Source organism: Sphingorhabdus sp. (assembly GCF_046596595.1).
GTDB lineage: Bacteria > Pseudomonadota > Alphaproteobacteria > Sphingomonadales > Sphingomonadaceae > Sphingorhabdus_B.
Genome location: NZ_JBKJMB010000064.1, coordinates 1 through 54,545, shown reverse-complemented (window position 1 = coordinate 54,545; position 54,545 = coordinate 1). Strand labels below are relative to the sequence as shown.

Sequence of the window (54,545 nt, the reverse complement as noted above, 5' to 3'; positions counted from 1 at the left end):
GAAATCGTCATCGCCAATCACGCGCTGATGATGGTCAACGCAGCGCGCGGCCGCGACGAGCAAAACCGGCCAAGCCGGATCATCTTTGATGAAGGCCATCATTTGTTTGATGCGGCAGATTCGATGTTTGCCGCCGCCCTGACGGGGCAGGAAACCATTGAGTTGCGCCGCTGGGTCATTGGGCCGGAGGGCAAAGCGCGCGGGCGGCGGCGTGGGCTTTCGGCACGGCTCGCGGATGTCGCATCTTATGATGAAGAAGGTGGTCTTGCCATTGAAATGGCGCGCTTGGCCGCCGAAGCCTTGCCAGCCGAGGGTTGGCTGGCAAGACTAAGTGAGGGTACGCCATCTGGTCCGGTGGAACGCCTGCTCGCGGCTATCCGGAATATGGTGTTCGCCCGCGACGAAACCAACGCGACCGAAGGCGGATATGGCCTGGAAACCGAACTTGCCGATCCTGATGCTGCGGTCGTCGACGCCGCCGCCGATGCAGCGATTGCGCTGGAGGCGCTAGCAAGGCCGCTGACGGTGCTTGGGCAGCGATTGGAGGCGATGGTAGCCGATCCGCCCGATTGGCTTGATGGCAGCGCCCGGGCGCGCGTAGAGGGGGCCATGGCGAGCCTTAGCTGGCGCATCGATACCGTACGTTCCTGGATTTCGATGCTGGCGCGTGCAGTCGGCCCCGTGGATCCCGAATTTGTCGACTGGCTTGCGATCGACCGCTTTGAAGGGCGCGAAATGGACATTGGCATGCACCGGCGCTGGCTTGACCCAATGAAGCCGGTTGCCGAAATCGTGCTTAAGCCAAGCCATGGCGTACTCGCGACATCGGCGACGCTGCGCAGCGGCGGCGACTGGAAAAATGCCGAGGCGCGCACTGGCGCAGTGCATCTTGACCGGCCCGCTACGCATTTTTCGGCCATCAGTCCGTTCGATTATACCGCGCAGGCCGAAGTTTTGATCGTGACGGATATCAAAAAAGGCGATCCTGCGGCACTCGCTGGCGCTTATGCGTCGCTCATCAGCGCATCAGGTGGCGGCGTGCTTGGCCTTTTCACAGCGATCCGTCGGTTGCGGTCGACCTATGCGCGCATCGCCGACCGTCTGGCGCGCGATGGCCTACCCTTATATGCGCAGCATGTAGACCCGATCGATACCGGAACTTTGGTCGATATTTTCCGCGACGATCCGCATGCCAGCCTGCTGGGTACCGATGCCTTGCGCGATGGCGTGGACGTTCCGGGTCATTCGTTGCGGCTGGTGATCATGGAGCAAATTCCCTGGCCCCGCCCCGACATATTGCACCGCGCGCGCCGGTTGAAAAACGGCGGTATCGATTTTGATGACCGCATCATCCGCGCCAAAATGGCGCAGGCCTTTGGCCGCTTGATCCGCAGCGCAGGGGACAAGGGGCATTTTGTGTTGCTCTCACCGGCTGTACCAAGCCGGCTGTTGTCTGCATTTCCGCCCGGTACACCCATCCGCCGTGTTACTTTGGAGGAGGCCGTCAATTCGGTGAAAACAGGACTTCCGCCCGTCACAGAATTCCGGCAGGAGACGGACGACCGTCTGGAAGAGAGCAACCCGATTTGACATTTACCCTCACTTTATTTCGCCATGCCAAGTCGAGTTGGGATGATAGCGTCCCGCGCGATTTCGACCGACCGCTCAACAACCGCGGCGAAAAGGCAGCCGTCACCATGGGCACGTGGGTAAAGCGGACCGGATTGGCGTTTGACCATGTGGTCGCAAGCCCGGCGGTCAGGGTAATCGAAACGATCGACCAGTTCGTGAAGGGCACTGGCCAGCGGGTCGATCCGAATTGGGATCGCCGCATCTATCTCGCGTCATCAGCGACATTGATGGATGTTCTGCGCGACCAATCGGATGAACATAAAAATGTGCTGATGGTGGGGCATAACCCCGGCTTGGAGGACCTTGTGCTCGATCTGTGCCCGGATGACGGCACATCGGTGTTGCGCGCATCGGTGTGGGAGAAATATCCTACGGCAGCCATTGCGCAAATGGAACTGCGCGTGGGCCATTGGTCGCAGCTTGAGCGCGGTTTGGGCCAGCTTACGCATTTCATCCGTCCGCGCGATCTTGACCCTGACCTTGGACCCGAGGACGAATGACACCGATTAACTGGCGTAAGGCTGTCGCAGACGACGCAGAAGCTCTAGCCTATCTTGGCGCGGCAACCTTTATGGCGACTTTCGCATTTGACCATCCCGGCCAACCGCTCGTTGAACATCTGCGGACCGAACATAGCGTAGCTTATTATGCAGACGCGCTGGCCAAGCCAGATATTGATATTATCCTGGGCGAAACACCGCTTGGGGCGGCGGTCGCTTACGCCATGCTGACACCTCCCTCGCATGCCGACCTGCAACAAGATGGCGACGTTGAACTCAAACGCATTTACCTGCTTGGTCCTTGGCAAGGCGGCGGCAATGGCAAAGCCTTGCTTGATCAAGTGCTGATCCGCGCGCAACAACGGGGCGCAAAGCGCTTGTTACTGGCAGTATATGAAAATAACGAACGCGCCGTTGCGTTTTACGAACGCGCAGGATTTGTACCTATCGGCGAAACCATATTCATGGTGGGCCAGATTCCATTCCGCGACATGGTATACGCCCGGATGATGGGCTGAATTAAGCTGAAGCTAAAGCAGCCGCCAGCCGGTCCCGCACCGCTTGCAGGGCGCGCCTGTCGAAACCGGAGCCCTGCTGCGGTGGCGCAGACAATTCAGCAGGCGCAGCTTTCGGTTCGCCCTCGGTCAGGAAACGCCGCGCACCTTTTACAGTATAGCCTTCGCTGTATAGCAAGCGGTGAATGACGTGCAGCAGGGCGACGTCTTCCGGACGATACAGCCGCCGCCCGCCTGCACGGGTTAGCGGCTTCAACATGGGAAATTGCTCTTCCCAATATCGCAAGATGTGCGTGCGCACGCCCAATGCGTCGGCCATTTCCCCAATTGTACGGAAAGCGTCAGCCGATTTTTCGAGCATATCGTCCTATTTTACCTTTTGGCGCATGCCTTGGCTGGCACGGAATGTGAGAACCCTGCGCGGTGTAATTGGCACTTCCACCCCGGTTTTTGGGTTACGCCCGATGCGCTGTCCCTTGTCCCGCAGAACAAAGGTACCAAAACCGGAAATTTTGACATTGTCACCGTCGAGTAATGCACCGGTCATATGACCAAGTATGGATTCAATCATCGCGGCGGCATCCGCCCGCGACAAACCTATTTGACGGTTAAGCATTTCGGCCAAATCGGCACGCGTTAAAGTTCCTGTATCAGCCATTTTTCGTCTCCGGACCTGCGACTTCTGATGGGATTTGTTGATAACATACAATGAAATTTGAAATAGTAAAACGGTGATGACATAAAAAATGCTACATGCGCACGATTGATGCGCCCCATGTGAATCCACCACCCATGGCTTCAAGGACTACAATGTCGCCTTTTTTGATCCGTCCATCTCTTACCGCAACATCCAAAGCGAGCGGCACCGACGCGGCAGAGGTGTTCGCATGCTGATCAACGGTCAAAATTACCTTGGCAGGATCAAGCGCCAGTTTTTTCGCCGTCGCCTCGATTATCCGCGCGTTTGCCTGATGCGGCACAACCCAATCGACATCTGCCGGACTGAGTTCAGCGGCAGCTAGCACCTCGTGGAGAACGCTGGTAAGATTTGTGACCGCATGGCGGAAAACTTCGCGGCCCTTCATGCGCAACTTGCCGACCGTGCCGGTCGTGGAAACGCCGCCATCGACATATAACAACTCATTATGCTGGCCGTCGGCATGGAGCTTTGTCGCTAATGCACCGCGCACGCCCACTTCGCCCGACAAGATAACTGCGCCAGCCCCGTCGCCAAACAGGACGCAGGTTGTGCGGTCATCCCAATCAAGGATTCGGCTGAAGGTTTCGGCGCCAATGACCAAAGCATTGGTTGCCGAGCCCGCGCGGATCATGCTTTCCGCCACTGAAAAGGCGTAGAGGAACCCGGAACAAACCGCCGCCACGTCAAAGGCAACACCGCCATTGCAACCAAGCGCGTGCTGAACGAGCGTGGCCGAAGCCGGAAAGGTTTGGTCGGGCGTTGCGGTGGCAAGAATGATGAGATCGATGTCCCCCGCAGCCATTCCGGCGGCATCCAGAGCGTTGCGCGCGGCCTCTATGGCAAGGCTAGACGTTGTCTCGTCAGGTTCAGCGATATGGCGGAATTTTATACCCGTCCGCTCCGTAATCCAAGCGTCTGTTGTATCTACCTTGGCGGCCAGTTCTGCGTTTGACACTCGGGTCCGCGGCAACGCCGACCCAGTGCCCTTAATGACGGCACGAAGTGCAACCGTGGTCACTCGGCCTGAACCCGGGCAAGGTCTTGGGTGATGCGCGCCGTAATATCTTCTTCGACGAGCCGCGCAGCCACCTCAACGGCATTTGCCACGCCTTTGATATTCGCGCTGCCATGGCTTTTGACGACAACACCGTTCAGCCCCATAAATACAGCGCCATTGTGGTTGTTCGGATCAAGATGGTGGCGCAACAATTCGGTCGCTGGCCGCGACACGAGGAAACCGAATTTTGATCGCACGGAGCTTGTGAAGGCCCGGCGCAAAAGGTCCGTTACGAACCGCGCTGTGCCTTCGATGGATTTCAGCGCGATGTTCCCGGTGAATCCATCGCAGACGACGACATCGCATTCGCCCCGGTTGATCTTGTCGGCCTCAACAAAACCCTGAAAATCCATGTGTAGACCTGTGGCATCGCGCAAATGTTGCGCTGCGTCGCGGAGCTCGTCGGTACCCTTCATTTCCTCGGTGCCAATATTCAGCAGCCGGACGCGCGGACGATCAAAGCCAAAGATGATGCGTGAATAAGCGGCACCCATGACCGCGAACTGGACCAGATTTTTTGCCTCGCATTCGGTATTTGCACCCAAATCGAGCATCACTACGTCGGTGTCTTCAAGCGTTGGTAACAAGGCGGCAAGCGCAGGCCGGTCAATACCGGGCATCGTGCGCAAGGCAAGCTTGGCAGTCGCCATCAACGCGCCAGTATTGCCCGCACTTACGGCAGCGCTGGCTTCGCCTGACTTCACGGCGTTGATCGCCATACCCATCGAACTGGTTTTGGCTTTGCGCAACGCCGCGCTGACCTTGTCATCGGCAGTGACAACATAATCACTATGCAGAATTTCGGATGCAGCGCGCAGGTTGGGATGTTTGTCGAGCGCCGCTTTAATCCGGGCTTCGTCGCCGACCAGCAGGAACTTGAAGCTTTCATGCCGGTGACGCGCCAGCGCAGCACCTGCAACCATCACTGGCACGCCTTCATCACCGCCCATCGCGTCAATGGCGATACGCGGTTTCATCGACACCAGTTTTTCTCCTCAGAAAGGATTAGGCGACTGCCACCACTTCACGGCCATTATAGTGACCGCAGGCATCGCACAGATGATGCGGACGCTTCAGTTCACCACAGTTGGCGCATTCTTGATATGCAGCAACTTTAAGCGAATCGTGGCTACGGCGCATGCCGCGCTTGGACGGAGATGTTTTTCTTTTGGGGACAGCCATTTCGGCACCTGTTCCATTTCAAAATCAATAAGTTCTAGTTCACGCTAGGCGAAAGAGGTCGTCGTGGCAAGCAATCGCCAGAATCGGCCTCAGTCATCCGCACGTGTCTGTGTGAGCGGCGCGCTATACTTGTTTTTCGGTGCTTTGCAAGCCGCGAGATAGCAGTTAAGCGTCCTAATAATAACAGGGAGAGAATATATGTTGAGTTTACCCGTGACCCTTACGATCGCTGCGGGGGCAGCTTTGGTCAATATCTGGCTTATGATCCGATGCGGACAGGCGCGCACAAAGGAAAGCGTATCGATCGGCGATGGCGGTAATGAGTTTGTTATTCGCCGCATGCGCGCGCACGCGAACTTTGTCGAAAGTGCGCCCTTCATTCTGGTGTTGATTGCCGCACTTGAAGCAACCGGCGGGACGAACAACTGGCTATGGGGCTTTGGCATCGTCTATATCATCGGGCGCCTAGCGCATGGCTTGGGCATGGATGGTGGACCGTTGGGCAAGGGCCGAATGGTCGGCACGCTGACAACGATGGTCACACTGCTTGGCCTGGCTGGTTGGGCTTTATGGAAGGTCTACGCCGTCCTGTAGAGCACCGCCCACATCAGCGTGCGGCCAATACATCGTCCGCGACAAAGGCGTTGTGCAGCCGCTCATAACCGAACTGGCTGGTTGGTCCGTGACCGGGGATGAAGGTGATATCATCCCCCAGCGGCCATAATTTCGTGGTAATGGCATTGATCAGGTCGGCATGGTTGCCGCGCGGGAAATCGGTTCGGCCAATCGACCCTTGAAACAACACGTCACCAACGATTGCCAGGCGGCTTGGGCCGTGGTGAAAAATAACATGTCCGGGCGTGTGTCCGGGGCAGTGGATGACATCCAACGTCAAATTACCAACAGTCACTTGATCGCCACCAACCAGCCAGCGGTCGGGCTCAAAGCTATGCGCCTCCATGCCCCAACGTGCGCCATCATCGTCCAGCTTCTCAATCCAGAAACGGTCGTCTTCATGCGGCCCCTCGATTGGAAGTCCGAGTTCTTGCGCCAGCATGCCAGCCTGACCGCAATGGTCGAGATGGCCATGTGTGATCAGCAACTTCTCAAGCTCGACGCCGGTTTGCGCGACGGCTGCCTTCAATTTGTCCAAATCGCCGCCGGGGTCAACCAACGCACCTTTGTTGGTTTCGGTACACCAGAACAAGGTGCAGTTTTGCTGCAACGGGGTGACAGGGATGATAGCCGCCTTCAACGGAGGCGCTTTGGCTGGCGTGGATGTAACATGCGACATAAGCGGCTATGTGGCGCACCTAAGCCACAGAGGCAAGGCCTCAGAGCCGCCGCCCGGCCCACACAACCCGGCCTATAATTGAAACAGCAGCGCCATCGACGTCCGGCCAACCGGGATAGGCAGGATTGTCGGACAGCACCGACAGCCGTCCGGCAGGGCCACTGGCAAGCCGCTTGACCATCAGCACATCATCCAGCCGGATCACATAAATGCCGTCGCGCACACTGTCGGTTGCAGCACGGTTATCGACCATGATGTCGTCATTATGGTTCAGCGTCGGTGACATGGAATCGCCATCGACCTGAATAAGGGACAGCTTGGCGGGGTCCAAGCCCTGCTTGCGCAGCCATTTTTCATCAAAACCAATTTTACCCGCAAGCGTCTCACGATCAGGTAGCGCGCCGGCACCGGCCGACGCACCGACAGCGAGTTTCGGTATCAGGCGGATGCCGCTTTTGCGAACACCGGTTGCCGGCCCGCCCAGCAATGTTTCGTCGACCCCGAAATATCGCGCCAATATGCCACGTTCGGCTTCCGGCAATTTTTTCGGTGAGCCGCGCTTGATAAATTGTTGAATATAAGTCGGATTTCGTCCGATGAGTTTTGACAGGCCAGCAAAATCTTCCTTATTTTCCGCAATCAGGCGCTCCAAAGCGGTCCTTGGCTCTTCCTTGATCATGATCTCTCCAGTTCGGTTGGAAATTTCCTAGACATGTAGGATTTATCCTATCACTTTTGTTCTATATTTGTTCTTACTGATTCGGGCAAGCCAATCAGTGTCGATCATGGAGGAGACGTCATGCATATCACACGCCTTATTGAACGGTTTCTGTGCGACCAGAAGCTGCCACCGACGAAGTTTGGGCGTTTGGCCGCCCATGACCCGAGGCTTGTGCTCGATATCCGGATGGGGCGTGAAATCCGCCCCGAAATGGAGCAAAAATTGCGACGTTTTATGTCGCATTATGAACAGCAGCACCGCGCGCATGATGGTGAACAGACATGAGTGGGCGCATGCGGGCCGGTGCTTTTCTGCGCGCGTTGCGTTTGCTTATTCCCGAAGCCGACCTCAACATCGTTCATGAACGGCCATGGCACAGCCTTACCTTTGGCGGCACACAAATCTGCATCTCGGTTACTATGACCAACGCGGAAACGACGTGTGGGTTGCCGCTATCGGCCATGTTGGCGGAGCATGAGTTTTGCCTGCCACGGCAGATCGTGGCGGATATCGCGATAGCGCAAGCGGTTGTGGCCGACGGCGCATACTGCCGGATTATTGATGCGTTGTTGCTCGACGATTAGCGCGCAGCCGCATTCATCCGGTGCAACGTGGCGAGTGCAGCCGCGAGCGCTGAATCCACCTCATCATTTGCCTTCGAGTCAGATGGCACCAATTCCAGAACAGGGCGGCGGCTTTCGCTGGCGCGACTCTCTTCACTGTCCATATCCGCATGATCGGGTTCGTCGCTATTTTGCCCTGACACTTTGGCCAAAGGGTTGAACAATTTTTCTTCGAGCTGTGCCAATTCCACATGCCGGTGGGCAACCGCTGACTCAAGTTGCGCGACCATATTTGCAATAGTTGACGAGGCGGGTGCAATTGGACTGTCAGGAGCGACCTCGACCAGTTCCAACGTCTGCTCACCGCTGCCCACATCGGGCAACGCCTCAACTTCCTTAGGCTGGATCTCCGGCAGATCGGGAGAGCCGCCGACGTCTTTTTCTTTTTGCGCCTTATGCAATTTGGCCGACAGATATCGTGGAATATATTTGTTGGATTGTACTCCACTGTTGGCCAGTGCGACAGGAATTTCCTCAACGCCAATGCCGCTTTCGTTGGTGCGCAGCAACCTTATGGTCAGCCTGCAAAGCGGTATAGCGCCTGTGACAAATGCGACAAATGTACGGCTCTCATCCGCCAGCGGCATCGGCACGAACATCATGCCTATGGCCACAACTGCACCTGAGCAAAAGGCGATGAAAATCGCCCGCGTCGGAACGGGAGGTGTGTTTTGGCGCATCGTCAGTCCTATATTCTGCGCTCATACATAAGGCGTTGGCGCATTCCGTTTTGATAACAGAAAATGGTAAACGGGATCGTAACAATCGATATGCGCCTGGCATGATCGTTCTGCATACAGCGAGTTCGCTTGGGCTTTATCGCGTTTTTCCTGCGCCGCAAAGCTTGTGCAGCGCCCGCATCGACCGTAAACGGCGTTGATGACTACACCAAACGCACCGAACTTGCCGCGCGTTGCGCCGGAGGCCATTGGCCCGCGCCTGCAATATTATTGGGACACCATGGCCACATGGGTTCAGGGAAATTTCGTTGAACTTGGCATTGCAATTGCCGCCGCCATTATCGTTTTTCTCGCACTAAGCTGGCTGAAACGCATTGCCTCCAACATCGCGCGCGCCAGCGAGCATCGTGCGCATCTGAAATCGATTATTGCCCGGACATTAGCGCGCACGAGCAAGTTCTTCCGGGTCATGGTGTCAATTGAACTGGTGAACCAGATCGCCAACGCGCCTGTCGCACTGGCGCACTTCATCGATATCTTGTTCACCATCGCCATCGTCGTTCAGATCGCGATCTGGCTGCGCGAGATTATCCTGGGATTGATTGAACGCCGCGCAGGCGAAGGCATTCATGAACATGACACCTTGCAAAGTGCGATGGTGTTAATTCGGCTTCTGGTCAGCTTTGCCTTGTTCGCAGTTGCCGCCATCGTTGTGCTCGACAACTTAGGCGTTAACGTCACTGGCCTTGTCGCGGGGCTTGGCGTTGGGGGCATTGCCATCGGCTTGGCCGCACAAGGCATTTTCTCTGACTTGTTCGCTGCAATCTCGATCATTTTTGACAAGCCCTTCCGGCGCGGCGACACGGTTTCTTATGATACCACCACTGCGCGGGTTGAAGTGATCGGGATGAAAAGCACTCGGCTTCGCGCGCTCACGGGCGAAGAAAAGATCATTTCGAACAGCAAGTTGCTTGAGAAGGAAATCACCAATAACACCTTGACCCTGTATCGGCGCGTCACCTTTGTCCTTACGTTAGTATATCAAACACCCCCTGAACTTGCGCGTCGCGTGCCCGATATTTTGCGTGAAACCGTTGAAAGCAACGGAGGACAGTTTATCCGAGCCGGCTTCAACAATTTTGCCGCAAGCTCTCTCGATTTTCATCTGGTCTTCGACATTGAAAGCGATGATGTCGAAGAGATGTTCGCAGCGCGCCATCACGTCGGCATCGCCATCATCGACGCCTTTGCGCGCGAGGGGATATCTTTCGCGTATCCCACGCAAACCACATTCACGTCGGCGCCGGATGGTACGATGGTGATGCCTTATGCGGTTCCGTCACACGCCGCTGTCCCGCGTTCAAAAAGCTGATTCGTGCGTCCGGTGTTTGGTGGCCACCCGCTTGCCGTAACGGCAAACAGGCAGGACTTGTATTGCGCGATTGAAACCGCCACGATAGGCAAAATTAGGGTTTAGGAGAACGCTACGTGACAGCAATAACACCCGCCGAACTGGCGACTAAGGTCGGCGAAAATATCGGCGTATCGGAATGGATTTTGGTGGATCAGGACATGATCAACAAATTCGCCGATGCGACAGGCGACCATCAATTCATTCATATCAACGAAGAGATGGCAAAAATGACGCCCTTTGGCGGCACAATTGCCCATGGCTTTCTGACCCTTTCGCTTTTCCCGGTGATGAGCGCGAAGTCCGACTGCCCCAAGGTTGCAGGTGTTAAAATGGGCGTCAATTATGGCGGCAACAAAACACGCTTTTTGGCCCCAGTGCGGTCCGGCAAACGCGTCCGTGGTCATTTCAAGTTGCTTGAGCTTGCCGAAAAACGCCCCGGCCAGTGGCAGCAAACGCTTGAGTTCACTGTCGAGATCGAGGGCGAGGAAAAGCCAGCTCTTCAGGCTGAATGGATCAGCCAGTTTTTCGTATAATTTTCATTTCAAGGAACAACTCCCATGCGTGACGCAGTAATCGTATCCACCGCCCGTACCGCCATTGGCAAAGCCTATCGCGGCGGCTTCAACGCCACGCTTGGGCCAACGCTCGGCAGCTATTCTTTGAAGGCCGCGGTCGAGCGCGCCGGTATTGAGGGCGGCGAAATCGACGATGTCTTGTGGGGCTCTGCGCTTCAGCAAGGCACTCAGGGCGGCAACCTTGCGCGCCAGGTTGCTTTGCGCGCCGGACTTCCGGTTTCGGTTTCGGGAATGACGATGGACCGCCAATGTTCATCTGGCCTGATGTCGATTGCGACAGCCGCCAAGCAGATTATCGTCGATCACGTCGATGTCATGGCAGCAGGCGGACAGGAATCCATTTCGCTGGTGCAAACCAAAGAAATGCGCGTTCAACCCGACCGCGAGTTGGTCGAAATGCACAATTCGATTTATATGCCGATGCTTCAGACCGCTGAGGTCGTCGCCAAGCGCTACAATATCAGCCGCGATGCGATGGACGAGTATGCCCTTCAATCGCAGCAGCGGACTGCCGCAGCACAGGCCGCCGGTTATTTCGATGCAGAAATCGTTCCTGTGACCACCACCATGAATGTGGTGAACAAGGAAACAGGCGAAGTCAGCCAGAAAGAAGTGACCATCGCAAAGGACGAAGGCAACCGTGCCGACACGCAGCTTGCTGGTCTTCAGGCGCTTCAGCCGGTCCTTGGGCCTGACATGACAATTACCGCTGGTAACGCCAGTCAGCTTTCCGACGGATCATCTGCCTCGATTTTGATGGAAGCGAAGCTGGCTGAGCAAAAGGGGCTCAATCCGCTTGGTCGCTATGTCGGCATGGCGGTTGCGGGCACTGAACCAGATGAAATGGGCATTGGTCCGGTATTCGCCATCCCCAAATTGCTTAAGCGGTTTGGCCTCAAAATTGATGATATTGGTATTTGGGAACTGAACGAAGCCTTTGCTGTGCAGGTTCTCTATTGCCGCGACAAATTGGGCATTCCCAACGAGCTTTTGAACGTCAACGGTGGCTCGATTTCAGTCGGCCATCCTTACGGCATGACCGGCGCGCGCTGCACGGGCCATGCCTTGATCGAAGGCAAGCGCCGCGGTGCCAAATACGGTGTTGTCACCATGTGCGTTGGTGGCGGCATGGGCGCAGCAGGCCTGTTTGAAATCTTTTAATCACTTTTGAGGAGCAGCCGCATGCCAGCCATTGGTGTTATTGCCACCCTGACCGTCGCAGACGGGAAGAATGATGAATTTGAGACTGTGTTCGCTGAGCTTGCGGCTGCGGTTCGGGCCAATGAGCCGGGAAACATGTTTTACACGTTGACCCGGTCACGGTCCAACCCGCAGGTCTACAAAGTGCTTGAGCAATATGTCGATCAGGATGCCCTTAATGCCCATGGCAGCAGCGACTATTTTAAGGCGGCGGGTCCAAAGCTTGGTCTATGTCTGGCTGGTGCGCCTGATATCGAGTATCTCGACGCCGTGTAACGCTTAATCCGACATGGAATCGGTTATGGCCGGAACACCATGTCGGATCGCTTGTTTGCTCACTTCAACCAAGGAGTGAAATATGACCAGCGAGACCGAAATCAAAGAAAAGTTCTGGAAATCCCTGAAGTCGGACCGGACGATGTTTTTGGGGTTGGCCGAAGGCGAAGATGGCCATGCGCGCCCGATGACGGCGCAACTGGAAGACGATTGTTTCCAAGACGGCCAATATGAAGGCCCCATCTGGTTTTTCACATCCCGCTCAAGCAATTTGTACCAGGAAATTGGCTCCGGCGGCCGGGCGATGGCGCATTTTGCGTCAAAAGGCCATGACATCTGGGCAACCGTGCACGGCAATCTTTCCCAATCAACTGACCCTGCGACCATCGACCGTTTGTGGAACCGGTTCGTCGCAGCTTGGTATGAAGGTGGCAAGGACGACCTAGAGGTTGCCCTGATCCGGCTTGATGCCGAAAATGCTGAAATCTGGATTGACGCGTCGAGCATGGTGGCCGGCATCAAAATGCTTATGGGCATAGACCCGAAGCAGGATTATAAAGATAAGGTCGCGCACGTCACGATGTGATGATTTAGGCCGGGCGCAGCTTTCCGTTTGCAAAAACAAAGCCGCCCGGCCGATCCTCTGCCAATAATGCCGGCCCGTCCAAGTCCACCCAATTTGCCGATTGCGCCACCAAAAATGCCGGGCCAATTGCAAGGCTGGTCGACAGCATACAGCCGACCATGATCTGCATTCCGGCGTTGTGCGCGGCCTTGCTGAGCGCAAGTGCCTCGGTCAGTCCGCCGGCTTTGTCGAGTTTTATGTTGACGCCCTGATACAAATGACGAAGACGCGCTATGTCGTTTGCAATATGGCAGCTTTCGTCTGCAAAAATGGGCAGTGGCGAAGAGATATCGGCTAATGCGGCGTCTTGGTCCACAGGTAGCGGCTGCTCAATCATGGCAACGCCGATATTTTTCAGCGCTTCAGCCTCGGCTGCGATATCAAGATCGCCCCAGCTTTCGTTCGCATCTACAATAATTTGTGCTTTCGGTGCGCCCGATCGAACCGCTGCAACCCGCTCGCGGTCGTCAGCCCCATTTAACTTGAGCTTTAACAAGCCATATCCGTCGGCGGCTGCCTTTTGGGCGTCGGTCCGCATGATATCGGGCGTATTTAGCGAAATCGTAAAAGCCGTTTGCAACGGCGCAGGCAGGACTTTCAGGCCAGCCAGTTCCCACAGGGCGACATCCATCTGCTTGGCTTCAAGATCCCAAAGCGCACAATCCAGAGCATTTCGTGCCGCCCCAGGCAATAATTTTGACTGCACTAACTGCCGGGCAACGACAACCGGGTAATTGGCCAGTTCCTGAGTGATCCCTTCAATTTGCCTAAGGCATTTTTCTGCGGATTCGCCAAGATAATAGACCGCCGTGCCCTCACCAATGCCGAAATGCGTACCATCGCTGACCGCGACCACCAACACGTCCACAAACTGCTTTGCGCCGCGGGCAATGATGAAGTGGCCATCCACCGGCCAGCGTTCGACGATGGCTGTAATCTGCAAGCTCATAGTCAGGACATGGCACGAAAGCGCAGCGCGCCAAACCTAAAAACACAATACGATATCAGCACGTTGCCATGGCAACGGCACGAAATCAATTGTGGCTTGCTATCCAATCTTCGACAACAGGTGCAATTTTTTCGCGCCATTTGCTTCCGTTGAAAATGCCATAATGGCCCACTTCTGGTGCCATATGGTATTTTTTGAAGGTATCAGGCAAGCCACTGGCTATTTTCAGCGCAGCTTTCGTTTGGCCCAAGCCGCTGATGTCGTCATTTTCACCCTCGATTGCAAGCAGACCGATATCGGTGATCGCAGCAGGGTCAACCAGCTTGCCGCGATAGTTGAACTCACCCTTCGGCAACAGATGGCGCTGGAATACCGTATCGACAGTTTGCAGATAGAACTCGGCGGTCATGTCGCATACCGCGCGATATTCGTTGTAGAATTCTTTCTGTCGATCAGCACCTTCGCCATCGCCTTTTACAAGGTCGGAAAACATCGACCAATGGCTGATCATATGATTGCCGAGGTTCATCGACATGAATCCAGACAGTTGAAGGAATCCCGGATAAACCCGGCGGCCAGAGCCTTTGTAATAAGGCGGGACGGTCGCAATCACATTTTGGACGAACCAATCGTGCGGCCGCTTCGTCGCGTGGTTGTTAACCGCAGTCGGCGCTTCGCGTGTGTCGATAGGACCACCCATCATCGTCAGCGTGCGCGGCCGAAGCGGATGCTTCTTGGCGCTCATAACTGCGGCGGCTGCGTATGCCGGAACCGATGGCTGGCAAACCGCGAGCATGTGTGCGCCGCGTCCACCAGCATCTGGTCCAATAAATTCCAACCATTCGATGAGATAATCGATGTAGGTTTCCAGATCGAAGCCGCCGCCGGTCAGCGGCACGTCACGCGCATCTTTCCAGTCGGTGATGTAGACATCATGCGTGACTATCATACGCTCAACTGTGCCGCGCAACAGCGTCGCAAAATGGCCTGACATCGGCGCGCAGATCAACAGCCTTGGCTTGTCGCTGCTGCCGTCATAGGTGAACCGCTTCAGCTGACCAAATGGCTTGCGCGCCATGTTTTCTTCCTCAACGACCAATGTTTTGCCGTCGACGACCACATTATCCAGCCCGAAAGCCGGTTTTCCACGCGGAAGGACCGAATGGGCGAAAACTTCTAAAGCTGATGCAGCTACGGGCGCCATTCCCGCATAGTTGAAAGGCGCAACCAGATTATTAAGCATTTCAGCCTGTCGTTGCGCAATCCAACCTGCGCCAGCAAGCCAACCGCGTTGAAGATCATATCCAGTGTACAGCATATTCAGGCCTTTAATTCTATAAAGCGGCTATTTTGCACCGCATTTGCAATCGGCTGTACGCATTTATTGTGCATTGCACCATAGGAAAAGCGTCGGCACATTGCGTGGCGCATTGTTACCCGTTGAGCGCACTGCTAGGCGAGCCGGATGACCGACGAAATTTCTGACCATCCAATTGCATTAACACCCGAACCAACGGAAACTGTTGCCGCTAAAGCAAAGCCAAATTTTGGAAGTCTGCGGATGATCGGACATTTTACGATCAAATATCCCCGCCAGATTACCTTTGCGTTGCTCGCCTTGGTGGCGGCGGCGGCGTCCACGCTTGCAATTCCATATGGCCTGCGCCTGATCATAGACGAAGGCTTTGTCAAAAACGGGGGCGATCCAGCGCCCTATTTTTACCTGCTTCTAGGTATTGTTGTCATCATTGGCATTTCGACGGCGTTCCGATTCTATTTCGTCAGCTGGCTTGGTGAGCGGGTAGTGGGCGACATTCGCGTTGCTGTTCAGCGCAATTTGCTGCGGTTATCGCCACGGTTTTTCGAAGAAAACCGACCCGGAGAAATTGCCAGCCGGATGACCGCCGATACAGCGATTATTGAACAGATCGTCGGCACCACTGTATCGGTGGCATTGCGGAATATTTTTATTGGTATTGGCGGCGTTACTTTACTTTTTGGGCTCGCGCCTAGCCTTACGATATGGCTCCTCGCGGGTATTCCTGTGGTTGTTTTGCCGATTGTGTTTCTGGGCCGACGCTTGGAAAAGGCGTCGCGTACTAGCCAGGATAATGTCGCAAGCGTTGGGACGATTATTTCGGAAACGCTTGGCGCAATCAAAATAGTTCAGGCCTTTGGTCAGGAAGGCCGCGAAGGCGTGCGATTTGGCGACGCAGTTGAAGGGACATTTACTGCTGCAAAAAAACGTATCCGGCTTCGGGCATTTCTCACGGCGCTCGTGATGGCGTTGATCTTTGGCGGCATTACAATGCTCGTCTGGGAAGGTACTGACCAGGTCAAGGACGGCGTTATATCGTCAGGCACCTTGTTCGCGGTCGTATTGTATGGCGCGCTCGTTGCGGGTTCATTTGGCGCCTTAACCGAAGTATATGGCGATTTAGTACGCGCGTCCGGCGCGGCGTCGCGACTGGCCGAATTGCTTCATGAAGTGCCTGAAATAGCGCCACCCGCCAACCCGGTTGCGATGCCGCCGGCTCGCGGGCAAATCGAGTTTCAAAACGTACATTTTCGCTATCCGACCCGGCCCGATGTGGCGGCACTTCACGATTTTAGCCTGAAAATTTCGCCCGGCGAAACGGTGGCTGTCGTTGGGCCATCGGGGGCAGGCAAGTCTACTTTGTTTCAACTTGCAGAGCGCTTTTACGACCCCGAAGTTGGCACGGTTCGCATCGACGGTGTTGCGTTGACAAGTGCGGACCCCGCAGACTTCCGGCAACGGATCGCTCTGGTGCCCCAGGACACCGTGCTTTTTGCGGCATCGGCGCGCGACAACCTGCGCTATGGTCAGTGGGATGCAAGCGACGAGGCCATTTGGGCCGCGGCCGAACAAGCCAACGCTGCGCAATACCTTCGCGAACTTCCCGAAGGATTAGACACATATCTCGGTGAAGGCGGTGCGCGGCTTTCGGGTGGCCAGCGGCAACGCCTCGCGATTGCCCGGGCACTGCTGCGCGATTCGCCCATATTATTGCTTGATGAGGCAACCAGCGCGTTGGATGCCGAAAGCGAGAAATTGGTTCAGGACGCTCTTGAACGCCTGATGGTCGGCCGAACTACGATCGTGATTGCACACCGGCTGGCAACGGTGCGCTCCGCCGACCGCATCATCGTTATGGATCAGGGCAAAATCGTCGAGGAAGGTGATCATCCGACGCTGAGCGCAGCAGGCGGCCTATATGCCCGTCTCGCCAGCTTACAGTTTGATGCTTAAAAGGACGAACGCAACCGTTCACGCATAGCGATCGGTTCAGACACAGAGGTTGCGGCTGTGCGCATTTTTTTGCTGAAGCGTTGCAAGCGAAAATAAAGCTCTTCGCTGGCAGCAATCAGTGCCCGTGCCTCGGGTGGGAACCGTTTGACCTGTGCCGCATCACTCACAGGGGCGTACCCTAAATCTAATGAGTCGCTGTGCGCATCCTCGTCAGAAATCTCCCCTGCCCGCAAAGCTTTCTGGTTCAGCAACCAAGCGATGCTGTGCATAAGCCGCGTCGTGACTTTCAGCGATTCACAGGAAAATGCCACGGATATTTCAGATGACAGCTGACCGTTAGCTTGGCTTCGGTCAAAACAATGCCGCGCTTCATCTGCCAACACCAGCGCTTCAGTGTATAACGAATCGATTAATAGAGGGGTCAGTTCTAAACGCGGGTTTTCCATGCGGTTCTATGACATAGCTGACGAAGACATGTTAGCGTAAAAAGACATGATTTAATGATGACTTGGCAGTTGTGCCGGGATGAAACAGCCACCTGCAATATGTTAATGATGCCCAAATAATATTAGGTAATTATGCAATAATGTCGGGAACCAATTGGTCCTCAAGCCGCATAATGCAGTCTTTCAATATCAGCTTTTTCTTTTTCAGCCGGGCAATCTGGAGCTGGTCAACTATGACCTGCGTACTGAGTGCGCGAATGGCGTCGTCAAGATCGCGGTGCTCGATCTTTAATTGCTCAAGCTGGTGCTGGTATCCATCATCGTTCATGGGTCTTTGTAGACAGAGTGCCGCAAACAAGTCATCGTTAAAAAACGGCGATTTGGCCGAGAGACGGTTTTTATACGCGCCCGCCTGATAATTATCGGCAAGACTTAGGTAAGGATTCGTGTTTTACTCTTCGGCTCAGATCGTCGAGTCTCACATTGAAGGAGAATGGTGTGAATAATAATCATCTGTCCGCACTTCGTAGCAAGCACGCCGAACTTGATCAAAAGCTGGAGCGCGAAGAGAACAGGCCCTTTCCCGACAGCAACGTGATCCACAATCTGAAAAAGCAAAAATTGCATTTGAAGGACGTTCTCGTGCAAGAGTCGGCATTAACTGACTGACTAGGAATATTTTCATGCAGGGTATCGCTTGCCATTAAGGTCTCTGCTACGTGCAAGCTATGGAAAGCGCTACCCGTTCAGCCCGTAACATCCTGACTGGTCTTCACGAGGTCATGGCCTCAAAAAACCATGCTCAGGGCAAGCTGAACCACGTCGTAAATATTATCGGTGAGGCGCTTTCAAGCGAAGTTTGTTCGATTTACCTTTTAAGGGACGGCGCTCTTGAACTGTTCGCGACGCGCGGATTGAACCAGGCTGCTGTCCACATTACGCGGTTGGGATTGGGCGAAGGTCTTGTCGGGACAATCGCCGAGAATGTCGAAACACTGAACCTTGATGAGGCAGCGGCGCACCCCAATTTCCGCTACGTTCCCGAAACGGGTGAAGAACGTTTCCACAGCTTCGCCGGAGTTCCGATTGTCCGCTCTGAACGCGCTGTGGGTGTGCTCGCGGTCCAGCATGTCGAGCCGCGGAAGTATGAAGAAGTCGAAATTGAAGCATTGCAGACCGTTGCCATGGTGCTTTCGGAATTAATCGCAAATGCTGACCTAATTGATGAGCCAAGCGCGCATGGCAGCAACGAAACTGGTACCGTCAGCCTCAGTGGTCTTCCGCTGGTCAAAGGCGCCGCTGCTGGAGTAGCAATTTTTCATCAGCCGAATGTGCGGATTGAACATACCGTCGCCGAAGATACCGAGGCAGAGCGGCAACGCGTTTATTCCGCCTTCGATAAAATGCGCGCGCAGATCGACAGGATGGCGAGCCAGATCGATTTCGGAACTGGCGGTGAACATGAGGAGGTCATCGCGACCTACAAAATGTTCGCATATGACGAGGGCTGGAGTCGGCGCATCAATGAGGCGATCGACAGTGGCCTGACGGCGGAAGCCGCAATTGAGCGCGTTCAACAGCGCACACGGATGCGGATGCGCCAAATCGACGATCCGTTGCTCGCCGACCGAATGCATGACCTCGAGGATCTTTCGAACAGGCTACTGCGTATTGTTTCAGGGCAAATGAGCACCGCAGCGCAGCTTGGGCTGAAAAAGGATTCTATCCTGATTGCGCGCAATCTTGGTCCCGCCGAATTGTTGGAATATGACAAAAGGCGGCTTCGCGGTGTTGTCTTGGAAGAAGGATCGCTCACCGCGCATGTTGTTATTGTGGCGCGCGCAATGGGTATACCGGTGCTTGGCCGGGTGCGGGGTATTCGTCACAAAGTACGTGATGGCGACATGCTGCTTCTAAATGCAGACGAAAAAAGTGTTATCGTGCGGCCTTCCTTGGCTGCGGAAGAAATTTTCCAGCACGACCTGATTGATCGGCAAAAGAAAAAGGCGCGTTATGCCGCCATGCGCGATGAAGCGTCCGTTACCAAGGACGGAGTTCCAGTCACGCTGATGATCAACGCTGGTTTGCGCGATGACATGTCGGCTTTGGCAACGACCGGTGCGGAAGGCGTTGGCCTGTTCAGGACCGAATTCCAGTTCCTCATCTCCGCCACCTTGCCGCAGCGCGAACGTCAGCAACGATTCTACCGTGATGTGATGGACGCAGCAGGCGAAAAGCCTGTGATTTTTCGCACGTTGGATATTGGTGGTGATAAGGCGCTGCCATATCTTAAAGACGAAACCAGTGAAGAAGAAAACCCGGCGCTCGGCTGGCGCGCGCTTCGTCTCTCGCTTGATCACGCCGGTTTGATGAAGGCGCAGGCACGCGCCTTGATTGAGGCATCGGCCGGCCGCACACTTAACGTCATGTTCCCGATGGTTTCCGAACCTTGGGAATTTGATGCTGCAAAAGCCATCTTCGACGGACAAATCGAATTTCTCGGTAAGCGCAAGAAAGTTCTTCCGAACAAAATCCGCTATGGAGCCATGCTTGAAGTGCCGGCACTGGCCGAAACGCTCGATATCCTGCTGCCCAAGATAGATTTTCTGTCAATCGGGACCAACGATCTTACGCAGTTTCTGTTTGCAGCCGACCGCGCTGACCCCAGATTGGCCGAACGGTATGATTGGCTTAGCCCGGCAATACTGAGATTTATCCGGCGCGTCGTCAAAGCAACAGAAGGGCATGATGTCGACGTTGCGGTATGCGGCGAAATGGGCGGACGCACGCTTGAAGCGCTTGCGCTTATCGGGGTCGGCATTCACCGATTATCAATCACGCCTGCAGCAGTCGGACCAATTAAGGCAATGGTCCTGTCAACGAACCATGCCGAAGTCCGCGCAAAGTTGGAAGAGTTGCTCAATAGTCCTACGGAGAATTTGCGCGAAGCACTGACCGCTTGGGCAGCGAGCCGGGGCATAGAAACTGGCTAAACTGCTTGATTTTTAAAGGTGAACAACCGGAATCGTCGTTGACATAGTGTTCAGGATGTTCATTGTTTGGCTGACTGCACGTAGAGGCGGGGAATCGGGTCTTGGAGAATGTAGTGGACGAAATTCCGCCTGTTGAAACGACGCTCAAAACCGTAGGCGAGCAACTGAAGTTAGCGCGTGAACGGATGGGCATGGGTCTTGCTGATCTTGCTGCAAAAACGCGCGTGCCGACTCGACATCTCGAGTCTATCGAACGGTCTGAATTCGGAGCATTGCCCGGGCAGACATACACCGTAGGGTTCGTTCGATCCTATGCGCGTGCAGTGAATATTGACGAAATTGCGATGGTCGACGCTTTACGCGTCGAATTATCCCGCAGTGGTCATCAAGGGTATCAGGCACCGCTTCAGAACTACGAACCGACAGATCCGGCGCGCGTTCCATCCAGAACACTGGCATGGACGGCGGCAGCGATTGCAGTAATTCTTCTGGCTGCCTATCTCGTGTTTCGCAATTTTACATTAACTCAGGTAGATACTGAAACGCAGCCGGCGGTGCCGCAAGTTTCAACATCGATGAGTGGCTCGCCTTCAAACGCCGCAGCGAAGACAGACAATTTAGCCAACAATGATGGGCCTGTGATTTTGACAGCCACCGACAATGTGTGGGTGAAGATCTACGATGTCGATCAAAAGCGGTTGTTCGAAAAGGAAATGGTAGCGGGTGACCGCTTCGCCGTGCCGCAAGATGCCAACAAGCCGATGATTGTTACCGGTCGGCCGCAGGCACTCACAGTGACCGTTGGCGGAAAAGCTGTCGCTCCACTCGGTGCGCCGGAAACAACTATTGCCGATGTCGGCATCAGCGCGAAAGACCTGCTGGCCCGCAATTCTGACAATGGCGCGTCAACACCTTAACGTGAGTTGGCGCGGCACAAAATTCGGACAGGTTTCCATTTGTTTACATCGCAATTTCGCGATGGGTCTTTATTGCGCTGTTCCAGTGGGCTATACGCCCGGAACGTTTCGTAAAGGGAAGTAACCCAATGCATTTTCGTCTTATTATGATCAGCTGCGCAGCACTCGCCGTTAGTACGCCCTCCATCGCACAGGACGCGAACATAGACGGTCGCGTGGGTAAACTCGAAAAGGAAATGCGCGCGGTCCAGCGTCAGGTTTTTCCCAATGGTGCCGGCAAGTTTGTGGAGCCCGAAATCCAGTCTCCGACTGCGCCCAAAACAACGTCGGCATCGACGACAGCCACAGCGGATCTTACCGCACGTGTAGACGCGCTTGAGGCCCAACTTGCCATGCTGACGGGTCAGGTTGAACTTCAAGGCAACAGCATGCGTGGCCTCGAGGGCCGGTTAAAGGCCATAGAAACGCAATTAGCTACGCAGCAGACAACTTCCGCAGAAGTTGTAAATCCGGTATCAATCCCCATTGCAACAGCGAGCCCGAAGCCCGCGGTTGCGGTCGTCAAACCCGCTGCTCCCGCAAAACCCAGCGCCGCGCGCGTGGCAGCAGTTGCCGCCATCGAACGCCCTGCGACGGGCGACACTTTCGAGGATGGTTACAATTACGGCTACAGATTGTGGGAAGCGAAGTTCTTCCCCGAATCGCAAGCCACTCTTGAAGAGGTCGTTGCCAAGAATCCAAAACACAAACGCGCCAGCTTTGCGCGCAACTTGTTGGGTCGCGCGTGGTTGGATGACAGTAAGCCTGCCACTGCCGTCAAAGTGTTTTACGACAATTACAAAGCTGACCCGCGCGGCGAACGTGCGCCCGAAAGCCTATTTTTCTTGGGCTCAGCGTTAACAGACCTCGGCAAAACGGCCGAAGCTTGCGAAGCTTACGGCGAACTGGCGAAAGCCTATCCGGACGTCGCGACTGGCCGGTTGGCAGATCGCATCGCATCGGGCAGAACACGGGCGAAGTGCAAATAGCGCCCGGCCCGGTCGCTCTGGATCGTTTTAGGGCGGCGCTGCAAAAGTTGCACGTAACAAACAGTGATAGGCTGCTATGCGCTATATCGGGTGGTCCAGACAGCATGGCGTTGCTTCTGCTCGCGCAACAAACGATGCCCGATAGGCTGGTTGCAGCAACAGTAGACCATCAACTGCGCCGGGAATCCTCCGACGAGGCAAAATATGTTGATCTCTTCTGCCAAAATCTGGGTATTCCGCACGTCACTTTAACACCGGATGAAGCCATCAGCGGCAATATTCAGTCGTCGGCACGCACGGCGCGATATGCGTTGCTGGAGCGGGCGGCCGATGCGCATAATTGCACGTATATCGCCACTGCACACCACGCGGATGACCAGTTGGAAACAATATTGATGCGCTTGGCCCGAGGCAGCGGGGTCGACGGCTTGTCCTCAATTCGCGCACAAAATGGTCGCGTAATCCGTCCACTTCTGCAATTCCGTAAGGCCGAACTTGTCTCTCTTTGCGCTGACGCAGGCATCGTGCCGGTGAACGACCCTAGTAACAAGAATGCTGACTTCGCACGGGTGGCGATGCGAAACTGGCTGGAATCCACAAATCACCCTTTTCGTGCCGACCGGGCCGCACGCACTACCGAAGCCCTCGCCGCAGCATCCGAGGCCTTGGTCTGGATGACTGACTGGCTCGCTTCGCAGCGAATCCGGCTCGAAAATGGCATACTAATTTGCGATGCCACCGAAATTCCAGGTGAACTTAAAAGGCGGCTTTTGATGCGCTGCCTTTCAACTGTTGACCCGGATATTACGCCGCGTGGTGACGCTATTGACCGATTACTGGACGACTTGGAAAACGGACGCATGGCGACAATTGGCGATGTGAAATGCGTGGGCGGTGCGCAATGGCGTTTTTCTCCTGCCCCGCCTAGGCGAAGCTGAGGATCAGATACCCGCAATTTTGATAATCCCTATATTGTCATTCGCACATTCGCCCCTACATTGGCCTTATACTCCCGCGCATGTGGCGCTGGCATAAAGCAAGGCAGTTATGATGAACGACGAACAGGAACCGAAGAGCAACCCGATGCTGCGTAACATGGCCATCTGGTCAGCGATTATTGTGGCTCTATTGCTTGTAGCTTCGATCTTCAGCGGCTCCTCGGCCCCGGCCAACGGCATTACCTATTCGTCGTTCCGCGACAAGGTTGAGGCAGGGCAAGTTAAGTCCGTGCTGATTACGGACGATCGTATCACTGGTAAGCTCCAAAATGACGAAACTTTCGTGACGGGTTCGCTGCCGAACGACACCAGCCTTTTGCCCCTGCTCGAGGAAAAGGGTGTCAACTACGACCAAAAACCTACAGAACAGCCGAGCTTGCTACTCCTCCTTGTGTATCAGGCACTTCCTTTCCTGCTCATACTGGGAATTGCGTTTTTTGTTCTTCGTCAAATGCAAAAAGGTGGCGGTGCCGGCGGGGCCATGGGTTTTGGCAAGTCTAAAGCCAAGTTGCTTACTGAAAAGCATGGCAAGGTAACGTTCGAAGATGTGGCCGGCATCGACGAAGCACGCGAAGAGCTTCAGGAAATCGTTGAATTCCTGAAAGATCCGCACAAGTTCAGCCGTCTCGGCGGCAAAATACCCAAGGGCGCTTTGCTCGTGGGTTCGCCGGGTACGGGTAAGACATTGCTGGCGCGCGCCATTGCCGGCGAAGCGGGTGTGCCTTTCTTCTCGATATCGGGTTCCGATTTTGTTGAAATGTTCGTCGGCGTCGGCGCAAGCCGTGTGCGCGACATGTTTGAACAAGCGAAGAAGAACGCACCGTGCATCGTCTTCATCGACGAAATCGATGCTGTTGGCCGCAGCCGTGGTGCTGGTCTTGGCAACCAGAATGACGAACGCGAACAGACGTTGAACCAGCTGTTGGTCGAAATGGACGGTTTTGAGGCTAATGAAGGCATCATTATCGTTGCTGCAACCAACCGTCCCGACGTTCTTGACCCAGCCTTGCTGCGTCCGGGCCGTTTCGACAGGCAAGTCGTTGTTCCGCGTCCCGACATTGATGGCCGCGTCAAGATTCTCGACGTCCATATGAAAAAGGTACCGTTGGCACCAGATGTCGATGGACGGGTAATTGCGCGTGGAACGCCCGGTTTCTCCGGCGCTGACCTTGCTAACCTCGTCAATGAAGCCGCTTTGCTTGCGGCTCGCCGGGGCAAACGCCTTGTCGCGATGCAGGAGTTTGAAGATGCTAAAGACAAGGTGATGATGGGCACTGAGCGCAAGTCCATGGTCATGACCGAAGACGAAAAGAAAATGACCGCTTATCATGAGGCTGGTCACGCCATCGTCTCGATACACGAAGTGGCTTCTGACCCAATCCACAAGGCAACCATCATTCCACGTGGCCGCGCCTTGGGTATGGTCATGCGTCTGCCTGAGCGGGATAATTACAGCTATCACCGCGACAAAATGCACGCCAACCTGTCGGTATCAATGGGTGGCCGCGTGGCGGAAGAACTGATTTTTGGCTATGATAAGGTCAGCTCAGGCGCATCAAGTGACATTCAATATGCAACCAGTCTTGCGCGCGACATGGTCACACAATGGGGTATGTCGGACGCCATGGGTCCGCTGCAATATGAAGAGCGTCAGGATGGTTATCTTGGCTATGGCATGTCGCAACGCTCTGCCATGTCGGACGAAACCGCACGGAAGATTGATGCCGAAATTCGCAAGCTGGTCGAAGGTGGACATCAGCGCGCAACCGAATTGCTGACGACACATAATGAACAACTGCATCTGTTGGCCAACGCACTTCTTGAATTTGAAACACTGTCAGGTGACGAGATTAACCAGCTTTTGGAAACTGGCAAATTCGAACGCGATGATGGCAAGGTCATTAAGCCTTCGTCCATTCCAACGGTTGGCACAGCCATACCCAAGGCAGGACGCGGCAAATCTGCGCCGGTCGGAGGCGCAACCCCACAAGGCGCCTAGTTTTGGCTTTTATTCGCGGCCTCAACGCTATACTCCGTTAGGAGAGAGTTGAGGTCGCAAATATGAAATATGCTGTGCTTTTGGCAAGCGGTGCATTGTTGTGTGCCGCCCCGGCAACCGCCATGGACGCCGAAACTTTTTTTGTAAAAGCAGTCGCTTTAAAGAAAAAAGGCATGGGCGCGGTTTTTGCCAAAGACCTCAAGCCCATGGTTAGGATTTTTGAAGCTGCTGCGAATTCAGTCAAAGCAGAAAACGAAGTCGCAAGGGCCGCAGGGTTGCCACTGTTTTGTGCACCCAAAAAGTACCGCCTGACAGCCGATCAGTTCATTGGCGAATTCAGTCAAATTCCAAAGGAGCGAAGACGAACACAATCCGTGCGCGATGCATGGCGCGAAATCGTCATCCGGCGCTTTCCCTGCTAACGTAGCGCTTCCCTGGGCGAGGAGCGGCAAAAATGCCAATTTATTGCGATGAATCGGGCGGTGTCGGGCGCGGTGTAATGACACTGGCGGCTGTTTCCATCGAGAATAAAGTTGCTGATGCAGTAATCGCCCGATTTCGGGAGGTTACAGGGCTGAGAGGGGAACTGAAGGGTAGCCGGATTGACTTGGCAGAACGCGGATTGCTGTTTGAATTGCTTGGCACACAACCATGGAACGCGACAGTCGGCATTGCAATTTCCGCGCTTGCGCCGGAGGTCGGGCAGGACCGTGGCGCTCACGACACCGATATTTACGCGCAGTTACTCAATGACGCTGTCGCCAAATTGGTATTAGCGGAAGGAAATTGCGTCCAAATCGTGATCGATGATGGCCGCTATGGCCCCGAAACGCTTGCACTTATCCGCAAGGACGTTGCGCAATCTGTAGGACCCTGCGGCACTGCATCACTCGGTCTTAGCCACGAACATTCCGGGCTCCAGATTGCCGACGTCATTGCCAATACATTCTTCAACCGCGCAATGGTAACCGAGCGCCAAGCTAGGTTGGCAGCAATTGTCGCACCATTTTTGGAGAGCGGCAAAATTGCGCTCAATATATTATCAGGTGACGCCCAGGGTGACGACGAGCGCAGCGAATAGGGTAAGCGCTGCCATTGCGAACCCGGATAACAGACATGTGCGCCAGAATGCGCCAAAGCGCGATATTTGGTAGGCATATTTCAACTGCCTATACATGTGGACGGGTGGCGCGAATGCGAGCAGAAACCCGCCAATAACTTCTGTTGCCGAATAGCTGATGAGCAACCCGCTTATAATGCCCAGCAGCATCATGAAGGTAAGCGAATAGGTCACAAAAACCGCATGGTCGAACAGCTTGAACTGCCGCCGCCAAAAAAATAGCAACCAGACAAAAGGCACGGATATCGGGATAAGTGCCCAGCCATATTTATAGGCATTGGACTGCATTTTATAGATCAGCAATTGCGGGTTTTTGGTAGCCTTCCTTGCAGCCGAATTCAAATAAGCAGCGCCTGGAAAATCAAGGTCTGTAAAACGGAAATTCTTGAGCGTATCCTCGTCATCGCCTACATCGTCGGCCGCGGTGTTTATCAGTCGGCTGGCAAGTTTTTGTGCTGTTAGTTCGGATTCCAAATCCCGCGTGGGTGTTCCGGCCTTGCGGGCAGCGGCAATATCGGTTTCCAATTGTGCGATCTCGGCGGCAACTTTGCGCCTCTCCAGACTTATGCCTTGGGCAACGGGTTTGTCCTGCAGAGCGCTCTGCCCTGTTTGGACGGCGACGTCTGTGTTCGCGCCATCTTCAGGAACCAGCCAATTGAAAGCTGCGAAGGTAAGGAACACCGTAAACAAGAACAATGCAAGCGGCGACACGAACTTGGCGCGCTCCCCATGCACATATCGCCGCGTCAGATCACCGGGCTTCCAGAACAACATTGGCAATGTCCGCCAAATTTTCCCGTCGAAATGCAGGACGCTGTGCAATATGTCGTGGCCGAAAGCACCAAGTGTCCGGTGCAACCTCGCCTTTTGACCGCAAACATGGCAGTGCGCTCCGACTAATGCCGTTCCGCAGTTGAGGCACGAGGTCGAATTACCCCTGCCCTCGCCCGCATCGGGCTCGACCGCTCGGGCAATAGCCGCACCGGTGATGATATCTGCAGCCCCTGCCAATTCCCCGCTCATGTCAGGTATTTATCAGTGTGGCGACCGAAAGCCAAAAGAAAAGGCCCGGACGCGCCGGGCCTTGCTTTAACATCCATGTGACAACGAATTACCGGTCGTAATCGCGCTGCATGCCCGCACCGCGTGCTGGAGCGGCGGCCGTTAAACGAAGCGCCTCGGCAGACAGGCTGATCGAGCCAACTTCATCTGCTTCTTCGTCTTCATCAACCTGAACTTTCTGCAGCGACTGCACGAGGCCTTCTTGCAACTGGTCAGGACGGACGGTTTCTTCGGCGATTTCGCGCAAAGCCACCACTGGGTTTTTATCACGGTCACGATCGATCGTCAGTTCAGCACCGCCAGAGATTTCGCGCGCACGTTCGGCGGCAAGAAGTACAAGGTCGAACCGGTTGGTGATCTTGTCGATGCAATCTTCAACAGTAACGCGTGCCATCTTGGCTCCTGATTCTTCGTAAATTTCGGGAAGTTGCACGCTGGTAAAGCTACCTGCGTAAAATGTCAACGAAAAGGGCGGGCCGCTTGCCGTAAGACGTGCAAAGCGGTATCGTCAAGACCATGACAGCGCAATCACGCAAGCCCGGGTTTCCCGGCGCGTACTTTCAGGTTGCAGGGCATGACTTGCATTTGGTCCATTCGCCGCAAGACAGGCTAAATGCTTTACTGCAGCTCATTTCAGCGGCACAAAAATCCATTCAAATGTTTTTTTATATGTTTAATGACGATGCCACAGGCCGCGAAGTGCGCGCGGCGCTGGTTTCAGCTGCCGAACGCGGCGTGAATGTGCAGCTAATCATCGACAGCTTTGGATCGACCAAAGTGCACGATCGATTTTTTGATGAATTGATCGCGGCGGGCGGCGCCTATCACAGCTTTGGCTCCCGCAAAGGTCTTGGCTATCTGATACGCAATCACCAGAAAATTTTGGTCGTCGATGGCGCACATGCGCTTGTCGGTGGCTTTAACATCACTGATGCCTATTTCGGGCGCGCTGGCGACGCCAGCTGGGAAGATCTCGGCATGATAGTGTCCGGCCCGCAAGCACAGAAATTGGGTGACTATTTCGACGACATGGCCAGGGCATCTAACAACGGCAAGGTGCGTTACCGCAGCATCCGCGCCATTATTCACCAGTGGCGGCCAGGCATTGGCCAGGTACAATGGCTTTTGGGTGGTCCTACCAACCGTATTTCGCCTTGGGCCCTCACCTTCAAACGGTCATTGGACACTGGCCAAAGATTTGACATTGTCTCGGCCTATTTTTCGCCGTCGCAGACGATATTACGCCGCATCGCCCGGACAGCAAAGCGCAACAAGGGTTCGCGGCTGATAATGGCGGGCAAGACAGATAATGGAGCGACGATAGCGGCGGCACGTGTGCTGTATCGCTATTTGTTGCGGCGCAAGGCCAAAATTTTTGAATTTCAACCGCATCCGCTGCACATGAAACTGATGGTGATTGATGACACCGTCTATATCGGTTCAGCCAATCTCGATATCCGAAGCCTGTTCATCAATCTGGAAATCATGGTGCGGATAAAGGACAAGGCGCTTGCAATACATATGCGCAAGATGATCGATGATCTTGTGGCGCAGTCCGAGGAACAGACCGGACTGTTGCTCAAAGCCCGCGACAGTTATTGGAGCAGATTCAAGGCTGGGCTTGCTTATTTCCTCGTCAACTCGGTCGATTACACGATTGGCCGGCGGATCAAATTCGGTTTGATACGCAACCGGTAATCATTCTTTCCACCCCCAAAACAGGTGGCATGGCAAAACATTCCAAAACTCAAAACCCGTGTCGATTTTGCGAAAATGCGGAGCCATGAAGTCCCGGGCGCGGGCACGGAACTGGTACACCAGAAACGCACCACCGGGACGGATGGCTTTTGCGGTTTCAGCCGCGATGACCGGGCCAAGATTATTGGGTAGCGTCGAAAATGGCAGGCCCGACAAAATATAATCGGCGTGCTCAAAGCCAAAATTGTTGATGATGTCATTTACATCGGCTGCCGAACCATGGACCGCAATGAAACGGCTGTCACGGATCGCTTTGCGCAGATAATCGATAAAATCCTCATTGAGGTCGATGACGAGCAAGGTGGCATCTGGCCGCATCCGGTCCAACACCGGCTGGCAAAAAGTGCCAATGCCCGGACCATATTCGACAAAAAGCTTGGTATTGTCCCAATCTACGGGCGCGAGCATTTTCTTGACGGTCTTCGACGATGACGGGATGATCGATCCGACCATCACTGGATGCTTGATAAAACCTTTAAAGAAAACGCCCCAAGGGCCAAAAAAGCGACTGGCGCGGTTCTTCATGCGGTACAGCACCGTCGTTTTAGCCAAGCTAGAATATATCATACTATCGATCCGGGGGAAGTTGTCACGAAAAGTTCACATTTGCAAATTGATGCCCTTCATGCAACCGCATTAAGCAACAATCTGTTCCGGTGCGCTTGCATTAGATATCGGATGCGCTTTATGCCGCGGCGATGACAAAGCTTCCTTTTGGAACCATTTCGGTCATATTCGTGGCGCAGCGTACCGGTGTGGATGATGCTGGCTATGCCCGTGCAGCGACTATGATGGATAGGCTGGCAGCGCAGCAAGAGGGCTATATTGGCATGGATTCTGTGCGTGGGGTAGACGGACTTGGCATTACAGTCAGCTATTGGGTCGATGAAGAAAGCGCCAAAGCGTGGCGCGATCATCCCGAACATGCGGCCATTCGCGACGCTGGCCGCGATCGTTGGTATGCATATTACAGCCTACATGTGTCTCAAGTGAAGCGTAGTTATGACTGGAAAAAAACATGAGTGCGGTTCAAGCCATACCCAATAGCCGCGTCGTGGTGCTGTTTTTGGTCATGCTTGTGGCGGCAGCAGGTAATACAGCGATGCAGTCCGCCCTGCCGGCGATCGCCAGCGAGCTGGATATGCCCGATGTCTGGGTAAGTCTGGCCTTCAGCTGGTCTGCACTTTTGTGGGTGATAACCGCGCCCAAATGGGCCCGATTATCCGACCGCAGAGGTCGCAAACAATTGATGAGCATTGGGGTTATCGGTTTTGTAGCGTCGATGGGATTTTGCGGGCTCGTTTTATGGCTTGGCCTTGCCGGTTTAATCGGCCCGGTGGTAACGTTCGTCCTGTTTGCCTTATTTCGCAGCCTATACGGCGGTTTTGGTTCCGCCGCCCCGCCCGCTGTTCAAGCATATGTTGCCGCACGAACCGAACGCGCTGAGCGTACTAAGGCCCTATCAATGCTTGCTTCGTCTTTCGGGGTCGGCACCGTCATTGGACCTGCCACGGCGCATTATTTTCTGTTTCCACCTTTCGGTCTGGCGGGGCCACTTATTATGTTCGCGGTATTCGGGTTGGCTGTGCTTATTGCCCTGCACGTCCAGTTGCCGAACGACACTCCGCGTTTTGAAGCGCGCGGAGCAGTTGCAGCCTATCCCAATTCGGCGTCCATGAACTCTCCCGATGCGGACGATGTGGATGGCGACGCGTTGGGTTCCGTATTGCCCACTGCGGAAGTGCGCCTCCCGTGGCGTGACGAACGGCTGGCTGCATGGTTGATTGCAGGATTGATCGGAGGACATGCCCAAGCAATTATTCTGGGTGTTGTCGGTTTTCTGGTTCGGGACCGGCTCGGGTTGCATGATCGGCCATGGGAGGCGGTGCAAGCCAGCGGATCGGTCATGCTGATTGGCGCAATGGCGACCTTGCTTGCGCAATGGGGCCTCATACCCATGTTGTCGCTTGCAGCGCGCAGCTCAGTGTTGCTGGGTGCAATTCTTGCCTTAATTGGCACCATTCTTACCGCCATCAGTCATGATTTTTATGGCATCAGCACGGGATTTGCGGTTGCGTCACTGGGTTTTGGACTTTTCCGGCCTGGCTTTACCGCTGGTGCGTCGTTGGCCGTCCGCCGGCATGAACAAGGCGACGTCGCCGGCAAAATAGCGTCGATAAACGGCGCAGCGTATATCTTCGCGCCGGCTGTCGGGGTCGCCCTGTTCAACTATTGGGAGCCAGCGACATTTATCCTCATCGCGGCTTCCTTGTTGTTTCTTATTATTTGGGGACGGCGGGCATTGATAGTGCCGGCCGAAGCTTAAGGTTCATGCTTCAAATCGCGCACCGGTTTGACCATTCCGGGCGAAACAAAGCCCATGCCTTGTGGCACCAATGCAGCGGCCTTTAGCTTGGTTTCCATCGCGCCATATTCTTCCTCCATCTCGACGGTGACGGTGGCACGCGAGGCATTTAGTGCTTGGCTGAAATGCACCATTTTGACTTCTTTAACATCATTGCCGCCTTCGCGCAGTGCAGAAAGACCAGCCCGCCGCACCAAGTCCTCCAAATCCGCGCCGGTGTAGCGCTCGGTACGCTCGGCGATTTCGTCTAGGTCAACATCCTTCCCCATTGGCATCTTGGTCGTGTGAATACCCAATATTCGTCGGCGGCCGCCTTTGTCCGGAACGGTGACATAAACAAGCTCGTCAAACCGTCCGGGGCGAAGCAATGCCGGATCAAGCAAAGTGGGGCGGTTAGTCGCGCCAATGACCACAACGGACTGAAGCTCCTCAAGACCGTCCATTTCTGCAAGCAATGTGTTGACCACCCGCTCGGTGACCTGCGGCTCACCCCTGCCGCCGCCGCGCATCGGCGCAAGACTGTCGATCTCGTCAAAAAAGATGATGCAGGGTGCAACCTGACGCGCACGCGCAAATAATCGTGCGATCTGCTGCTCGCTCTCGCCATACCATTTGGACAAGAGGTCGGAGGACTTCGTAGCGATGAAATTTGCTTGCGCCTCGCGCGCCACGGCCTTGGCCAACAAGGTTTTACCGGTGCCAGGTGGCCCGTACAACAGGAAACCTTTCGCCGGCCGAATGCCGAGCCGCCTGAAGGCATCGGGATTGCGCAATGGAAGCTCGACCCCTTCTTTCAAGCGCATTTGCGCTTCATCCAGGCCGCCGATATCTTCCCAGCGCACATCAGGTGCCTGCACCATGACTTCACGCATGGCAGACGGCTGGACACGTTTCAGTGCCTCAAAAAAGTCGTCACGTGTGACGCGCAGGCTCTCGAGCACTTCAGCAGGGATGGTGCCACTCGCCAAATCTAGTTTCGGCATGATGCGGCGGACGGCCTCGATTGCCGCCTCCCGCGTTAGCGCAGACAGGTCAGCGCCAACAAAGCCATACGTCGTGCGTGCCAACTCCTTAAGGTCCACGCGCGTGCCAAGGGGCATCCCGCGCGTATGGATAGCAAGGATTTCCCGCCTGCCACTTTCGTCGGGCACACCGACGATAATTTCACGGTCAAAACGGCCAGGTCTGCGAAGCGCCTCGTCAATAGCCTCGGGACGGTTGGTGGCCGCGATGACGACCAAATTGGTCCGCGGTTCAAGTCCGTCCATTAAGGTCAGTAGTTGCGCGACCAGCCGTTTTTCCGCTTCGCCTTGCACTTGATCACGCTTTGGAGCAATCGAATCGATTTCGTCAATAAACAGGATAGATGGCGCAGCCTTGGTCGCAGCCTCGAATATATCGCGCAGCTTCTTTTCAGATTCGCCATAAGCAGACCCCATGATCTCAGGTCCGTTGATCAGAAAAAATTCCGCTTCACTCTCATTGGCAACCGCCCGCGCCAGCCGCGTTTTACCAGTGCCGGGTGGACCATGCAGCAAGACGCCACGTGGCGGATCTACCCCCAGCCGCGTAAACAATTCGGGGTAACGCAAAGGAAGCTCAACCATCTCGCGCAATTGCTTGATTGTGTCCCCCATACCGCCAAGGTCGTCATAAGTGACATCTGCGCGGCGTCCTTCTTTTGCCTCGGCAAATTCTGCGCGCAGTTCGACTTCAGTGTCGTTATCGATGTGCACAATGCCCTTGGGTACCGTGGACACAACCGTGAGGCGAATTTCGGCCAAGGCAAAGGCTGGTGCAGCGAGCATTTGCCGCAATTGCGGCGGCATATCATCCGGTGCGACGCGTTGTTGGCCATGCGTTGCAACCACGTCGCCCGCGACCACAGGCCGCCCCAGAAAGCTGCGTTTTAGGGCTTGTGAAGGACCTTCAAGTCGGATTTCGCGCTGGGCAGGCGCGAATACAACTTTAATAGCTGGCTTCGACACCACCTTGCGGACTTCAACATAATCGCCAGCGCCCACACCCGCATTTGCGCGTTGCAGACCGTCAAGGCGAACGACCTCAAGCCCTTCGTCTTCCGGATAAGGGTCAACAGCGCGCGCCGCAGTACTACGTTTGCAAATTATTTCGATGACATCGCCTTGTGCAATGCCATTCGCTGCCATGAATTGAAGCGACATCCGCGCAAGCCCACGGCCCGAATCTTCAAGCTTGGCGTTGGCGACCTGCAATTTCGGAATTTTGGCTTTGGGGGACATTGGCTGCCTCATCATCGTTAAGACACCAAAATAGGACTTGTTCCCAAGATTGCGACACCGATATGCCAAATAGGGACAAAAAAAGGGCCGACCGAAGCCGACCCTGAAAAAGTCTTTAGGAGAGGATGCCTATAAGGCTTTTCCCGTATGGCGAAATTCTAATTATTGTGCAAGTGCGAACAGTGCAATAGATGTTGCAAATCATGCAACTACATTTTATAGGTTTTTACCGGATTTCGCGGCATTTCCACGATCGCGAAGGCAGATAAATTTTGTTGCACTGCGACAAATTGAGGAGATGATATGCGCAGATTGCCCCCTTTACGTTCACTGGAAGCCTTTCTGCGTGTTGCCAAACTTGGATCGGCCAAAGCCGCGGCAAGCGAGCTTGCATTGTCGCCTCCGGCGCTGAGCCGACGGATCAAGGCACTTGAAGATTTCATTGGCAAGTCTTTGTTCGACCGCCGTGCTCAAGCTATGGTCATCAATGCCGATGGTGAGGCGTTGCTTGCTGCTGTGGAGCCCGCAATGGATGCAATGGCCGAAGCTGTTGATGAACTGGCAGGTCGCGGCGGCGAATATCGTCTGCGTTTGGGCTTGCTGCCGTTATTTGGGTCGCAGCGACTTATTCCGCGTTTGCCCGAATTGCGTAAGGCATTCCCGAAATTACACATCGACGTCGATACGTCTGGTCATGCCGAAAACCTGCTGGGCGATATTGTTGACGCAGCGATTATCATTGCCGCTGAGGTAGACCCCAAGCTCTACAGCGTCCGACTCGACCGCAATATCGTTTATGCCATCGCTTCCGAGCAGTGGGCGAAAGAACATAAGGTTGAAAAGCCTGAAGACCTGAGCAAATACACCGTGATGGTGCACAGCGATATGCCCATGATTTTTGACGCCTGGCGCCAGGCCATGGGTGTGCCCCGGTTAAAGCCCGCAGCTGTCGATAGTCTCGATAGCGGTGCCCTCATGCTTGAGGCAGCAGCTAATGGCCTTGGCGTTGCAATCATGCATGGCAGCCATTTTTCCGATGCGCGCGACCCACGCCTCACAAGGCTTTTCGACGCGGAAGTTGAAAGTCCTTATAGCTATTATTTTGTCTGCCGCCCCCGCGCGCTTAAGCAGCGGGCTGTAAAGATTTTCCACGACTGGCTATTAAAGTCGGGGGTATAAAAAAGGGGCCGGCAACGCCGACCCCTTTATGCTGGATTACCCCACTGACGGTGGGTGTACGAACAAGGTCCTTAGCTCTTGCAGGTCTGCGCGCCCTTTCCGGCAAGCTTCACATTGATCTGGTCGCCATTGCCCGAAAGCGAGCTTTCGCCATCAGCCGATGTCAAAGGACCAGCGGGATCAGCCTGTACTGGCGCGGCGGCCGTACCAGCTGCTGGCACTTCTGCCTTGGGTGCCGTCACCCGAACGGCGAGAGCAGATTTTTCGCCAACGCGAATATCGGCAGCTTCATTCTGACCCAGAAAATCAACATATAAAATGGTGTTGTCAGCGCAGCGATAGGTACCGGTGGCCGTGATTGCCGGTGGCATTTCGACGTCAGCAGCCGACGCTGCAGCGGTTTCCTGAGCATTTTCAGCTGCTGGTGGGGTTTCGGATTTGTTGCATGCGGCCAAAGCAAGCATGGACAACGGGGCGAGGAAGATGAGTTTCTTTGTCATAGGAGATGTCCTGTGCCGCAGCACACCGCCGCTGTGAAGCAATTTAAAGCCGAAAAGAGCGAAAATTTCGATAGAGCGAGCACTTGACCGGTGCGGCGGCGGGCGTCATTGCGGTTCGATGACTGAAGACGTAGCTGACATGAATTTCGAACAGGCGCTGCGCGCGCTTGAAGACATTGTCCATAAGCTGGAAAGCGGCGCCGCACCGCTGGACGAATCCATTGCATTGTATGAACGCGGTAACGCGTTGCGGGCCTTGTGCCAGCAACGGCTGGATTCGGCGAAGGCGCGTATCGAGGCAATCACGCTTGGTCCAGATGGATCACCAACTGGCACAGCGCCGTTTGACGCTGGATAATCCTAGTGCCTGACGCGACCAGTCCTTCGTTGTTAAAAGACGCCCTTGCGCAGATCGCGGCGGACATCGATCAGGAATTTGATGCGCTGCTTCAATTGCCCGGCGACGCGCGGGACCGTTTATATGCCGCCATGCGCCACGCAGCGATTGGCGGGGGAAAGCGACTTCGGCCCTTACTTGTTACGGCGACCGCAGCACTGTTCCACGTTGACCGCACAGTTGCCTTGCGCGTGGGCACAGCTGTTGAAGCCATCCACGTCTACTCTTTAGTCCATGATGACCTGCCATGCATGGATGATGACGACATACGCCGCGGAAAGCCCACCGTGCACCGGGCATTTGACGATGCTACCGCAGTTCTGGCCGGCGATTCACTGCATGCACTGGCGTTCGAAATACTGGCAAATCCACAGACGCACGCCGATCCGTTCGTTCGTGGCGAACTGGTATCCACGCTCGCTTTGGCGAGCGGGCCAGAAGGCATGGCCGGCGGTCAGATGATGGACATCGAAGCCGAAAACGCGGCTTTCGACTTGCAAACAGTCATGCGCCTGCAAGCCTTGAAAACCGGCGCACTCATTGCCGCGAGCGTCGAAATGGGCGCAATTCTGGGCCACATACCGCCCGAAGGAAGAACGCATCTGCGGGGCTATGCGCGCGACATCGGTCTTGCTTTCCAGATCGCGGACGACATCATGGACGTCGAGGGTAATCCGGAACTTGCCGGAAAAGCGCTTCAGAAAGATGCCGAGGCTGGTAAGGGAACATTTGTCTCTCTCATGGGCCTCGACCGGGCAAAGCAGCAGGCTGAAATGTTGGTAGCTCAAGCCAACGAGCATTTATCGATTTATGGCGCCGAGGCCGATCTTTTGCGCGCCATTGCCAATTACATCACCGAAAGGGACCACTGATGACGCACCGTATTGGCGTATATCCAGGCACCTTTGACCCCATCACTTTGGGGCATATGGACATCATCCGGCGCGGCGCGAAGCTGGTGGACGAGCTCATTATCGGAGTCACAACGAATGCCGCAAAATCCCCGATGTTTTCAGATGACGAGCGTATCTCGATGGTTCAACGCGAAGTCGCCAGCATTGGATCTGCCCATATCCGCGTTGTGGGATTTAACTCTTTGCTGATGGATTTTGCCGAAGCGCAAGGTGCCAGTACGGTTATCCGCGGCATCCGCGGGGTCACCGACTTCGAATATGAATATCAACTCACAGGTATGAACCGGCAATTGAACGATCGGGTTGAGACACTGTTTTTGATGGCGGATGTATCGCTTCAGCCGATTGCATCGCGGCTGGTGAAGGAAATCGCGATTTACGGCGGTGAGATTGGCAAATTTGTAACGCCCGCTATTCGCGCCGAAGTCATTGAAAGGGTCCAGCAGTTGAGTGGGAAGACAACCTAACCGCCAAAGCTTTCGAGCCAGATTGCAATCATCAAACCCAATGCTGTTGCAACGCCAGCAAGATGATGGTCTTCTTTGAAGGCCTTGGGAAACACCTCGGTCGCTAGCGACGCCACAACCGCCCCAGCCGCCGTGCAGCGAATGGCCGCGAGCACATTGGGATGCGCATCCTCAAGCGTGAAATTGCCCACTAAGGCCGCTCCGGCCAGCAACACCGTCGCACCACCCCATAGCCCGAAAATCAGCATCGGTTTCATCCCGCCATCCTTCATTCCGCGCGCACCGCCAGCCGCCTCGGGTATATTAGACAACAATATTGCGCCAGCCAGCGCGGCGACTTCGCCGAAGGAGGCCCCGATGAGCGCTACGCCAAGCGCGAGATTTTCAGGTATGCCGTCAAAAGTTATCGCCGCCAACAGGCCAACGCCTTCGTCGGACGGCAATTTCTCGTCAATCCAATAGTCCGCTGCCGAAAAAAGAACTGCACCTAATGCCAAGGCTGCAATCGAAACCCACATGCTGCCTTCCTTCAGCGAAGGCTCCACAAGTTCGCCGATCACTGACATGATCAAGGCGCCGCCAGCAAGCGCAACGATAAAGCCCTCGGTTCTAGCGGAAAGCTTGCCATAAACGCCCCATAACGCGCCAACCATCAATGCGGCGGACACTACGACTGTGACGACGACCAGGGTAAGCATGACCGTTAAATGGGCTTACGTCTCTTACGTTCCGTAGGCGCACGGGCAGCCGGTAACTCGAGATATTCCTCAGGTACATAAATGGCGTAAGTCGCCAGCCGGATTTCGCGCACAAACTGCAACAGGCATGCCGAAAGCAGTGCCAGCGCGAGCATGAACACCGCCACGGCCACCCATGCGGCGGAAAATTGACTGAGCCCCATTAAAAACAGCACCGCAATCTCCACACACACTGAAATTGCCGACAAAACAGCATATAAAATGGAGGACCCAACCACACGCATGCGTTTTTCAATAATTCGCAACTCGCTGACCACACGTTCATGCGCCGCGCCTTCTGTGTCAGCATATTGCCGCTGCAAATCGCGCGATCGGTCCACGATCCGCGATAAACGCCCGGTCAGGACATTCAGCAGGCTGCCGACGGCAACCAACAGGAATGCGGGCGTTAATGCCGTTTGCAACACCGAAATTACGGCCGCAAGATCGGGATCGAACTTACCGCCCATTGTGCTTCTCTGCCGCCAGCAAACGCAAATCGGTCTTGAGCAATTTGCCAATATGGCTGCGCGGCATTTCATCAATTTGGTAGAGAATTGAAATGCGCTGCGTTTTGCCTAGTTGCCCGTTAACGCGCTCCAGAATAGCATCTGGTTCGGCCTTTTGATCGCGCAGACGGATGAATCCAACGGGCGTTTCACCCCATGCTTGCGAAGGCATACCGACCACCGCCGCTTCAGCAACCTCAGGCTGTTGTTCGAGCAATTCCTCGAGGTCCTTGGGATAAATGTTAAATCCGCCTGAAATTATCATGTCTTTCGCGCGGCCGACAATCGAGACAAAGCCGTCTTCGTCGACAATGCCGATATCCCCGGTTTTCAGCCAGATACTGCCATCGTCGTCGCGCCATTCCATCTCGCGCGTTTTTTCTGGCTGGTTCTTATATCCTGACATCATCGTCGGCGAACGCCCCGTCAAAACGCCCTTTGATCCGGCCGGAAGCAGATTGTCTTCTTCATCCAGAACAATGAGCTCATGCCCAGTGACCGGCTGCCCAACCGTGTGTAACTTGTCGGGATAATGATGGGCTTGCAACATGCACACCACGCCGCCTTCTGTCATTCCGTAAATCTCGACAAGTCCGCCGGGCCAGCGCTTAAGCACTTCGCCCTTGAGCTCAGCCGCAAAAGGCGCGCTGGTGCAAAATTTGACGATGAAGTTCGTGAGGTCATAGTTGCCAAAATCAGGATGCGCCATGAGCCGCTGATATTGGACAGGCACCAGCATCGTATGCGTTGTCCGGTCGGTCTGCGCGTGGTCAAGATAACCAGCGGCGTCAAATTTCTCCATAATCCGAACGAAACCGCCATGGCAGATCGTGGGGAGGAATACCGCGAGCGTGGTATTAGAATATAAGGGCGTAGACACCAGCGACCGCGTGTCACGATTATAGATGGATTTGCCACCGCCAGACATCTGGTGCCAGCGCATCGCATGCGAATGGACGATACCTTTGGGCGTTCCCGTGGTTCCGCTGGAATAGATGATGTTGAAAGGATCCGTCGCGACAGGTGGCGTAGCGTCCCAGACCGCGCCCTCTTCTGCCATCCAGTCGTTCAGCGCCGGATGATCGTCAACAGCCTTGTCCAACATGATGATGTTGACATCGCCAAGGGCCATACCGTCTAAATCGGCCAATTTTGCGGCATCGACGAACAGATGCACCGCCCCTGAGTCCTTTAGCATAGCCACCAACTGCGCTGGAGCCGCTGACGTCGTCAAAGGCGCAGCGCAGCCGCCCGCCCGGACCGCAGCAAGATATACCAATGCATAATGGACGTTGCTGGTGCCCAATATCGCAACCGCCTGACCATGTTGAAGGCCATCACGCTGAAGCTGCGCAGCGATCCGCGACGAAAATATGGCAACTTCGCGCCATGATAACTCTGTTGCGCTATCGGCAAGCGCGCGATCGTCGGGTTTCTCATCACCCCAGGCACCAATAAGTGCGCCAAAATCACCAAAGGATTTTTCAAGTTCAGTGTCAATTTGCATTGTGATTCCCAGTGCCCTTTGGTCAGCCTATCGGACGACTTAGCGCGAACTGCAAAACTTTCATCGCCTAAATTTTGGCCCCATAACAGAGTCAGGAATATCCGGCATAGCGGGCCGTAAAAGATTGTGGAAAAATGGGGAATTTTGGCGGCTTTTCCTTGGGTATTCCGGGCTTAGGGCCTATGGTCCGCCAATGACTGAACAAACACCAGAAAACCCGCAAGATAACCTTCCTGCGGACAGCGCAGAGAACCCTAATCAGAATGAATATGGTGCAGATAGCATCAAGGTGCTGAAGGGTCTCGACGCCGTCCGCAAGCGGCCGGGCATGTACATCGGTGACACGGATGATGGCAGCGGGTTGCACCACATGGTGTTCGAAGTTTCCGATAACGCGATTGACGAAGCGCTGGCCGGACATTGTGACCTGGTGCTGATCGAATTAAATCCTGATGGCTCGGTCTCGGTCGAAGATAATGGCCGCGGTATTCCAACCGGCATGCATAAAGAAGAAGGCGTTTCGGCTGCCGAAGTAATCATGACTCAACTGCACGCAGGTGGCAAGTTCGAGAACACCTCCGAGGACAACGCCTACAAAGTTTCCGGCGGTCTTCACGGCGTGGGCGTGTCGGTGGTCAATGCCCTCTCCGAATTTCTAGAGCTTGTGATCTGGCGTGAGGGCAAAGAGCATTGGATGCGTTTTGAACATGGCGACGCGGTTGCGCCGTTGATTGTTCGGGGAGATGCCCCTGTGATTGATGGCAAGCCGAAAAAGGGCACAAGAGTGACGTTCATGGCGTCGACGAATACGTTTAAAAACGTCCTTGAATTTGATTTCGACAAGCTTGAGCACCGTTACCGCGAACTGGCGTTCCTGAACTCGGGCGTCCGCATCCTGCTGCGTGACAAAAGGCATTCCGAGATCAAGGAGCATGATCTTTTTTATGTTGGCGGCATTGGCGCGTTCGTGAAATATCTTGATCGGAACAAGGCCGCGTTGCTGGCCGATCCAATCACGATAAGGTCGAACCGGGATGGCGTTGGCATTGACGTCGCGCTGGAATGGAACGACAGCTATTACGAAAATGTATTGTGCTTCACCAACAATATCCCGCAGCGCGACGGCGGGACGCACTTGGCCGCATTCCGTTCGGCGCTGACTCGCACCTTGAACAATTATGCGGAAAAATCGGGCATTTTGAAAAAGGAAAAGGTGACGCTGACTGGTGATGACATGCGCGAAGGCCTGACCGCCATCGTGTCGGTCAAGCTGCCGGATCCGAAGTTTTCGTCGCAGACAAAAGACAAGCTTGTGTCGTCCGAAGTGCGCCAGCCGCTCGAAAGCCTGATGGCCGACCGGATGAGCGAATGGCTTGAGGAAAATCCTGGTCATGCCCGGACAGTCATTCAAAAGGTAATCGACGCCGCCGCTGCGCGCGAAGCGGCGCGCAAGGCCCGTGAAGCCAGCCGCAAGTCAGTCATGAGCGTTGCGTCCTTGCCCGGTAAGCTTGCAGACTGTCAGGAAAAAGACCCTGCCAAATCCGAACTGTTCTTGGTCGAAGGTGACTCTGCAGGCGGCTCCGCCAAGCAAGGGCGCGACCGCCATTATCAGGCGATATTGCCGCTTAAAGGCAAGATTCTGAACGTCGAGCGCGCGCGCTTTGACCGGATGCTTTCATCCAAAGAAGTTGGCACGCTCATTCAGGCGATGGGAACGGGCATTGGCCGCGAAGATTTCAATATCGAAAAGCTACGCTACCACAAAATCGTCATCATGACCGACGCTGACGTCGATGGTTCGCATATCCGCACGCTGCTGCTGACATTTTTCTACCGGCAAATGCCAGAGATTATTGAGAACGGTCATCTCTTCATTGCGCAGCCGCCTTTGTATAAGGTCGCGAAGGGGCGAAGCGAAATTTATGTGAAAGACGACAAGGCGCTCGACGACCATCTGGCGGAGCTGGGGCTTGGCGGCGTTGTTCTGGAAGGTGCAGGCGGGCAGCGCGCCGGGGCCGATTTGGGATCCTTGGTTGACCATGCGCGCCGTATGCGCAGTCTGATGGCGTTTGTACCGCGCCGTTACGATCCTACCATTGTTGAGGCTATGGCGCTCACAGGTGCCTTAGATCCCGAGGCGACTGACCGCGTTGCTGCGGTTGCCAAAGCCGCTGCGTGGATGGGAGCGCAGGATGTCGAGGGCAAATGGTCTGGCCGGGTGTCCGAGGACGGGGGCTATCATTTTGAACGTTTGTGGCGCGGCGTAACTGATCACCATATCATTGATGCGGCCTTCCTCATGTCGGCCGAAGCCCGCAAGTTGCATAAGCTGGCAAGCGAAGAGACCGCCAGTTATGAGACACCAGCACGGCTTGTGAAAGTCAGTGCGGCCTCTGCTGCCGAGGCTGCGGACGATATAGAAGGCGATGCTGACATCGAGGCCGCCGACGCGGTTGGCGATCAGGTGAAGCGTGCGACCACAGCCGTTAGCTTGGGCAACAAGGGCGCAATTACGCGCCCGTCCGAACTGCTCGATGCGATATTGGTTGCGGGCCGCAAGGGCCTATCCATATCGCGCTACAAGGGTCTTGGCGAAATGAACGCAGAACAATTGTGGGAGACCACACTCGATCCAAACCATCGTTCGCTGTTGCGGGTTGAGATTGACCAAGCTGATTTGGCCGACGACATTTTTACCAAATTGATGGGAGAAGTTGTAGAGCCAAGGCGCGATTTCATTGTCGAAAACGCGCTCAACGTCGCCAATCTGGACGTCTAATTCACACTCGGCTGTGGCTGACTTCCAAAGCAATCGGGTAACCGCAAGCATTGGTCGACACATCGCTGACCTGTTGGATTGCCGAAATCGTTTGTGTACAGGATTTTCAAGGGGGGATCCTATGCACAAACGGGCTTTTTTAATATGTTCGCTACTGGCCTTGCCGGTGTTAGCACAGGCAAGCGACAGTCGGGTCGAAGTCGGCACCGGAATAGCGAGCTATTATGGCGCTGAACTTGGCGGAAGCCAAACAGCGAGCGGCGAACGATTTGACCCAAATGATTTTACGGCAGCCCACCGCACTCTGTCATTTGGCAGCCGGATCGCAGTCACAAACCTCGCCAATGGCCAGGAAGTGATTGTGCGCGTCAATGACCGGGGGCCGTGGGGCAAAGCACGCATTGTCGATATCTCATACGCTGCAGCCAAGCAGATCGGCATGCACCGCACTGGCACTGCGAAAGTCAGGTTAGAGCTGCTGAATTAAGCGATCGCCGCGCGTTGCCAATCCGGCAGAATTAGCCCTGCCATATCTTCAATACGGCGCAATTCGACTGATAGGCCCAGTTGGTCAAGGGCAAGACGTTGCCGTTTCGGATCAGCATCTGCAAGTGGAACTACGACCAGCCGCCTGTTCACCTTCTGACGCCAGTTCATCCGCGCGGTGTTTTCCTGACCCACATAACAGCCTTTGGTGAACGACACGCCGTTCAGTTCGGCGGCATTTGCCTCAAGCCACAAGGTCTGATCGCTGCCAAGTTCTGCCACACCCTCAGTGATGCCTAATGCCAGCCGACGCGCGCGATAAGCGGCGCTGACATCAACATCGTCCGGTGCTGGCGTTCCAAGCCATCGTTCGCCAAGGTCGGGATGACGCGGGTCCGTGTTACCTTCGGGTCTCCAATATACTGCGCAGGAAAGATCGACGGCGATGGCAATTTGCCGCCGCAGCCGGTACATTGATAGCCGCCGAATGAGACCTTCCATTTGTGTGCTCTCGCAATCGATCAGCACATCGTCACTGTCCGCCCACAAGATGAAATCGAACAGAGCTTTGCCTTGCGGGCTTAACAACCCCGCCCATGAAGGCATGTTAGCTGCTGTGTCCTGCGTAACCAGTCCTTGTAAAAACTGCCGGACATCTTCGCCTGCGTCTGTCGGCGACAAACGGATGATGCTACGATCGAAAAGACGGGTATTTGGCATAGGTGACAGATAGGGAACCCGATGCTTAAAGGGAAGCCATGACAGACCAGACGATTCTTTCGATCCGCCGGCCAGATGATTGGCACGTACATTTGCGCGACGGAGCCGTGATGCGCAGCGTCGTGCCATATACAGCAGCGCAATTCGCGCGCGCGATAGTCATGCCTAACCTGTCGCCGCCTGTGACGTCGGTAGAGGCCGGCGCTGCCTATCGCGACCGGATCTTGGCCGCCGTGCCGCAAGGAGTTAACTTTACCCCGCTCATCACGGCCTATCTGACAGACGCGACAGACGGGAAAGAACTGGCGCGTGGATTTGCCGAAGGGGTATTTACCGCGGCAAAGCTTTATCCGGCCCATGCCACTACCGGAAGCGCGCACGGGGTAACGAACGTCGCCAATATCATGCCAGCGCTGGAGGAAATGGCGCGCGTTGATATGCCATTGCTCATCCATGGCGAAGTGACCGAGGCCCATGTGGATATTTTTGATCGTGAAGCCGTGTTTATCGAGCAAACGCTGTCCAAACTGGTACGCGATTTGCCCGAATTGCGCATTGTGTTTGAACATATCACAACCGCAGACGCCGTCGCCTTTGTCGATGAAGGCAGCAGCAATATTGCCGCAACCATCACGCCCCAGCATTTGCACATCAACCGCAACGCGATGTTTGCAGGCGGCATCCGCCCGCATGCTTATTGCTTGCCAGTCGCCAAGCGTGAAAAGCACCGGTTGGCGCTGCGCAAGGCAGCGACATCAGGCAGCATTAAATATTTCCTTGGAACCGACAGCGCGCCACATGAAAAGGCCGCCAAGGAAAGTGCATGTGGATGCGCGGGAATTTTCAATGCGCCATTTGCTCTTGAGAGCTATGCCGCGGTCTTTGAAGAAGAAGGCGCGCTGGATAAGTTCGAGGCATTTGCGTCAGAAAACGGCCCAATATTCTATCGACTGCCGCTCAATGAAGACCGCGTGACATTGGAGCGGGTCGACACCCACGTTCCAGCACTTATCGAGCTTGATGGCGTTTCCATTGTACCATTCCACGCCGGCGAAACATTACACTGGCGGTTAAAAGCTTAAGCCTTCGCAGCCCGATAGTTTTTGATAGCGTCGGCGCAGAATATCGCAATGCTGAACCAGATCAGGATGAAGCAGGCCAGCTTGGTCGTGCTCAGTGGCTCGCCGTAAACGAACACGCCCAACAAAAACGCAATCGATGGCGCGATATACTGCACGAAGCCAAGGCTCGCGTAACTCATCCGCCGCGCGGCGGTGGCAAACATCAGCAACGGTACGGCGGTGACAACCCCTGCAAGGATCAACAATCCTGACGTCGTCACATCGTCGCCAAAGCCGCCCGTTCCCGCCTGTGCATACCAAAGGACTGCGGCAAGCGATAAAGGCGCAAGCAGCGTCGTTTCAATTGCGAGCCCCGGGACCGAACCAACCGGCGTGATCTTGCGGATAAGGCCGTATAGGCCAAAGCTGAAAGCCAGCGACACGGATACCCATAACGTATCAAGCGCATCGCCAATCAATATGGCCACACCAATGGCTGCCACCGCAACAGCTACCATTTGAAGAGGACGCAGCCGTTCACCAAGAAACAGACGGCCCAAAAGGACATTTACCAGTGGGTTGAGATAATAGCCAAGGCTCGCGGCCAAGATATGGTCAGTTGACACGGCCCAAATGTAGATAAGCCAGTTGATCGCTATCAAGGTCGCCGACGCAAGCAAGTTACGCAGGTGGGCCTTGTGACGGAAAATGGCGGCATATTCGTCAAGTTGCTTACGAAGTGCCATGATCACCAGCAACAGCGGGATCGACCATAAAATGCGCTGCGCGACTACGGCCACAGGCGGTACATGGCTCAGTAGCTTAAAGTAAACCGGAACGAAGCCCCATATGAGATATGCTGAAATTGCATAAGGCAAACCACTTGGCTGCTTGGTATCGGAGCTTTCTGCCATATCTACAATTCCGGCCCTCGTGAGAAGGTCAGATTATGCCGCCGCCGATCCACAAACGCAGCGCACAGATGGCCATAACAACGAAACAAAAATTTCGCCCGCCATTCTTACTCGATATCATGCCAATTACCGCGCCAACGCCAGCAATAAGGATGGTCAGCCAATTGAGCCATCCAAGCAACGGAATGAACCCGACAAATGCCAACAGAAGGGCAACAAGCCCGAACAAAAACGCGATTATATTAGCCATGGCGCAGTTGTGGCTGGTTTTTAAGTCAGTGGCAAGGCGTGCGGTCAAAGAGCTAGGTCAATCAATCTGTTTGTCGTTTGAAAACCACGGTTTATCGTCAAAGCCACATGGCATCCAACTTGCGTTCATAAAAGCTGCGCGAAGAAGGCAGGGTCAATTTGCACAAGGAGATTTAACATGAAAAAGACTCTGATGGTGTTAGCCGCCGCTGCATTGGTCGTTCCCACCGGCGCAGTGCTTGCCGACCCCCCAGGTCATGCCAAGGCATGGGGCTATAAAAACAAAAAGGGCAAAGCATATGAGCGCGGCTATCGTGAGGGTCGCCGTGACGCGCAGGCAATAAATGGCTACACAAGAATGTGGCGGGGAGACGACGGACGTTATTATTGTAAGCGCGATGACGGCACCACAGGCCTTATCATCGGTGCCGCAGTCGGGGGTCTTGCCGGTAATGAAATCGCAGGCCGGGGTGACAAGACATTGGGCGCAATATTGGGAGCTGCCGGCGGAGCGCTGCTTGGCCGCGAAATCGACCGAAGCAATTACCGCTGCCGTTGATTAAAAATGCCCATAAGACAAGAGGCTCAGTCCGCTTCCGGACTGAGCCTCTTTGCCCCCATTAGTTAATTTTACCCGTTACCGCCACTGGTCTAAGCCTCTGTAGTCAACGTCCACAACGCGACCTTGTTCAACAATGCAGGTGAACCGGCCCTTGTCATATCCGCGTCCGTAGGCGTTGCGGTCATAGCGGTTATATCGGTCGCCCTGATCATAGCGATTATAACGGTCGCCTTGATCATATCGGTCGTTCCCATAGCCGTAGCTATTATCACGGCCACGCTGAACATCCTGGACGACCACATTACCGGTCACGCGATAACCAAAGCGCGTACGTTCAATGTTTCGGATTTGAGTAACTTCCGACCGGCTATACCCGTTCGCCCAACGTTCAACGGTATTAACACATTGGTTGATAGCAACGCGGCTATTACCCCCGCGATTGTTGTAATATCCGTTGCGGTTATAATCATAACTGCCGCCATTATAATAACGGTCATTGTTACCGGCCGACAACACGGCAGCCAACCCGCCGAGCACAACAGCTCCTGCAATGACTTCTCCAACGCTTATACCGTCACGGTCACGATCATAACGATCCCGGGCTTGAGCAGGCGCAGCGACGCTCACCAAAGCTGCAGCAGCAGCTCCGGCTCCAAGCAAGCTTTTGGTAATAAATTTCATTTTCAGTCTCCTTTTCGGCGCGGACTTTCCCGCCGATAAAAAGGGACTAGCCGAAACGGATTGACCGGATGCTGAATTGACTTGTCAGCATCCGTTCATGTAAATCGGCATTTTTATGAACAATCAGTCTGCAAGCTTGAGGCCAGTCCAATTTGCCAGGAATGCATAGATATCCGAATATTCGTCAATCACCTTGTCCGTCGGCTTGCCCGAACCGTGTCCCGCACGGCTTTCAATGCGGATAATCTTTGGCTTGCTTCCGGTGTCGGCGGCTTGCAGTGCCGAGATATACTTAAAGCTATGCCCCGGCACCACGCGGTCATCCGTGTCAGCAGTGGAGACGATGACGGCCGGATAATCGACGCCAGATTTGATATTATGGTAGGGTGAATAGGTCATCTGCATCTTGAAATCGGCTTCCTTGTTTGGATAGCCATAATCGTCGACCCAATAACGGCCCGCAGTGAACCGGTCGAAACGGACCATATCCATAACACCCACAGCCGCATGGCCAGCGGCAAACAGGTCCGGCCGCTGATTAAGTGCTGCGCCTACAAGCAGACCGCCATTGGAGCGGCCTTCAATCGCAATCTTCCCCTTTGCCGAAATATTATTGGCGATCAGATATTCCGCCGCTGCCGCAAAATCGTCAAAGACATTCTGCTTGTTCATCAACCGTCCCGCATCATGCCACGGCTTCCCATATTCTCCGCCACCGCGAATGTTTGCCAATGCAAAAACGCCGCCCGACTGCAGCCACGCCATCCGCGTTGGAGAATAAGTCGGAGTTTGCGAAATGTTAAAACCACCATATGCATAGAGCAGGGTTGGCGCGCCCTTGGAGAGATCCAAATCTTTCCGGTGGACGATGAACATTGGAATTTTTGTGCCGTCCTTCGACGGGTAGAAAACTTGCGAGACGTCATAGTCTTGCGGATTGAAGCTCAATTTCGGCTGTGCAAAAGGGGTCGACGTGCCTTTGCTGCTGTCGAAACGATAAACCGCGCCCGGCTGATTGAAACTCGAAAATCCGTAGAACGTTTCCGGATCGCCTGGTGTGCCGGAAAAGCCGCTAGCCGTACCAATCGCGTTCAGCGTGATTTCCTGCACCGGCTTGCCAGCCAGATCGGTCATCATCGCCATAGACTTCGCGTCCTTGATATAAGATAGGATAAGCCGATTACCGACAATTTGGGCGCGCGAAAGCGTCTCTTCTCGCTCCGGAACTACATCGAAAAACTTCGGCTCTTTTGCCTTAAGGTCAACGGTTACAACCTTTAGCTTAGCGGCGTCTTTGTTCGTAACGAACCACAGCGTGTTGCCCATCCCCTCAACAAGGTTCCAGTCGTGATCAAGCCCTGTGACCAATGGCCGCGCCTTCCACTGAGGCTTTTTCCTAAGTGCCATGATGTGTAGTTCATATTTTTCATCGGTCCCGGACGAGGTCGTGATGATAGCCCATTTGCCATCATGCGTAACTTGCGCGCTATGGCCGTATTCAGGCTTGTCCGGCGTCGCGTAAATCGCTTTGTCTTCAGACTGCGGTGTACCGATTTTATGGTAATAAACAGTCTGATTGTAATTCAGCTGCTGAAAGGCCGCACCTTCTTTTGGCTCGGCGAAGCGCGAATATAGAAACCCGTCATTGCCGACCCAGCTGATGTTTGTGAATTTCGCCCATTTGATTTCGTCAGACAATATTTTGCCGGTGGTCGAATCAAGCACCCTGATCGATCGCCAGTCCGAGCCGCCGTCCTGAATCGAATAAGCCAGCAATTTGCCATTCTTCGACGGCACCCAGCTGTCCAGCGCGGTCGCCCCATCCTTTGCCCAGCTGTTGGGGTCAATCAGAACACGATCGGATCCGGCAATGCCCTTGCGGACATATAATACCGATTGGTTTTGCAGCCCGTCATTTTTGGTGAAAAAGTAAAAACCTCCAGCTTTTTCTGGCAGGCCGAAGCGTTCGTAATCGAATAGCTTCTTCATCCGCGCAGCAAGCACCTTCTTGCCGGGCAATGTCTTGAGATAGGTGCTGGTCACGGTATTTTGTGCTTTGACCCAGTCAGCGACTTCGCCGTTAACGCGGACGTCATCCTCAAGCCAGCGATAGGGGTCGGCGACCTTCACGCCGAATTGTTCGTCCACCACGTCGACAGTTTTTGTTTTCGGATATTCCAGCTTAGCCGCAACATCGGCTGTGGCTTCATCATTGGCCACAGCCATCGACGACATGGGTGCCATCAATATGACTGCCCCAAGCAAAAGTGCACTTCGCATTATATCATTTCCCCAGCACGAAATTAGCAATGTTCGAGGACTAGAACGTCAGTCAAGGAACGCCAATCATATCGCGTGCCGCCTGACGGTTATTTTTGCATTTTCGTCGAAATCACTCAGCCATCTGCCGCTCTGCCACCAAAATTGCGCCACTCACACATGCGGCAAACAACATCCCTTCAAATCCGCCCGTAACAATCTGGCTGATGTGGCCAAGTCCAACTTCGCCAAATGCAGCGCCAATCCGGTCAAGCCGAAGCTGCGACTGCGGAAGCAGTTCGGCCAATGCATGCAGGCTGCCGCCAAGCAGACGTCCACCTGCTGCGGTGATCAGTGCGCCGGCGATTGCGCCGACGCCCGCGGCTGGCCATATTCTGTAAATCAGACTTTGGGAGAACGTGGCGCGCTTACTCAACCAGAGACCAAGCCCGGTTGCGCTCCCCAGCACTGCCCCTTCCAGCGCGCCTGTAATTTGCGTGGGCGACTGCCCAAGCACGATATTAAACGCGTCTAGACCAAGCAACTTGACTAAACCGCCCACCACGAAACCGCCTAAAGCACCGCCGACGATCATTGCTGTCCATTTGTTGGGATTAAAAAGCCGAGCTGACGCAATGCCAAAGCTAACCCCGCCCGCTCCGATCAGTGCAACGAGGACGGCAAGTGCAGTAAGCACTAGGACGATGGACGCTCCTCCGGTGCCTGCCCCCTGCGGCGGGGCTCCTCCAGCAAAGCCATAGAATAGCCCGCCAACCAGTCCTGCGATACCGCCGCCGATGACGCCAGCCCCGCCAGTGAACCAAAATATCTGCCAGTTCCGCTTTGGCAACTCGTTAACAAACGCAGCCTGCTCGGGTGAGATTTCACCGGTCGCCACCTGCGCAACGAACCGGTAGCCATGCTTTGGCACGGTCTCGATAAAGCGCGGCCGCGCTGCGTCGTCGTCGAGCGCGCGCCGCAAGGTCCGGATGCACTGCGTCAGCGCCTCATCGGTGACAGGTACCCCGCGCCAGACATCGTCCATGAAACGGTCCTTGGACACCAACCCACCTGCATTGCGGACCAGCAAGACCAAGGCATCAAAGTAACGGTTGGAGACATCCAAAACTACGCCGTCGCGCCGCAACATCCGGCCTTCAACATCCAGGGTGAAGCGACCAAAGCGAAAGCTATCTGATTTCATTTTTCACCAAATGCTCATGCCTTGCTCATGCTTGCAATATTTCACCGCCTTATGTGCATAGCCTCCATTTAGCAAAAAGGGTAAACTTATGAATATCATCAGCGAACAACCACCGCGCCGCCGATTAAACCCCGGGCGCGGCATTGGCTGGGGCAGCGCAGTGGCGCTGATCCTGACGCCATTAGTCGCCATGCAGTTCACGAAAGAAGTCAATTGGGACGAAACCGACTTCATTTTCGCGACGATAATCTTCGGAATTGTCGGCGGCCTTATGGAACTTGCCGTCCGTCTGTCGTCCAACTGGTATTTCCGAATCGGGGCGATGTTTGCTGTGCTTGCAGGGTTCATGGTCGTTTGGGCGAATTTGGCGGTTGGCATGATCGGTAATGAAGACAATCCAGTGAACCTGTGGTTCGTCGCGGTTCTTTTTATAGCTGTTGCCGGCAGCATTATATCGCGTTTCCGCAGCAGCATCCTTCCATGGGCAATGTTTCTTGCAGGCACATTGCAAATCGCCATCGGCACCTTGGCCGTGATATTGGGAACTGACATGCGCGGCGGAAGATTTACGATCATGCTCTCCGTGGCGTGGTTTATTGCCAGTCTTTTATTCTGGTGCGCACGTCAGAGTCGTAACGACAAAGCCTGAGCCAAAGAAAAGGGCGGCACCCTTTCGGATACCGCCCTTTCAAAATTCATTGCGTGAGACGTGCTTATTCAGCGTCGTCCATGACTTCGACTGGTCCGCTGTCCTGGCCCTTGGCGTCGACGTTGCGGTCAACAAGTTCGATGACGCCCATTGGCGCTGCGTCTGAACCACGGAAACCAGCCTTGATCACGCGGCTGTAACCACCGCTGCGGTCGGCATAACGCGTCGCCAGCTCGTCGAACAATTTCGTCAGTTGCGTGTCGTCCATCAAACGGCTCATCGCGAGGCGACGGTTGGAAAGACCACCCTTTTTCGCAAGTGTAATCAGCTTTTCGATATAAGGACGCAGTTCCTTTGCCTTAGGCAAGGTTGTCTTGATTTGCTCGTGCTTGATGAGCGACGCTGCCATGTTGCGGAGCATCGCGGTCCGGTGCGATGTAGTACGCTGCAGCTTACGGTGGCCAACTTTATGGCGCATAAATATATCCTTCGTTCGTAGGGGGGCCGTATGAGGTACCCCGATCCAGGCCAGTTAAGGGCGGCCAATTTTCCCTTTTAAATTGGGCCCGAGCTCGGCTCAGGCCCAAAAGTTTATCCAAGCAGTTCTTGCTCAAGCTTTTTGGCCATCTCTTCAATGTTTTCAGGCGGCCAACCGGGGATGTCCATGCCAAGGCGCAAGCCCATCGACGACAAGACTTCCTTAATTTCGTTCAACGACTTGCGACCGAAATTCGGCGTACGCAGCATTTCTGCTTCGCTCTTTTGCACGAGGTCGCCGATATAGATGATATTGTCGTTCTTGAGGCAGTTTGCGCTGCGCACCGACAGTTCCAACTCGTCGACCTTTTTGAGAAGATAGCGGTTGAGCTGGTTTGCATCGGACTCTTCGGAAGATGCCGATGGTGCAGCCATGCCGATCATTGGCGACGATGCTGCCATCGAATCTTCGAAGTGAACGAACACTTGCAACTGATCCTGAAGAATGCGCGCGGCATATGCCACGGCGTCTTCAGGCGTTACGGTGCCATCGGTTTCGATCGTCAGCGACAGCTTGTCATAGTCAAGCTCCTGACCGATGCGCGCATTGTCGACCTTGTAGGCGACCTGACGCACTGGCGAATACAGGCTGTCGACCGGGATCAGGCCGATTGGCGCGTCGGCAGGACGGTTGGCGACGGCAGGCACATAGCCCTTGCCGCTGTCAGCCGTGATTTCCATGTTCAGCGTAGCGCCGTCATCAAGGTGGCAAATGACCAGATCAGGGTTCATGACCTGAATGTCACCAGACACAGCGATATCGCCTGCAGTGACCGCCCCGGGTCCCGTAGCAGAAAGCTGAAGACGCTTTGGACCTTCGCCTTCCATCTTCAATGCGACCTGCTTGATGTTTAAAACGATGTCGGTCACATCTTCACGAACGCCAGCAAGTGACGAAAACTCGTGCAACACGTTTTCGATCTTGATCGAGGTGATCGCTGCGCCTTGCAACGACGAGAGCAATACACGACGCAACGCGTTGCCAAGCGTCAAACCAAAGCCACGCTCGAGGGGCTCGGCAACAAAAATTGCCTTACGCTTCGCATCGCTACCTGACTTGAGTTCAAGCGCGTTGGGCTTTTTCAGTTCCTGCCAGTTCTTGATATTGACGGACATGGATTTCCCCTTGGGTTTTGCAGAACCGGCAATTGGTGCACCGTGCCGGCTTGCAGGTAAAAGAAGGAGCGACTGGTCAGCCGCCCCTGAAACGAATGCTTAAACGCGCCGACGCTTGGAAGGACGAACGCCGTTATGCGGGATGGACGTCACGTCGCGGATCGAGGTGATGGTAAAACCCACCGCTTGCAACGCGCGAAGCGCCGACTCGCGACCCGAACCCGGGCCCTTTACTTCAACTTCCAACGTCCGGACGCCATGTTCAGCAGCCTTTTTGCCAGCATCTTCTGCGGCAACCTGCGCTGCGTAAGGAGTCGACTTGCGGCTTCCCTTGAAACCCATGGTTCCGGCCGAAGACCAGCTGATCGCGTTGCCCTGGGCATCAGTGATCGTGATCATGGTGTTGTTGAAACTGGCGTTGACGTGCGCGACGCCTGCCGAAATATTTTTGCGCTCCCGCTTTTTAATGCGCTGTGGTTCGCGTGCCATAATGTTTGTATCCTGACTTAGCTAAATACCGGAGTGTGCCTCCGGCGGAGAAAAAGAGAATAGTCCCCCGGACTATTATTTTTTCTTCCCCGCGATTGCCTTTGGCTTGCCCTTGCGGGTGCGCGCATTTGTATGCGTGCGCTGGCCACGAACTGGAAGCCCTTTACGGTGGCGCAGGCCACGGTAGCAGGCCAAGTCCATAAGACGCTTGATGTTCATCGACACCGTTCGGCGAAGATCGCCTTCTACAGTATGTTCGGCATCGATTGTTTCGCGGATTTGCAATACTTCGGCATCCGAAAGATCTTGCACACGACGGCTATGATCAATTCCCAGCTTGTCCGCAATTTCGAGCGCCTTTGTGCGACCGATACCGTGAATGTAGGTAAGCGCAATGATCACGCGCTTGTTGGTTGGGATATTTACCCCGGCTATACGTGCCACTTAATTAACTCCTGCTCCACAAGG

General features: G+C 54.8%; 62 protein-coding genes (1 of these 62 running past the window's edge). 32 read left to right on the top strand and 30 right to left on the bottom strand.

Features of this window, described 5'->3' with window-relative positions; all coding sequences use genetic code 11:
• The 3 genes in view from ACLL9E_RS07005 to ACLL9E_RS06995 are tightly spaced (each overlapping or abutting the next) and all read left to right on the top strand, a layout consistent with a single transcriptional unit that may run on beyond the window.
• Positions 1-1,590, top strand: partial view of an ATP-dependent DNA helicase gene (locus ACLL9E_RS07005; protein ID WP_411291018.1) — the 3' portion only. It extends 1,146 nt beyond the left edge of the window; the window shows 1,590 of its 2,736 coding nt (coding positions 1,147-2,736); its start codon lies beyond the left edge, outside the window; it ends in the stop codon at positions 1,588-1,590.
• Entirely contained in the window at positions 1,587-2,132 is a 546-nt protein-coding gene (locus ACLL9E_RS07000) for a SixA phosphatase family protein (protein ID WP_411291017.1), read from the top strand. The genes ACLL9E_RS07005 and ACLL9E_RS07000 overlap by 4 nt, the downstream gene beginning before the upstream one ends.
• Positions 2,129-2,650, top strand: coding sequence for a GNAT family N-acetyltransferase (locus tag ACLL9E_RS06995; RefSeq protein ID WP_411291016.1), 522 nt, complete (start codon positions 2,129-2,131; stop codon positions 2,648-2,650). Before ACLL9E_RS07000 ends, ACLL9E_RS06995 begins: the two co-directional genes overlap by 4 nt.
• 1 nt (position 2,651) lies before the next feature.
• Here ACLL9E_RS06995 and ACLL9E_RS06990 read toward each other — a convergent pair whose 3' ends face one another.
• From ACLL9E_RS06990 to rpmF, 5 genes are read right to left on the bottom strand one after another with little or no spacing between them, the layout of a single operon-like run.
• Positions 2,652-3,008 (bottom strand): MerR family transcriptional regulator, encoded by a 357-nt coding sequence (locus ACLL9E_RS06990; RefSeq protein ID WP_411291015.1) that lies wholly within the window; start codon positions 3,006-3,008, stop codon positions 2,652-2,654.
• A 6-nt stretch (positions 3,009-3,014) separates the two neighbouring features.
• A complete protein-coding gene (locus ACLL9E_RS06985) occupies positions 3,015-3,347 on the bottom strand; it encodes an integration host factor subunit alpha (protein WP_411291040.1) in 333 nt (110 codons plus the stop codon).
• A 49-nt stretch (positions 3,348-3,396) separates the two neighbouring features.
• Entirely contained in the window at positions 3,397-4,365 is a 969-nt protein-coding gene (locus ACLL9E_RS06980) for a beta-ketoacyl-ACP synthase III (RefSeq protein WP_411291014.1), read from the bottom strand.
• Complete coding sequence (gene plsX / locus ACLL9E_RS06975) at positions 4,362-5,381, bottom strand: phosphate acyltransferase PlsX (RefSeq protein ID WP_411291039.1); 1,020 nt, start codon at positions 5,379-5,381, stop codon at positions 4,362-4,364. Before plsX ends, ACLL9E_RS06980 begins: the two co-directional genes overlap by 4 nt.
• A gap of 28 nt (positions 5,382-5,409) precedes the next feature.
• Positions 5,410-5,586 carry a 50S ribosomal protein L32 gene (gene rpmF / locus ACLL9E_RS06970; protein WP_125229645.1) on the bottom strand — a complete coding sequence of 59 codons (177 nt, stop codon included), beginning with the start codon at positions 5,584-5,586 and terminating at the stop codon, positions 5,410-5,412.
• A gap of 198 nt (positions 5,587-5,784) precedes the next feature.
• Between rpmF and ACLL9E_RS06965 the strand changes: the two genes are divergently transcribed.
• Positions 5,785-6,180, top strand: coding sequence for an MAPEG family protein (locus ACLL9E_RS06965; RefSeq protein WP_411291013.1), 396 nt, complete (start codon positions 5,785-5,787; stop codon positions 6,178-6,180).
• A gap of 13 nt (positions 6,181-6,193) precedes the next feature.
• On the opposite strand, the gene ACLL9E_RS06960 is transcribed toward ACLL9E_RS06965, so the two are convergent.
• Positions 6,194-6,880 carry an MBL fold metallo-hydrolase gene (locus ACLL9E_RS06960; RefSeq protein WP_411291012.1) on the bottom strand — a complete coding sequence of 229 codons (687 nt, stop codon included), beginning with the start codon at positions 6,878-6,880 and terminating at the stop codon, positions 6,194-6,196.
• Between the two features lie 40 nt (positions 6,881-6,920).
• A complete protein-coding gene (locus tag ACLL9E_RS06955; RefSeq protein WP_411291011.1) occupies positions 6,921-7,559 on the bottom strand; it encodes a helix-turn-helix transcriptional regulator in 639 nt (212 codons plus the stop codon).
• 120 nt (positions 7,560-7,679) lie between these two features.
• Between ACLL9E_RS06955 and ACLL9E_RS06950 the strand changes: the two genes are divergently transcribed.
• Both ACLL9E_RS06950 and ACLL9E_RS06945 read left to right on the top strand, forming a co-directional pair.
• On the top strand, positions 7,680-7,886 hold the full coding sequence (locus tag ACLL9E_RS06950) for a hypothetical protein (protein ID WP_411291010.1): 207 nt from the start codon (positions 7,680-7,682) through the stop codon (positions 7,884-7,886).
• 8 nt (positions 7,887-7,894) lie between these two features.
• The gene (locus ACLL9E_RS06945; protein ID WP_411291009.1) at positions 7,895-8,185 is read left to right on the top strand and encodes a hypothetical protein; all 291 of its coding nucleotides are present in this window, start codon (positions 7,895-7,897) and stop codon (positions 8,183-8,185) included.
• Here ACLL9E_RS06945 and ACLL9E_RS06940 read toward each other — a convergent pair.
• A complete protein-coding gene (locus ACLL9E_RS06940; RefSeq protein ID WP_411291008.1) occupies positions 8,182-8,904 on the bottom strand; it encodes a hypothetical protein in 723 nt (240 codons plus the stop codon). The genes ACLL9E_RS06945 and ACLL9E_RS06940 overlap by 4 nt on opposite strands.
• A gap of 199 nt (positions 8,905-9,103) precedes the next feature.
• On the opposite strand from ACLL9E_RS06940, the gene ACLL9E_RS06935 reads away from it, so the two are divergent.
• The 5 genes from ACLL9E_RS06935 to ACLL9E_RS06915 all read left to right on the top strand — a co-directional run bounded on the left by ACLL9E_RS06935 (position 9,104) and on the right by ACLL9E_RS06915 (position 12,955).
• The gene (locus ACLL9E_RS06935; protein ID WP_411291007.1) at positions 9,104-10,276 is read left to right on the top strand and encodes a mechanosensitive ion channel family protein; all 1,173 of its coding nucleotides are present in this window, start codon (positions 9,104-9,106) and stop codon (positions 10,274-10,276) included.
• Between the two features lie 125 nt (positions 10,277-10,401).
• Positions 10,402-10,851 carry a MaoC family dehydratase gene (locus ACLL9E_RS06930; RefSeq protein ID WP_411291038.1) on the top strand — a complete coding sequence of 150 codons (450 nt, stop codon included), beginning with the start codon at positions 10,402-10,404 and terminating at the stop codon, positions 10,849-10,851.
• Between the two features lie 24 nt (positions 10,852-10,875).
• On the top strand, positions 10,876-12,054 hold the full coding sequence (locus ACLL9E_RS06925; protein ID WP_411291006.1) for an acetyl-CoA C-acyltransferase: 1,179 nt from the start codon (positions 10,876-10,878) through the stop codon (positions 12,052-12,054).
• A gap of 21 nt (positions 12,055-12,075) precedes the next feature.
• Entirely contained in the window at positions 12,076-12,369 is a 294-nt protein-coding gene (locus tag ACLL9E_RS06920; RefSeq protein WP_411291005.1) for a putative quinol monooxygenase, read from the top strand.
• 82 nt (positions 12,370-12,451) lie between these two features.
• On the top strand, positions 12,452-12,955 hold the full coding sequence (locus ACLL9E_RS06915) for a pyridoxamine 5'-phosphate oxidase family protein (RefSeq protein ID WP_411291004.1): 504 nt from the start codon (positions 12,452-12,454) through the stop codon (positions 12,953-12,955).
• A 4-nt stretch (positions 12,956-12,959) separates the two neighbouring features.
• Here the strand turns inward: ACLL9E_RS06915 and ACLL9E_RS06910 are convergent, their stop codons facing one another.
• Entirely contained in the window at positions 12,960-13,943 is a 984-nt protein-coding gene (locus ACLL9E_RS06910; RefSeq protein ID WP_411291003.1) for a dipeptide epimerase, read from the bottom strand.
• Positions 13,944-14,028: 85 nt separating this feature from the next.
• Entirely contained in the window at positions 14,029-15,261 is a 1,233-nt protein-coding gene (locus ACLL9E_RS06905; protein WP_411291002.1) for a polyhydroxyalkanoate depolymerase, read from the bottom strand.
• 147 nt (positions 15,262-15,408) lie between these two features.
• Between ACLL9E_RS06905 and ACLL9E_RS06900 the strand changes: the two genes are divergently transcribed.
• Entirely contained in the window at positions 15,409-17,214 is a 1,806-nt protein-coding gene (locus tag ACLL9E_RS06900) for an ABC transporter transmembrane domain-containing protein (protein WP_411291001.1), read from the top strand.
• Here ACLL9E_RS06900 and ACLL9E_RS06895 read toward each other — a convergent pair.
• Together ACLL9E_RS06895 and ACLL9E_RS06890 are read right to left on the bottom strand one after the other, a co-directional pair.
• Positions 17,211-17,660 (bottom strand): DUF1465 family protein, encoded by a 450-nt coding sequence (locus ACLL9E_RS06895; protein WP_411291000.1) that lies wholly within the window; start codon positions 17,658-17,660, stop codon positions 17,211-17,213. The genes ACLL9E_RS06900 and ACLL9E_RS06895 overlap by 4 nt on opposite strands.
• Before the next feature lie 130 nt (positions 17,661-17,790).
• On the bottom strand, positions 17,791-17,988 hold the full coding sequence (locus ACLL9E_RS06890; RefSeq protein WP_411290999.1) for a YdcH family protein: 198 nt from the start codon (positions 17,986-17,988) through the stop codon (positions 17,791-17,793).
• Between the two features lie 170 nt (positions 17,989-18,158).
• Here ACLL9E_RS06890 and ACLL9E_RS06885 point away from each other — a divergent pair, with 170 nt between their 5' ends.
• The 8 genes from ACLL9E_RS06885 (at position 18,159) to ACLL9E_RS06850 (ending at position 26,676) form a co-directional block, all read left to right on the top strand.
• On the top strand, positions 18,159-18,329 hold the full coding sequence (locus ACLL9E_RS06885) for a YdcH family protein (RefSeq protein WP_411290998.1): 171 nt from the start codon (positions 18,159-18,161) through the stop codon (positions 18,327-18,329).
• A gap of 59 nt (positions 18,330-18,388) precedes the next feature.
• On the top strand, positions 18,389-20,653 hold the full coding sequence (gene ptsP / locus ACLL9E_RS06880; RefSeq protein ID WP_411290997.1) for a phosphoenolpyruvate--protein phosphotransferase: 2,265 nt from the start codon (positions 18,389-18,391) through the stop codon (positions 20,651-20,653).
• Positions 20,654-20,766: 113 nt separating this feature from the next.
• Entirely contained in the window at positions 20,767-21,570 is an 804-nt protein-coding gene (locus ACLL9E_RS06875; protein WP_411290996.1) for a helix-turn-helix domain-containing protein, read from the top strand.
• Positions 21,571-21,698: 128 nt separating this feature from the next.
• Positions 21,699-22,598: a hypothetical protein gene (locus ACLL9E_RS06870; RefSeq protein WP_411290995.1), complete on the top strand. Its 900-nt coding sequence runs from the start codon at positions 21,699-21,701 to the stop codon at positions 22,596-22,598.
• The gene (gene tilS / locus ACLL9E_RS06865) at positions 22,589-23,536 is read left to right on the top strand and encodes a tRNA lysidine(34) synthetase TilS (protein WP_411290994.1); all 948 of its coding nucleotides are present in this window, start codon (positions 22,589-22,591) and stop codon (positions 23,534-23,536) included. The genes ACLL9E_RS06870 and tilS overlap by 10 nt, the downstream gene beginning before the upstream one ends.
• Before the next feature lie 112 nt (positions 23,537-23,648).
• Positions 23,649-25,595 (top strand): ATP-dependent zinc metalloprotease FtsH, encoded by a 1,947-nt coding sequence (ftsH, locus tag ACLL9E_RS06860; protein WP_411291037.1) that lies wholly within the window; start codon positions 23,649-23,651, stop codon positions 25,593-25,595.
• Positions 25,596-25,657: 62 nt separating this feature from the next.
• Positions 25,658-26,017 carry a hypothetical protein gene (locus tag ACLL9E_RS06855; protein WP_411290993.1) on the top strand — a complete coding sequence of 120 codons (360 nt, stop codon included), beginning with the start codon at positions 25,658-25,660 and terminating at the stop codon, positions 26,015-26,017.
• Positions 26,018-26,049: 32 nt separating this feature from the next.
• Positions 26,050-26,676: a DUF3800 domain-containing protein gene (locus tag ACLL9E_RS06850; protein ID WP_411290992.1), complete on the top strand. Its 627-nt coding sequence runs from the start codon at positions 26,050-26,052 to the stop codon at positions 26,674-26,676.
• On the opposite strand, the gene ACLL9E_RS06845 is transcribed toward ACLL9E_RS06850, so the two are convergent.
• Positions 26,638-27,738 (bottom strand): DUF3667 domain-containing protein, encoded by a 1,101-nt coding sequence (locus ACLL9E_RS06845; RefSeq protein WP_411290991.1) that lies wholly within the window; start codon positions 27,736-27,738, stop codon positions 26,638-26,640. The two genes, ACLL9E_RS06850 and ACLL9E_RS06845, sit on opposite strands and share 39 nt — an antisense overlap.
• 88 nt (positions 27,739-27,826) lie before the next feature.
• Positions 27,827-28,171, bottom strand: a complete 345-nt coding sequence (rpoZ, locus tag ACLL9E_RS06840; protein ID WP_411290990.1) for a DNA-directed RNA polymerase subunit omega — start codon at positions 28,169-28,171, stop codon at positions 27,827-27,829.
• 122 nt (positions 28,172-28,293) lie between these two features.
• Between rpoZ and ACLL9E_RS06835 the strand changes: the two genes are divergently transcribed.
• On the top strand, positions 28,294-29,475 hold the full coding sequence (locus ACLL9E_RS06835; RefSeq protein ID WP_411290989.1) for a phospholipase D-like domain-containing protein: 1,182 nt from the start codon (positions 28,294-28,296) through the stop codon (positions 29,473-29,475).
• Here the strand turns inward: ACLL9E_RS06835 and ACLL9E_RS06830 are convergent, their stop codons facing one another.
• A complete protein-coding gene (locus ACLL9E_RS06830) occupies positions 29,476-30,102 on the bottom strand; it encodes a class I SAM-dependent methyltransferase (protein ID WP_411290988.1) in 627 nt (208 codons plus the stop codon).
• A 131-nt stretch (positions 30,103-30,233) separates the two neighbouring features.
• Between ACLL9E_RS06830 and ACLL9E_RS06825 the strand changes: the two genes are divergently transcribed.
• Together ACLL9E_RS06825 and ACLL9E_RS06820 are read left to right on the top strand one after the other, a co-directional pair.
• Positions 30,234-30,557: an antibiotic biosynthesis monooxygenase family protein gene (locus ACLL9E_RS06825; protein ID WP_411290987.1), complete on the top strand. Its 324-nt coding sequence runs from the start codon at positions 30,234-30,236 to the stop codon at positions 30,555-30,557.
• Positions 30,554-31,861: an MFS transporter gene (locus ACLL9E_RS06820; protein WP_411290986.1), complete on the top strand. Its 1,308-nt coding sequence runs from the start codon at positions 30,554-30,556 to the stop codon at positions 31,859-31,861. The genes ACLL9E_RS06825 and ACLL9E_RS06820 overlap by 4 nt, the downstream gene beginning before the upstream one ends.
• Here the strand turns inward: ACLL9E_RS06820 and ACLL9E_RS06815 are convergent.
• Positions 31,858-34,161, bottom strand: coding sequence for a CDC48 family AAA ATPase (locus tag ACLL9E_RS06815; protein WP_411290985.1), 2,304 nt, complete (start codon positions 34,159-34,161; stop codon positions 31,858-31,860). The two genes, ACLL9E_RS06820 and ACLL9E_RS06815, sit on opposite strands and share 4 nt — an antisense overlap.
• A gap of 303 nt (positions 34,162-34,464) precedes the next feature.
• On the opposite strand from ACLL9E_RS06815, the gene ACLL9E_RS06810 reads away from it, so the two are divergent.
• Entirely contained in the window at positions 34,465-35,340 is an 876-nt protein-coding gene (locus tag ACLL9E_RS06810; protein ID WP_411290984.1) for a LysR substrate-binding domain-containing protein, read from the top strand.
• A gap of 71 nt (positions 35,341-35,411) precedes the next feature.
• Here the strand turns inward: ACLL9E_RS06810 and ACLL9E_RS06805 are convergent, their stop codons facing one another.
• Positions 35,412-35,840 (bottom strand): hypothetical protein, encoded by a 429-nt coding sequence (locus tag ACLL9E_RS06805; protein ID WP_411290983.1) that lies wholly within the window; start codon positions 35,838-35,840, stop codon positions 35,412-35,414.
• A gap of 118 nt (positions 35,841-35,958) precedes the next feature.
• Here ACLL9E_RS06805 and ACLL9E_RS06800 point away from each other — a divergent pair, with 118 nt between their 5' ends.
• Genes ACLL9E_RS06800 through coaD form a run of 3 tightly spaced genes read left to right on the top strand, consistent with a single transcriptional unit; the run spans position 35,959 to position 37,618 of the window.
• A complete protein-coding gene (locus tag ACLL9E_RS06800) occupies positions 35,959-36,198 on the top strand; it encodes an exodeoxyribonuclease VII small subunit (protein WP_411290982.1) in 240 nt (79 codons plus the stop codon).
• A gap of 5 nt (positions 36,199-36,203) precedes the next feature.
• Positions 36,204-37,109, top strand: coding sequence for a polyprenyl synthetase family protein (locus ACLL9E_RS06795; RefSeq protein WP_411290981.1), 906 nt, complete (start codon positions 36,204-36,206; stop codon positions 37,107-37,109).
• The gene (gene coaD / locus ACLL9E_RS06790) at positions 37,106-37,618 is read left to right on the top strand and encodes a pantetheine-phosphate adenylyltransferase (protein ID WP_411291036.1); all 513 of its coding nucleotides are present in this window, start codon (positions 37,106-37,108) and stop codon (positions 37,616-37,618) included. The genes ACLL9E_RS06795 and coaD overlap by 4 nt, the downstream gene beginning before the upstream one ends.
• Here coaD and ACLL9E_RS06785 read toward each other — a convergent pair.
• The 3 genes from ACLL9E_RS06785 to ACLL9E_RS06775 are packed head-to-tail and all read right to left on the bottom strand — an operon-like array spanning position 37,615 to position 40,371.
• Positions 37,615-38,316, bottom strand: coding sequence for a ZIP family metal transporter (locus ACLL9E_RS06785; protein ID WP_411290980.1), 702 nt, complete (start codon positions 38,314-38,316; stop codon positions 37,615-37,617). The genes coaD and ACLL9E_RS06785 overlap by 4 nt on opposite strands.
• 5 nt (positions 38,317-38,321) lie before the next feature.
• Complete coding sequence (locus ACLL9E_RS06780; protein ID WP_411290979.1) at positions 38,322-38,825, bottom strand: DUF2721 domain-containing protein; 504 nt, start codon at positions 38,823-38,825, stop codon at positions 38,322-38,324.
• The gene (locus ACLL9E_RS06775) at positions 38,815-40,371 is read right to left on the bottom strand and encodes a class I adenylate-forming enzyme family protein (RefSeq protein ID WP_411290978.1); all 1,557 of its coding nucleotides are present in this window, start codon (positions 40,369-40,371) and stop codon (positions 38,815-38,817) included. The genes ACLL9E_RS06780 and ACLL9E_RS06775 overlap by 11 nt, the downstream gene beginning before the upstream one ends.
• A gap of 193 nt (positions 40,372-40,564) precedes the next feature.
• On the opposite strand from ACLL9E_RS06775, the gene gyrB reads away from it, so the two are divergent.
• Positions 40,565-43,150 (top strand): DNA topoisomerase (ATP-hydrolyzing) subunit B, encoded by a 2,586-nt coding sequence (gene gyrB, locus ACLL9E_RS06770; RefSeq protein ID WP_411290977.1) that lies wholly within the window; start codon positions 40,565-40,567, stop codon positions 43,148-43,150.
• A 121-nt stretch (positions 43,151-43,271) separates the two neighbouring features.
• The gene (locus ACLL9E_RS06765) at positions 43,272-43,637 is read left to right on the top strand and encodes a septal ring lytic transglycosylase RlpA family protein (RefSeq protein WP_411290976.1); all 366 of its coding nucleotides are present in this window, start codon (positions 43,272-43,274) and stop codon (positions 43,635-43,637) included.
• On the opposite strand, the gene ACLL9E_RS06760 is transcribed toward ACLL9E_RS06765, so the two are convergent.
• Entirely contained in the window at positions 43,634-44,356 is a 723-nt protein-coding gene (locus ACLL9E_RS06760; RefSeq protein WP_411290975.1) for a YgfZ/GcvT domain-containing protein, read from the bottom strand. The two genes, ACLL9E_RS06765 and ACLL9E_RS06760, sit on opposite strands and share 4 nt — an antisense overlap.
• A 38-nt stretch (positions 44,357-44,394) precedes the next feature.
• Between ACLL9E_RS06760 and pyrC the strand changes: the two genes are divergently transcribed.
• Complete coding sequence (pyrC, locus tag ACLL9E_RS06755) at positions 44,395-45,438, top strand: dihydroorotase (RefSeq protein ID WP_411290974.1); 1,044 nt, start codon at positions 44,395-44,397, stop codon at positions 45,436-45,438.
• Here the strand turns inward: pyrC and rarD are convergent.
• A complete protein-coding gene (gene rarD, locus ACLL9E_RS06750) occupies positions 45,435-46,331 on the bottom strand; it encodes an EamA family transporter RarD (RefSeq protein WP_411290973.1) in 897 nt (298 codons plus the stop codon). The genes pyrC and rarD overlap by 4 nt on opposite strands.
• A gap of 28 nt (positions 46,332-46,359) precedes the next feature.
• Positions 46,360-46,581: a hypothetical protein gene (locus ACLL9E_RS06745; protein WP_411290972.1), complete on the bottom strand. Its 222-nt coding sequence runs from the start codon at positions 46,579-46,581 to the stop codon at positions 46,360-46,362.
• Between the two features lie 177 nt (positions 46,582-46,758).
• On the opposite strand from ACLL9E_RS06745, the gene ACLL9E_RS06740 reads away from it, so the two are divergent.
• Positions 46,759-47,139, top strand: a complete 381-nt coding sequence (locus ACLL9E_RS06740; protein WP_411290971.1) for a glycine zipper 2TM domain-containing protein — start codon at positions 46,759-46,761, stop codon at positions 47,137-47,139.
• A 78-nt stretch (positions 47,140-47,217) separates the two neighbouring features.
• On the opposite strand, the gene ACLL9E_RS06735 is transcribed toward ACLL9E_RS06740, so the two are convergent.
• From ACLL9E_RS06735 to ACLL9E_RS06725, 3 genes are all read right to left on the bottom strand, one after another.
• Positions 47,218-47,823, bottom strand: a complete 606-nt coding sequence (locus ACLL9E_RS06735) for a hypothetical protein (protein WP_411290970.1) — start codon at positions 47,821-47,823, stop codon at positions 47,218-47,220.
• 123 nt (positions 47,824-47,946) lie between these two features.
• A complete protein-coding gene (locus tag ACLL9E_RS06730) occupies positions 47,947-50,103 on the bottom strand; it encodes a prolyl oligopeptidase family serine peptidase (protein ID WP_411290969.1) in 2,157 nt (718 codons plus the stop codon).
• A gap of 112 nt (positions 50,104-50,215) precedes the next feature.
• Complete coding sequence (locus ACLL9E_RS06725) at positions 50,216-51,286, bottom strand: winged helix-turn-helix domain-containing protein (protein ID WP_411290968.1); 1,071 nt, start codon at positions 51,284-51,286, stop codon at positions 50,216-50,218.
• Between the two features lie 88 nt (positions 51,287-51,374).
• On the opposite strand from ACLL9E_RS06725, the gene ACLL9E_RS06720 reads away from it, so the two are divergent.
• A complete protein-coding gene (locus tag ACLL9E_RS06720) occupies positions 51,375-51,935 on the top strand; it encodes a hypothetical protein (RefSeq protein ID WP_411290967.1) in 561 nt (186 codons plus the stop codon).
• A gap of 64 nt (positions 51,936-51,999) precedes the next feature.
• On the opposite strand, the gene rplQ is transcribed toward ACLL9E_RS06720, so the two are convergent.
• The 4 genes from rplQ to rpsM all read right to left on the bottom strand — a co-directional run bounded on the left by rplQ (position 52,000) and on the right by rpsM (position 54,521).
• Positions 52,000-52,413 carry a 50S ribosomal protein L17 gene (rplQ, locus tag ACLL9E_RS06715; RefSeq protein ID WP_409644765.1) on the bottom strand — a complete coding sequence of 138 codons (414 nt, stop codon included), beginning with the start codon at positions 52,411-52,413 and terminating at the stop codon, positions 52,000-52,002.
• 113 nt (positions 52,414-52,526) lie between these two features.
• On the bottom strand, positions 52,527-53,588 hold the full coding sequence (locus tag ACLL9E_RS06710; protein ID WP_411290966.1) for a DNA-directed RNA polymerase subunit alpha: 1,062 nt from the start codon (positions 53,586-53,588) through the stop codon (positions 52,527-52,529).
• A 99-nt stretch (positions 53,589-53,687) separates the two neighbouring features.
• Positions 53,688-54,077, bottom strand: coding sequence for a 30S ribosomal protein S11 (gene rpsK / locus ACLL9E_RS06705; protein ID WP_125229604.1), 390 nt, complete (start codon positions 54,075-54,077; stop codon positions 53,688-53,690).
• 75 nt (positions 54,078-54,152) lie between these two features.
• The gene (gene rpsM, locus ACLL9E_RS06700; RefSeq protein ID WP_411290965.1) at positions 54,153-54,521 is read right to left on the bottom strand and encodes a 30S ribosomal protein S13; all 369 of its coding nucleotides are present in this window, start codon (positions 54,519-54,521) and stop codon (positions 54,153-54,155) included.
• Positions 54,522-54,545: the final 24 nt, after the last annotated feature.

What these genes read in the sequence shown, in the direction of transcription:
- ACLL9E_RS06805 (WP_411290983.1), bottom strand. Translation starts at nt 35,840, where the DNA reads ATGACAAAGAAACTCATCTTCCTCGCCCCGTTGTCCATGCTTGCTTTG.
- ACLL9E_RS06810 (WP_411290984.1), top strand. Translation starts at nt 34,465, where the DNA reads ATGCGCAGATTGCCCCCTTTACGTTCACTGGAAGCCTTTCTGCGTGTT.
- ACLL9E_RS06720 (WP_411290967.1), top strand. Translation starts at nt 51,375, where the DNA reads ATGAATATCATCAGCGAACAACCACCGCGCCGCCGATTAAACCCCGGG.
- ACLL9E_RS06850 (WP_411290992.1), top strand. Translation starts at nt 26,050, where the DNA reads ATGCCAATTTATTGCGATGAATCGGGCGGTGTCGGGCGCGGTGTAATG.
- ACLL9E_RS06890 (WP_411290999.1), bottom strand. Translation starts at nt 17,988, where the DNA reads ATGAACGATGATGGATACCAGCACCAGCTTGAGCAATTAAAGATCGAG.
- ACLL9E_RS06920 (WP_411291005.1), top strand. Translation starts at nt 12,076, where the DNA reads ATGCCAGCCATTGGTGTTATTGCCACCCTGACCGTCGCAGACGGGAAG.
- ACLL9E_RS06830 (WP_411290988.1), bottom strand. Translation starts at nt 30,102, where the DNA reads ATGATATATTCTAGCTTGGCTAAAACGACGGTGCTGTACCGCATGAAG.
- ACLL9E_RS06730 (WP_411290969.1), bottom strand. Translation starts at nt 50,103, where the DNA reads ATGCGAAGTGCACTTTTGCTTGGGGCAGTCATATTGATGGCACCCATG.
- ACLL9E_RS06785 (WP_411290980.1), bottom strand. Translation starts at nt 38,316, where the DNA reads ATGCTTACCCTGGTCGTCGTCACAGTCGTAGTGTCCGCCGCATTGATG.
- ACLL9E_RS06740 (WP_411290971.1), top strand. Translation starts at nt 46,759, where the DNA reads ATGAAAAAGACTCTGATGGTGTTAGCCGCCGCTGCATTGGTCGTTCCC.
- ACLL9E_RS06905 (WP_411291002.1), bottom strand. Translation starts at nt 15,261, where the DNA reads ATGCTGTACACTGGATATGATCTTCAACGCGGTTGGCTTGCTGGCGCA.
- ACLL9E_RS06745 (WP_411290972.1), bottom strand. Translation starts at nt 46,581, where the DNA reads ATGGCTAATATAATCGCGTTTTTGTTCGGGCTTGTTGCCCTTCTGTTG.
- ACLL9E_RS06955 (WP_411291011.1), bottom strand. Translation starts at nt 7,559, where the DNA reads ATGATCAAGGAAGAGCCAAGGACCGCTTTGGAGCGCCTGATTGCGGAA.
- ACLL9E_RS06775 (WP_411290978.1), bottom strand. Translation starts at nt 40,371, where the DNA reads ATGCAAATTGACACTGAACTTGAAAAATCCTTTGGTGATTTTGGCGCA.
- ACLL9E_RS06915 (WP_411291004.1), top strand. Translation starts at nt 12,452, where the DNA reads ATGACCAGCGAGACCGAAATCAAAGAAAAGTTCTGGAAATCCCTGAAG.
- ptsP (WP_411290997.1), top strand. Translation starts at nt 18,389, where the DNA reads ATGGAAAGCGCTACCCGTTCAGCCCGTAACATCCTGACTGGTCTTCAC.
- ACLL9E_RS06945 (WP_411291009.1), top strand. Translation starts at nt 7,895, where the DNA reads ATGCGGGCCGGTGCTTTTCTGCGCGCGTTGCGTTTGCTTATTCCCGAA.
- ACLL9E_RS06710 (WP_411290966.1), bottom strand. Translation starts at nt 53,588, where the DNA reads ATGTCCGTCAATATCAAGAACTGGCAGGAACTGAAAAAGCCCAACGCG.
- ACLL9E_RS06900 (WP_411291001.1), top strand. Translation starts at nt 15,409, where the DNA reads ATGACCGACGAAATTTCTGACCATCCAATTGCATTAACACCCGAACCA.
- ACLL9E_RS06735 (WP_411290970.1), bottom strand. Translation starts at nt 47,823, where the DNA reads ATGAAATTTATTACCAAAAGCTTGCTTGGAGCCGGAGCTGCTGCTGCA.
- ACLL9E_RS06855 (WP_411290993.1), top strand. Translation starts at nt 25,658, where the DNA reads ATGAAATATGCTGTGCTTTTGGCAAGCGGTGCATTGTTGTGTGCCGCC.
- ftsH (WP_411291037.1), top strand. Translation starts at nt 23,649, where the DNA reads ATGAACGACGAACAGGAACCGAAGAGCAACCCGATGCTGCGTAACATG.
- ACLL9E_RS06895 (WP_411291000.1), bottom strand. Translation starts at nt 17,660, where the DNA reads ATGGAAAACCCGCGTTTAGAACTGACCCCTCTATTAATCGATTCGTTA.
- ACLL9E_RS06820 (WP_411290986.1), top strand. Translation starts at nt 30,554, where the DNA reads ATGAGTGCGGTTCAAGCCATACCCAATAGCCGCGTCGTGGTGCTGTTT.
- rplQ (WP_409644765.1), bottom strand. Translation starts at nt 52,413, where the DNA reads ATGCGCCATAAAGTTGGCCACCGTAAGCTGCAGCGTACTACATCGCAC.
- ACLL9E_RS06800 (WP_411290982.1), top strand. Translation starts at nt 35,959, where the DNA reads ATGACTGAAGACGTAGCTGACATGAATTTCGAACAGGCGCTGCGCGCG.
- ACLL9E_RS06765 (WP_411290976.1), top strand. Translation starts at nt 43,272, where the DNA reads ATGCACAAACGGGCTTTTTTAATATGTTCGCTACTGGCCTTGCCGGTG.
- ACLL9E_RS06935 (WP_411291007.1), top strand. Translation starts at nt 9,104, where the DNA reads ATGACTACACCAAACGCACCGAACTTGCCGCGCGTTGCGCCGGAGGCC.
- rpsK (WP_125229604.1), bottom strand. Translation starts at nt 54,077, where the DNA reads ATGGCACGCGAACCACAGCGCATTAAAAAGCGGGAGCGCAAAAATATT.
- ACLL9E_RS06950 (WP_411291010.1), top strand. Translation starts at nt 7,680, where the DNA reads ATGCATATCACACGCCTTATTGAACGGTTTCTGTGCGACCAGAAGCTG.
- plsX (WP_411291039.1), bottom strand. Translation starts at nt 5,381, where the DNA reads ATGAAACCGCGTATCGCCATTGACGCGATGGGCGGTGATGAAGGCGTG.
- pyrC (WP_411290974.1), top strand. Translation starts at nt 44,395, where the DNA reads ATGACAGACCAGACGATTCTTTCGATCCGCCGGCCAGATGATTGGCAC.
- ACLL9E_RS06990 (WP_411291015.1), bottom strand. Translation starts at nt 3,008, where the DNA reads ATGCTCGAAAAATCGGCTGACGCTTTCCGTACAATTGGGGAAATGGCC.
- rpmF (WP_125229645.1), bottom strand. Translation starts at nt 5,586, where the DNA reads ATGGCTGTCCCCAAAAGAAAAACATCTCCGTCCAAGCGCGGCATGCGC.
- ACLL9E_RS06925 (WP_411291006.1), top strand. Translation starts at nt 10,876, where the DNA reads ATGCGTGACGCAGTAATCGTATCCACCGCCCGTACCGCCATTGGCAAA.
- ACLL9E_RS06835 (WP_411290989.1), top strand. Translation starts at nt 28,294, where the DNA reads ATGACAGCGCAATCACGCAAGCCCGGGTTTCCCGGCGCGTACTTTCAG.
- ACLL9E_RS06960 (WP_411291012.1), bottom strand. Translation starts at nt 6,880, where the DNA reads ATGTCGCATGTTACATCCACGCCAGCCAAAGCGCCTCCGTTGAAGGCG.
- rarD (WP_411290973.1), bottom strand. Translation starts at nt 46,331, where the DNA reads ATGGCAGAAAGCTCCGATACCAAGCAGCCAAGTGGTTTGCCTTATGCA.
- ACLL9E_RS06910 (WP_411291003.1), bottom strand. Translation starts at nt 13,943, where the DNA reads ATGAGCTTGCAGATTACAGCCATCGTCGAACGCTGGCCGGTGGATGGC.
- ACLL9E_RS06965 (WP_411291013.1), top strand. Translation starts at nt 5,785, where the DNA reads ATGTTGAGTTTACCCGTGACCCTTACGATCGCTGCGGGGGCAGCTTTG.
- gyrB (WP_411290977.1), top strand. Translation starts at nt 40,565, where the DNA reads ATGACTGAACAAACACCAGAAAACCCGCAAGATAACCTTCCTGCGGAC.
- ACLL9E_RS06870 (WP_411290995.1), top strand. Translation starts at nt 21,699, where the DNA reads ATGCATTTTCGTCTTATTATGATCAGCTGCGCAGCACTCGCCGTTAGT.
- ACLL9E_RS06780 (WP_411290979.1), bottom strand. Translation starts at nt 38,825, where the DNA reads ATGGGCGGTAAGTTCGATCCCGATCTTGCGGCCGTAATTTCGGTGTTG.
- ACLL9E_RS06845 (WP_411290991.1), bottom strand. Translation starts at nt 27,738, where the DNA reads ATGAGCGGGGAATTGGCAGGGGCTGCAGATATCATCACCGGTGCGGCT.
- rpoZ (WP_411290990.1), bottom strand. Translation starts at nt 28,171, where the DNA reads ATGGCACGCGTTACTGTTGAAGATTGCATCGACAAGATCACCAACCGG.
- ACLL9E_RS06815 (WP_411290985.1), bottom strand. Translation starts at nt 34,161, where the DNA reads ATGTCCCCCAAAGCCAAAATTCCGAAATTGCAGGTCGCCAACGCCAAG.
- ACLL9E_RS06760 (WP_411290975.1), bottom strand. Translation starts at nt 44,356, where the DNA reads ATGCCAAATACCCGTCTTTTCGATCGTAGCATCATCCGTTTGTCGCCG.
- ACLL9E_RS06825 (WP_411290987.1), top strand. Translation starts at nt 30,234, where the DNA reads ATGACAAAGCTTCCTTTTGGAACCATTTCGGTCATATTCGTGGCGCAG.
- ACLL9E_RS06725 (WP_411290968.1), bottom strand. Translation starts at nt 51,286, where the DNA reads ATGAAATCAGATAGCTTTCGCTTTGGTCGCTTCACCCTGGATGTTGAA.
- ACLL9E_RS06940 (WP_411291008.1), bottom strand. Translation starts at nt 8,904, where the DNA reads ATGCGCCAAAACACACCTCCCGTTCCGACGCGGGCGATTTTCATCGCC.
- ACLL9E_RS06995 (WP_411291016.1), top strand. Translation starts at nt 2,129, where the DNA reads ATGACACCGATTAACTGGCGTAAGGCTGTCGCAGACGACGCAGAAGCT.